Source organism: Micromonospora sp. DT41 (genome assembly GCF_049841715.1).
GTDB lineage: Bacteria > Actinomycetota > Actinomycetes > Mycobacteriales > Micromonosporaceae > Micromonospora > Micromonospora profundi.
On sequence record NZ_JBNCKU010000006.1, the window covers coordinates 56,754 to 113,193 of the forward strand.

Below are 56,440 nucleotides of genomic sequence, written 5' to 3' on the forward strand. Positions count from 1 at the left end.
TCCTCGACGTGGGCGCCACGCTGGAGCGGTTGGAGACCCTCGGCGTCGCGGTCGTCGGTTACCGCACCCACCGGTTCCCCGGGTTCTACCTCACCGACGGCGGCTTCGACCTGGACTGGTCGCTGGACTCGCCGGAGCAGATCGCCGCGGCTCTGGCCGCCCGTGACGCGCAGGCCGTCCACACCGGCGGCCTGATCGTCGCCAATCCGCTGCCGGTCGACGAGCAGTTGGACCCGGAACTGCACGACCGGACCCTCGCCGACGGCCTGGCCCTGCTGGAGCGCGACGGGGTGACCGGCAAGGCCGTCACGCCGTACCTGCTGGCGCACTTCCACTCGGCCACCGAGGGGGCGAGCCTGACGGTGAACGTCCGGATCATCCTGCGCAACGCCGATCTTGCCGCCCGGATCGCGGTGGCCTCGGCCGCCCGCACCGCTACGCCGGCATGACCCGACCGGCCCGGATGGTCGTCGTCGGGGACGTGATCACCGACGTGCTCGCGGTGCTGTCCGGTCCACTGGCGGCCGGTTCGGACACCAGGGCCGAGATCAGCCTCGGTGGTGGCGGGCAGGCGGCCAACACCGCCGCCTGGGTCGCCGCGCAGAAGGTGCCGGTCACGCTCGTCGCGGCGGTCGGTGACGACGACGCGGGGCGTGACCGGCTGGCCGAGTTGGAGCGGGCCGGCGTCGACTGCGCGCTCGAGCGGGTCGAGGACGCCCCGACCGGCACTGTGATCGTGCTGGCCACCGACGGCGAGCGGACCATGGTCAGCCAGCGGGGCGCGAACCTGCGGCTCAGCGCCGAGCACGTCGACCGCGCCCTCGCCCAGACGCCCGACGCCGGGCATCTGCACCTGTCCGCGTACACCCTGTTGGACGACGCGTCGCGCGGCGCGGGGCTGCGGGCGTTGGCCGCCGCCCGCGAGCGTGGGCTCACCACGAGCGTCGACGCGGCCTCCGCGGCGCCGCTGCGGCGGGTGGGCGCGGCGGCCTTCCTGAGTTGGGTACGCGAGGTCGACCTGCTGCTTGTCAACGCGGACGAGGCCACGGTGCTGGCCGGCGGGTTGGACCCGGCGGCGCAGGGGCGGGCGTTGTCGGCGACGGCCCGGCGGGTGGTGGTCAAGGGCGGCGCGGCGGGGGCGGTCTGGGTCGACCGGTGGGCCACCGTCAGCGTGGCGACGGCCCGGCGGGTGACGGTGGTGGACGTCACGGGGGCCGGGGACGCCTTCGCGGCCGGGCTGCTCACCGCGTGGCTGGCAGGTGCCACGCCGACCGCTGCCCTGGATCGCGCCACCGAACTGGGCGCGCTCGCCGTCTCGACAGTGGGGGCGCGACCACGGCCGTGATCTGTCGGGCCCTGGCCCGCGCGGCGCGGGTCAGGGTTCGGCGTCGATGATCTTGTGCGGGTGCTCCTCGGTGGTGAGGCTCATCGGCGGGGAGTCGTCCGTCCGGCGGGGGCGGAAGCGGTTGGCCAGCCGGTGCTCCTCCTTGGGCGGCCTGTCGTTGGCCAGCAGCACCGCCAGCCACGGGATGACCACCATGCCGAGGGCGCACAGGGGCAGCCAGAGCCACAGCAGCGGGGCCTTCACGCCGACCAGGATCGCGCCAGCGACGATGCAGGCCACCCGGATGCCCATCATCAGGACATAGCGGCGCTGACGGCTCGTGAGCTGATCGTTCTGGCTGCGCGAGGCGTCGGTGATCAGAATCGGCTGGTACGCCTGACGCTTCACCTTGGACCTCCTCGAGGGGGTTACGCCTCATCCTGTCACCGCGAAGCCGTGATCAGCGAAATTTGCCGCATACCGCGTCGTGTTACGCGCGTGGTACGCTGCGCCCCGTGGGCAGCAGGTTCAGCTTCACCGACGAGGCGTTGGCCAACCTGAGGGTCTACGACGTCACACCCGGGGAAGTCTGGGAGGCGCTGCACAGCGCCCGACGGGTCATCCGCCACCTGGGCGACGACGTGATGGTGGTCTACGCCGCCGCCCGACGGGGTCGCCGACTGGCGGTGCTGCTCGCCGAAGCCGATGGCAGCGACAACGACTGGGACATCCTCTCCGCCCGCGAGCTGAGCGACGTCGAGTCCAAGCGCTACGACGAGGCCGTGCGGAGAGATCGCCGATGAGGGGGGCCGTGACGATGCACCGTAACGACGCGACCAAGCAGTTCCACAGCGGCGACGACCGGATCGCCGAGTTGATCGACCATAGTCCGGCGGTGGACCTGCCCACCCCCGACACCGACGTGCCGATGGTGAGCCGATCGGTCCGGCTGCCGCTGGACACCTACGAGCGGGTCCGCGCCGCCGCCGACGCCCGGGGCATCGGCGTCACCACGCTGATGCGGCAGTGGATCGAGGCCGGCCTGGCCGACCTGGACGACTCGGCCACCGTCTCGCTCGCCGACGTCCGGCGCGCGCTGGCCTCGCTGGCCCACCCGACCGCCGCCTGAGCGCACCGCTCAGCCGTCGGCGGCCTTCGCCTTCGCGGCCGCCTTCATCTGCTGCTTGTACTCCCGCACCCGGCGCAGCGAGTCGGCGTCGGTGACGTCGGCCACCGACCGGTACGCGCCAGGGTCGCCGTAGCCACCGGCCGCCTTCCGCCAGTCCTGCGGCGTCACCCCGAACCGCTTGCCGAGCAGGGCCACGAAGATCTGCGCCTTCTGCTTGCCGAAGCCGGGCAGCTCGCCGACCCGGCGCAGCAGCTCCGGCCCGTCGGTGACGTCCGACCAGAGCAGCGCCGCGTCCCCGTCGTAGCGCTCCACCAGGACCCGGCAGACCTCCTGCACCCGGGCCGCCATCGCCTTCGGGAACCGGTGCAGCGCGGGCGGCTGGGCGAAGAGCGCCACCAGCGCGTCCCCGTCGTACCCGGCCAGCTCCGCCGCGTCCAGATCGTGACCGAGCCGCTGGCTCAGCACGTACGGCGAGGAGAACGCCTTCTCCATCGGCACCTGCTGGTCCAGGGTCATGCCGATGAGCAGGGCCAGCGGGCTGCGCTCCAGCAGCCGGTTGGCTTCGGGGTCGATGGGAAGCACGAGCGTCATGCGGACATCCTGCCTCGCCCGCTGACCCGCCGGACACCGACGCACCGGATCGGTTGCGGCGGGTGGTGCCGACCGGGGACGCGGCGAGAGGCAGGATGGCGGGTGTGGACCAACACGACATGCTGCTCTCCCCTGCCGGTGTCGACGCGCTGCGCACCGCGCTGACCCGCGCCGGGTTCACCAGCGACGGCATCGCCGGCCGGCTCGGCGCGCAGGCCACCGGCTCGGTCGCGCGCAACGACTACCGGGCCGCCCTGCGCGCCACCGAGGACCGCGACCCGCTCGCCACCCTGATCCGGGTGTTCATCTGCGACCAGACCGAGTCGGAGCCGACGGTGGCCGCCGCGCTGGCGCCGTTGACAGTGGCCGAGGCGCTCGCCGGTGGGCTTGTCGAGCGGCACGGTGACGGCCTGCGCGCCGGTGTCGACCTGGAACCGTACGGCGAGGACTGGTGGGTGCTCGCCGACGTGCCGGGCAGTGCCCGACCGGGGCAGCCACTGCGTGCCGAGCACGTGCTGGGCATCGGCGGGGCCACCCAGACCCTGATCGGCGCGACTGTGCGCCGCCCGGTCGACACCGCGCTCGACCTGGGCACCGGCTCCGGAGTTCAGGCCCTGCACCTGGCCACCCACGCCCGTTCGGTGACCGCCACCGACCTCTCCGAGCGGGCGCTGCGCTTCGCCGCCACCAACGCCGCCCTCAACGGCCAGGACTGGGAGCTGCTGCGCGGCGACCTTGTCGCTCCGGTGGCGGGCCGGCGCTTCGACCTGGTGGTGAGCAACCCGCCGTTCGTTGTCGGCCCGGGGACCACAACGCACGTCTACCGCGACTCCGGGCGCGTTGGTGACGCGATCGGCGCGGAGCTGGCCGCCGCCGCCCCCGACCTGCTCACCGAGGGCGGCACCATGCAGTACCTGGCGAACTGGGTGCACGTGGCCGGTGAGGAGTGGGACGAGCGGGTCGCCGACTGGTTCGCCGGTACCGGCCTGGACGCCTGGGTGATCCAGCGCGAGGTCGCCGACCCCATGGCGTACGTCGACCTGTGGCTCACCGATGTCGGCGAGAGCACCGATCCACAGCGGACCGCAACCTGGCTGGACTGGTTCGACGCGCACAAGGTCGAGGGGATCGGCTTCGGCATCGTGTCCCTGCGCCGCGGCGGGCACGCCGACCCGATCATCCGCGTGGAGGACCTACGGCAGCGGGTCGAGCCGCCGCTGGGCGCCCAGGTGGGCGCCTGGTTCGACCGCCAGGACTTCCTCCGGGTACGCGACACCGAGGCGCTGCTCGCCGAGCGTTACCGGGCCGCCGACGGCCTGCAACTGCGTCAGGAGGCCACGATGGGTGACGAGGGCTGGGCGGTGGACCGGCAGGTCCTCGCGATGCCACACGGCCTGCGCTGGACCGAGGAGATCGACCCGTTGGTGCTGGCGCTCGTCGGTGGCGCCGACGGCCGGCTGCCGCTGCGTGACCAGCTCGCCCTGCTCGCCGCTGCGCACGACGTGGAGCCCGACGAGATGGCCGAGGCCGCCGGCCCGATCGTTGCGCATCTCGTGGAGCGCGGCTTCATCGAGCCGGTGACAGCGTGATGCGGGCACCGGTAGTCGGCACGCAGGTGGCCCGCTGATGCGCGCTGTGGTGCAGACCGTCGGCCGGGCCAGCGTGACTGTGGACGGCGATGTGGTCGGCGCGATCGACAACGGCCTGCTGGTGCTGCTCGGTGTGACCCACACCGACACGGCCGAGACCGCCCGCACGATGGCCCGCAAGGTGCACGAGCTGCGGATCCTGGACGACGAACGGTCCGCCTCCGACGTCGGCGCGCCGATCCTGGTGGTCAGTCAGTTCACCCTCTACGGCGACGCTCGCAAGGGCCGCCGTCCAACCTGGACCGCCGCCGCTCCCGCCGAGGTCGCCGAGCCGCTGGTGACAGCGGTCGTCGAGGCACTGCGCGAGCGCGGTGCGAAGGTCGAGACAGGTCGTTTCCGCGCCCACATGCTCGTCGAGAGCGTCAACATCGGCCCTCGCACGATCCTCCTGGACCTCTGACCCCGGCCACCGGCTTCATTCACGACAATGATCCGGTCGGATCCTGTCCGGTGCCCGATCGCCTCACTCCCGTTTCACGCCCCTCCCGCCAAGCTGTGTTTCACACCGGCACCACTGAGCCGGAAAGACGGCACAGACGTGGACACGGGGAGAGACAGAGATGGCCCTGCAGATGACGGAACACCGGATGCGCCCGGCAGCCAGCACCGACACCGACGCGCCCACCGAGATCCTCGCCGACCTGGACGCCACCGACGAGCGCGGCATCTCCACGGACCTGGTCCGGGCATACCTGAACGGAATCGGCCGGACGAAGCTGCTGACCGCGGCACAGGAGGTCGAGCTGGCGCGGCGCGTCGAAGCCGGCCTGTTCGCCGACGAGAAGCTCGCGACCTGCACCCCGGTCTCGCCGGAGTTGCGGGCCGACCTGGAGCTGATCGTCGCCGAGGGACGGGCCGCCAAGGATCACCTGCTGGAGGCGAACCTGCGGCTGGTGGTCAGCATCGCCAAGCGCTACACCGGCCGCGGGATGGCCTTTCTGGACCTGATCCAGGAGGGCAACCTCGGCCTGATCCGCGCCGTGGAGAAGTTCGACTACACAAAGGGCTACAAGTTCTCCACGTACGCCACCTGGTGGATCCGCCAGGCGATCACCCGCGCCATGGCCGACCAGGCACGCACCATCCGCATCCCGGTGCACATGGTCGAGCAGGTCAACCGGATGGTGCGGGCCCGTCGCGAACTCGCCGTGACGCTCGGCCGCGAACCGACTGTCGCCGAGGTGGCCCGCGCACTGGAGATCCCCGAAATCCAGGTCATCGAGCTGATCTCGTACGACCGGGAGCCGGTCAGCCTGGACCAGGCGGTCGGCGACGACGGCGAGAGCGCACTCGGCGACTTCGTGGCCTCGGTGGACCCGCGCAACGAGCCCGGTGACAGCGCCGCCCAGGGCGAGTTGCGCAACGAGGTGAGCATCGTGCTGTCGACGCTGTCCCAGCGGGAGCAGGCGGTGATCCGGCTCCGGTTCGGCCTGGACGACGGTCGCCAGCGCACCCTTGACGAGGTCGGTCGCGAGTTCGGCCTGTCCCGGGAGCGCATCCGGCAGATCGAGAAGGTGACGCTGCTGAAGCTGCGGGCTCCGGAGCGGGCGCAGCGCCTGGAGGCGTACGCCTGCTGAGGCACACGGTCCACACGGAAGGCCCTGGCGGTTCGCCGGGGCCTTCCGTGCTGTCGAGGTGCGGGACGCGGCCGTCGAGGTGCTTGACGACGGCACCGATCCGCGATAAACCATTTGGTTATACAACCAGGAGGTTATGGTGGGACCGGAGCTGTTGGATGCGACGTTCGCGGCGCTTGCCGACCCGACCCGGCGAGCAATCCTCGCCCGGCTCGCGATCGGTGAGGCGACGGTCACGGAGCTGGCAGCGCCCTTCGAGATGAGCCAGCCAGCCATCTCCAAGCACCTCAAGGTGCTGGAACGGGCTGGCCTCGTCAGCCGGGGGCGGGACGCCCAGCGCCGGCCGTGCCGCCTGGAGGCACGCCCACTACGGGAGGCCACGGCCTGGCTCGCCGACTACCGCGACTACTGGGCGGAGAGCTACAGGCGACTCGACGACCTGCTCGACGAACTCCAGGCCACCGACAGGCGGGACGCGACGCAGGGCGGGACGGGCGGGTGACAGGCACCGACGACCCGATCGTCGTACGCGCACCGGGCGATCGGCAGATCGTGATGAGTCGCCTGTTCGAGGCACCGGCCCGGCTGGTGTTCGCCGCGTTCACCCAACCCGAGCTGCTGGTCCGCTGGTACGGGGCGCGGGGCTGGCGGCTGGTGAGGTGCGACATCGACCTGCGCGTCGGCGGACGGTGGCGGTTCGAGTCGCAGGGCCCGGACGGCGCCCGGATGGCCCAGGCCGGCGTCTACCGGCAGATCGATCCGCCACACCGGCTGGTCTGCACCGAACTCTTCGACGACCAGTCCTACCCGGGCGAGACCCTGGTCAGCCACGAGTTCACCGAGCTGGCCGGACGAACAACAGTCACCACCACGCTGCTCTACGCCACCGCAGAGGGGCGGGACACCGTGCTGCGCTACCCGATGGCTCGGGGCATCGGGCAGAGCTTCACGCGGCTCGCCCAGCTGCTGCGTACGACAACCACGACACGAGGAGAGCAACAATGAACTGGACGTTGGAAGTGGTGATCGTGCCGGTTTCCGATCTGGACCGGGCGAAGACGTTCTACGCCGACCAGCTCGGCTTCGCGGTGGACCACGACACGGTGATCGGCGACGACGTCCGCATCATCCAGCTGACACCGCCAGGGTCCGGCTGCTCGGTGGTGATCGGCAAGGGCGCGGTCCCGCAGATGCCACCGGGCTCGCTCAAGGGGCTGCAACTGGTGGTACCCGACATCGAGAAGGCCCGCGCGCAACTTGTCGAACGCGGCGTGGAGGTCAGCGAGATCCAGGTGGTCGGGCGCAACCCCCGGCCCGTGCCGCACCCGTTGGACAACGTCGGCTTCGTCCACTTCACCGACCCCGACGGCAACGCCTGGGCCGTCCAGCAGATCTCCAGCCGCGCCTGAACCGCTGCCCGCTCGGACCTCTGCTCACAGGCGGCGAGGGCCGGTGTCCGGGCGGGCCGCCGGACCTCCCACCTGGACCTGGGCGTGCAGGACCGTGATGCCGTCCGGACGGGCGAGCACCGGGTTGAGGGTCAGCGACCGCACCCGGGGCTGTTCGTCGGCGAGCTGACCCACCCGCAGCAGCAGGTCCGCGAGGGCCGCCCTGTCGACAGGCGCCGCACCCCGGTGCCCCCGCAGCAGCGGCGCGGCCCGGGGTTCGTCGACGAGTTCGGCGGCGTCGCGGTCGGTAAGCGGCACCGCCCGCCAGGCCCGGTCGCCGAGCAACTCGGTGGCCACCCCACCAAGACCGAAACCGACCACAGGCCCGAACGCCGGATCCTCCATCACCTCCACCACGCAGGCCACCCCCGGCGGGACCATCGGCTGCACCAGGACCTCCGCGCCGAAGCGGGCGGCCAGTTCGGCGTACGCCCGGCGGACCGTCGCCTCGTCGGGCAGGTCGAGCCGGACCGCGCCGAGGTCGACCCGGTGCCGCAGCCCGGGGGCAGCAGCCTTCAGCGCCACCGGGAAACCCAACCCCGCCGCCGCGTCCACCGCCGCGTCGAGCGAGTCGACGGACACCGACGCCACAGGTTCGATGCCGTACGCGGCCAGCAGCGCGTTCGGGTCGGGCGGATCGCGGAGCGCAGCCTGGGCGGCGGCACTGTCGACCCCTGGCAACTCGGGTGCCACCCCGGGCGGGCGGCGTAGCCACTCGGCGTACCGGTGCACGCGGGCGAGAGCGCGCACTGCCTCCTCCACGCCGCCGTACGCGGGCATCCCGGCCGGCGGCCGGCCCACCAGGAACGTCGCCACCGTCGGCTTGCCCAGCGCCAGCGCGGCCGGCAGCGCGGCGATGACGTCGGCGTCCACATCGGTGAGTTGACCGGGCAGCGGCGGGGCGAAGACCACCACCAGGGCGTCCACCCGGTCGTCGCTTGCCGTCTCCGCGAGGGCGGCGGCGAATTCGGCCGCACCGGCGCTCGGCCCGACGTCACGGGGATAGCCGTCGACGACCGTGAGGCCCTGCCCGACGCAGGCTGTCGCGGCCAGGCCGGTCAGCGCCGAGGAGTTGCCGACCACGCCGACCCGGCCGCCGGCGGGCAGCGGCTGGTTGGCAAGCAGCACCCCCACGTCGAGCAGTTCCGGCACGGTGTCCACCCGGATCACGCCGGACTGGGCGAACAGGGCAGCCACGGCCACCTCGTCCGGCCCGGCCGAGTCGCCCACCCCCGGCGGTCGGGCCGGTGAGGCGAGCGCGACCACCGGCTTGGAACGACCGATCCGCCGGGCCAGCCTGGCGAACTTACGCGGGTTACCGAACGTCTCCAGATACAACATGATCACGTCGGTGCCGGGGTCGTCCTGCCAGTACTGAAGCAGGTCGTTGCCCGAGACGTCGGCCCGGTTGCCGGCCGAGACGAAGCTTGACAGCCCCAGGCCGCGCCGGTCGGCCTCGGCGAGCAGCGCAACCCCGAACGCACCGGACTGGCTGAAGATGCCGACCCGACCAGCCGGCGGCAGCGCCGGGGCGAGCGTGGCGTTGAGGCGTACCGTCGGATCGGTGTTGGCCACGCCGAGACAGTTCGGGCCGACCACGCGCATCCCGGCGGCGTGCGCCGCGCGGACCAGCGCCCGCTGGGTGGCCGCGCCCTGGGCGCCGGCCTCGGCGAAGCCTGCCGAGATGACCACCAGGCCGTGCACTCCGGCGGCGGCCGCGTCGGCGACGACCGCGGTCACCGCCGCGGGCGGGACCGCCACCACCGCCAGGTCCACCGGGACCCCGGCGTCGACAGCCGACGGGTACGCGGGAAGCCCCGCCACCGTCGACGCGCTCGGATGCACAGGCACCACGGCACCTGTGAAACCACCGTCGCGCAGGTGCCCCAGCACTGCCGCGCCGACGCCCTGACCCGTGGCGCTGGCACCATAGAAGGCGACGCCGCGCGGGGCGAGCAGCCGGGCGATCGAGCGGGCCTCGGTGCGATGTTCCCTGCCGAACTGCACCTCAAGCGTCGCCTCGGTGGGCGCGATGGGAAAGCTCAGATGCACCACGCCGTCGGCGTACTCGCGCTGGACCTGGTAGCCGAAGTCGGAGAAGACCCGCAGCATCGTCCCGTTTGTCGGCAGCACCTCGGCGACGAAGCTCATGATGCCGTTGCGCCGGGCGGCGTCGGCCAGGTGCTCCATCAGCACCGACCCGATGCCCCGGCCCTGGTAGGCGTCCTCCACCACGAAGGCCACCTCCGCCTCCGGGGCCTGCGGGCCGAGCCGCTCGTAACGACCGACAGCGACGATCTGCTCGCCGGCAAGCACCACGAACGCCTCCCGGTCGCGGTGGTCGACAGTGACGAAGCGGATCAGATCCCGTTCCGGGATGCGCGGGTACGGCGAGAAGTACCGCAGGTAGCGGGTGCGCTCGGAGAACCGGCTGTGCATCGCCACGATGGCCGGCGCGTCGTCCGGGCTGATCGGTCGCAACTGGACGGTACTGCCGTCGCTGAGCAGCACGTCCACCGGTTGGTCCACGGTTGTCACAGGTGCCGTCCTCCCCGGCCCGGCTCAGTCCCGCGGATCGTGCGGGTCGAGCCCCAGCAGCGGGAACACCGTCCTGCGGGTCGCCGCGATCGCCCGGTCCACAGCGTTGGGCTCACCTGTCGGCTGCCACGGCTCGTACGACGGGTCGACGTCGTCGGTCATCCGCAGCGGAATGTCCCGACCCGGACGGCGGGCGGCGGCAAGCTTCCGCCAGGCCGGCGGGGTGAGCGTCGCCGGGTCGATCGGGGCGCCGGTGGCCACTGCCAGCAGGTGGGTCCAGGCCCGGGGCACCACCTCGACAAGCGCGTACCCGCCGCCGCCGGTGGCCACCCAGCGGCCGTCGCACAGCTCGTCGGCGAGCGCCCGCAACGCCAGGTAGGTGGCACGCTGCCCGTCGACCGTCAGGCTCAGATCGGCAAGCGGGTCGAGCCGGTGCCCATCGGCGCCACACTGGCTGACCAGCACCTGCGGCCGGAACGCGCGCAGCACCGACGGCACGATCGCGTGGAACGCCCGCTGCCAACCGGAGTCGTCGACACCCGGCGGCAGCGGCATGTTGACAGCGGTGCCATGCGCGCCCGGCCCACCGGTCTCGTCCGGAAAACCGGTGCCGGGAAAGAGCGCGAGCGGGGTCTCGTGCAGGCTGACAGTGAGTACCCGAGGGTCGTCCCAGAAGATCTGCTGCACGCCGTCGCCGTGGTGCACGTCCACATCCACGTACGCGATGCGCTCGGCACCCAGCTCCAGCAGTCGGGCGATGGCAACGGCCGGGTCGTTGTAGACGCAGAAGCCGGAGGCCCGGGCGGGCATCGCGTGGTGCAGGCCACCTGCCACGTTCACCGCCCGCCTTGCGTCGCCGCGCCACACCGCCTCGGCGGCGGCCACCGTGGCACCGGCGATCAACGCGCTCGACTCGTGCATCCCGTCGAAGACCGGATTGTCGGAGGTGCCCATCCCGTACCCGGCGAACAGCGGGTCACGCGGCGCGGCCCGCACCGCCGCCAGGTAGGCCGGGTGGTGCACGCTGGTGAGCAGGGCCTCGTCGGCGGGCTCCGGTTTCACGATGCGCACGCCTGGCCGGTCGAGGATGCCCAGCTCGCGGGCGAGCGCGAACGTCAGCTCCACCCGTACCGGATCGAGCGGATGGTCACCCATGTCGTAGGCGAGCAGCGACTCGTCCCACACCACCACCGTGTCGTCGGACATGAGCCCATGGTCGCACGAGGACGGCCGGGCCCCCACCGCACGTGCTGGTCAGTGGCCAGGTGTCGACCCGGAGGCGACCGGCCGGGCGGGATCGGCCACCCAGTTGCTCCACGATCCGACGTAGAGTGCCGCATCCGTGCGGCCGGCCAGATGCAGCGCCAGGATCGCCTGCGCGGCGGTCACCCCGGAGCCGCAGTACGCCCCGACGTCCCGCGCCCCGGTCACACCGGCTGCGGCGAACCGCTCCCGCAACACGTCGGCGGCCGGGAAACGCCCGTCCGGGCCGACGTACTCGCCGGCCGGCAGGTTCGCCGCGCCGGGAACGTGGCCCGCTACCGGGTCGATCGGTTCGACCTCGCCCCGGTAACGGGGCGCCGCCCGTACGTCGAGGAGCACGGCGTCGTCGGCGGCAGCCAGCGCGGCGGCCTGCCCGGCGTCGAGCACCGGCAGGTCACCGGGGCGCACCTCGACGTCGCCCGGACTCGGGGCGGGTGCCGTTGTGGAGACGGGCCGACCGGCGGCGACCCAGGCCGGGTAGCCGCCGTGCAACACGCGGACCGCGCGGTGCCCCGCCCAGCGCAACGTCCACCAGGCGCGGGCTGCGGCCAGGCCGTCGCCACCGTCGTACACCACGACGGGGTGACCGGCGCGGACGCCGGCGGCCCGCAGCGCCGCCTGCAACGCGGCCGGATCGGGAAGCGGATGCCGGCCGCCGACGCCGGGCGGCCCGCAGAGCGCGGTGTCCAGGTCGACGAAGACCGCGCCGGGCAGATGGCCGGCCAGGTAGTCGTCATGGCCGGGCGGGCCGGTGAGCCGCCAGCGCACGTCGAGCAGGGTGGGCGGATCGGTGTCGTCGAGCTCGGCGGCGAGCCGACCGACTTCGATCAGCGGCTCCTCAATTCCGGACATGGCGACCATCAAACACCATCCAGGTCAGGACCCGCGCGGTTCGGCGGCGGTCGCTGGCCGAACAGCGAGGTACCATCGTGCACCGGAGGGCCGCTGCCGCTATGAAGTCTCACGACCTGGTCGACACGACCGAAATGTACCTGCGCACCATCCTCGAGTTGGAGGAGGAGGGCGTGCCGCCGCTGCGCGCGCGCATCGCCGAGCGCCTACGGCAGAGCGGCCCCACAGTGAGCCAGACCGTCGCCCGGATGGAGCGCGACGGCCTGCTCACCGTCGAAGGCGACCGGCAACTGACCCTCACGGCGCTCGGCCGGGGCACCGCCGTCTCCGTGATGCGCAAGCACCGCCTCGCCGAGTTGCTGCTGGTGAACGTCATCGGGATGCCCTACGAGGAGGCCCACGAGGAGGCCTGCCGTTGGGAGCACGTGATGAGCGACGCCGTCGAGAAGCGGGTGTACGACCTGCTCAACCGGCCGACCCGCTCCCCCTACGGCAACCCGATCCCGGGTCTGGAGGCGCTGGGCTCCCCCGAGACCCAGGCCACCGAGGCCGGCGAGGGTGAGCGCAACCTGGCATTCCCCGGTCTCACCGGGCCGGTGGTCGTGCGCCGGATCTGCGAGAGCGTGCAGACCGACTCCGACGTGCTGCGCCAGTTGCACGCCGCCGGTGTCGACCCGGGTGCGACTGTGACGGTGGCTCAGGAGCGTGACGGGGTGTCGATCGACAGGTCCGGCGACCGCGTCCGGCTGCCGCGCGAGGTCGCCTCGCGGGTCTTCGTCGCCGCCGGCTGACCTGCTGCTCGGCTGACCTGCCGCTGCTCGCTGCCCGTCCGGCCTGGGCGTCACAGGGCCCGGGTGTCCACCTTCTTGGCCAGCGCGATCAGCTCCCCGGCGACCTTCTCGGCCGCCGCGCGCTCGGTGCCGCGGGCGCTGGTCCAGGTCAGAGTCGCCAACCGGCCGTCGGTGGCCAGCCAGCCGACCTCGACTGCCGGGCCGTGGCCGCTCGCGGCGGCGACGGTACGCCGGTACGCCTGCTGACCCAGCCCGGTGACCTTCGTGGTCTTGGTGGGCACCACGTCCGCGCCGAACGTGGTCTTGTCGACCGACGTCTCGGACACGCTCAGCATCAACTCCGGCAGCGGCGCGTCCCCGGCCCGCACCACGCAGGTGTGCGTGTCACCTCGTTCGCTGGCCGCCGCCACGTCGAAGCGCACCTTCACCAGTTGCTCGATGAGCGCGAAGTCCAGCAACCGGCAGGCTCCGCCCGAGGACGCCGCCGCCACGTCCACAGCGATCGGCACCGGCGGCGGGACCGCCACCGGCTCGGCGTCGGCGGCACAGCCACTCACCAGCAGTCCGGCCAGCCCGGCGACCATGATCCGCCCGCGCACGCTCCACCCTCTCGCCGACCGACGGCGGTAGGCGCCCGTCGGGTGTCCGTCGGACACCGTACGGGGTGTCCGGGTTCGGCGGAAGTCCTCGTTTCGCCGTTATCCGCAGTGTGGATCGTCCACGTACGGGCAGTGTCGGCAGCCGCGTCCACAGCAGGTGCCGCGCCGGGCCAGGAATTCGGCGCTGAGCACGAACAGCCCGCTCGCCGGGTCGAGGTAGCCGGCCTCACCGCTGGCCAGCGCGGCGGCGTGCGCGGCGAGGATCTGCTCCCGGTCGGGATGCCCGAGCGGCAGCCGCGACGGGTGCGGTTCGGTGAGCGGCCGGTCGGCCAGGGGTCGTCGCTCTCCGCTCACCGCAGCAGTCTAGGCAGCGACGAGGAGCGCGGTGCTGGTGGCGGCACGCCCCGACCGGTCTGTGTGCGGCGTCAGCCGAACCACGTCATCGCCTGACCGTGGCCCCGCGTCCAGGCCAGCGGCGTGCCGTCCAGGGCGAGGACGTTGTGCAGCCCCTCCCCCGACGGTGTCGGCAGCCCGTCGTACGGCAGCACCTCCGGCGCCTCGTTGGCGACCCAGTGACCGGGCAGGTCACGGACCAGCCGGACGAACGCCTCCCGGCGCGGCACGGGCACCTGGTAGAGCACCGAGGTGTGGAAGACCACAAGCGTCGCGTCGACAGGCGCCCGCGCGGCAAGCGCCGGCAGATCGTCCACCAGGTCGCCACGGACCAGCAGCGGCGGATCGGCAGCGGCGACCGCCGCAGCAGCTTGCAGCCGCGACCGCCGGTGCGCGTGCTCCGGCCAGATCAGCGCGTCCAACCAGGACACGTCGTCGGGGTCGGTCACGTCGAGGGGGTTGAGGTCCAGGCCAGCCCGCCACACCACATCGGGTACGCGTGCCGGCGGCACCAACCCGCTGGCCGCGCACTCCAGTACGGGCTCGCCGGAGCCGACCCGCTGCTCGCCATAGCGGTATGCGTACCGGTCGGGATAGAGGCAGAGTCCAGCGGACGCGCCGACCTCCAGCAGCGCGAGCGGCTGCGGCAGCGCGGCGAGCACCGGCAGTAGCACAGCGCATCGACCGGCCTCGTTCGTCTGGGTGGCCCGGACGCGCATCTGCGCCTCGATGACCGGCCAGTTCGCCACCGCGTAGTCGTGGAACGCCGCCGGGTCCTCGACCGGGCCGCCGAGCCATCGGACGACGCCGAACAGCAGGTTCGGTTGCCGCTTGGCCGGGGGCAGCCCGTCGAGCAGCGCGAGCACCTCGTGGTCGCGGGACACCGCCAGGGACAGCCGCTCGTACGCGGGCGAGACCCCTCGTACCTCCCGGGTGGCGAATCTGGCGTACGCCTCGGCGGTCGTCATGCAGTGATCGTCGCAGCCTCGCGGTCGGACCGCTTCGAGGGCGCCCGGGTCAGCGTCGATCTTCGGTGAAGGCGGCACGCGGGTCGATGGCCTGACCTCGTGCGTACTCCTCGCCGAAGGCCGCTGGGCCCAGCGCCTCGATCGCGGCGTCGGCGTACGTGAGGGCGGCACGCGCTGTTGCCCGCTCGGCGTACCAGCCCTTCGGAGTCGCCGCGCAGAGGACTTCGAGTGCGTCGAACTGCGCCGCCGCCACCCGCTCAGCAATCTCGTTCACGTCTGCATCTCTCATGTCTTTCGGGACCAGCGGCGAACGAGCGTACCTCCTGCCGAAGACCGGCCAACCGGACCACCGTGACCTGCGGATATGTCCGGACAAGCCAGTCGGTGATCAGGTCAGCCAGCCCGGCCGGTGGACGATGCGGCGGTGAGCCGATGAATCAGATGGTGAAGCCGCCGTCGACGTTGACCGTCGCACCGGTGATGTAACGCCCGTCGGGGCTGGCGAGGAACGCCACCGCTGCGGCCACGTCGGCTGGCACCGCATAGTGGCCGAGGGCGGTGAACCCGTTGATCGTGTCGGCATCAGGGCCGTCGGCCGGATTCAGTTCGGTGTCCGTGGCCCCTGGATTCACGAGGTTTACAGTGATAGCTCTGCTACCGAGTTCGCGTCCGAGCGCCTTGGTGAGGCCGATCAGAGCGGTCTTACTCGTTGCGTACAACGAGAAGCCCGGGAAAACCGCCCGCTCCGCCACGTTGCTTCCGATGTTGATGATCCGCCCACCGGCCGACATGTGGCGCACTGCGGCCTGCGACGCCACGAACGGTGCCCGGACATTGACAGCGACAGTCTGATCGAACTCTTCCAGGTTCAGTTGCTCCAGCGGTCCGAGTAGGAACGCGCCGGCATTGTTGACCAGGATGTCCAACCGACCCAGCTCACCGGCAACCTGGTCCACTGCGGCAACCACTGCTGCCGGATCGGCACTGTCGGCCTGCACGGCGATCGCCCGCCGACCCCCAGCCTTGATCTTGTCCACCACATCGTTGGCGCGTTGCTGGTTCTGCTGGAACGTCAGCGCCACATCGGCGCCCTCCTCGGCCAAGCGCAAAGCGACTGCAGCGCCGATACCACGACCACCACCCGTAACGAGGGCTACCTTGCCATCAAGTGCCATGTTCATGACACAAAGTCTGGTCGGCGAAAGCCGAGCCGTCTGGCGGTGATCGGACGCCGCGTTCGCGAACCGGCTGACGTCGCCGACGAGTCGGGCCGTGCCGGAAGGGCCGAGGCCCGGCGGCTGATCGCGACGCTGCGGATTGCCGTCGACCGCCGGCGACAGCGCCGTAGGTCAGAGGTAGCTGACGCCGGTCAGTTCCTCGGCCGCCGCCCACAGCCGCTTGCCGACAGCCGGATCGGCGGCCTCACGGCTGAGCCGGGCCTCGGTGACCCTGCCCCGCGTCTCCCCGAGCAGGGCTGGGCCGAAGAACTGGCCACCCCGCACACCGGGTTCGGTCGCGGCACGCAACTGCGGCAGCGCGCCCTGCTCCACCGGCTGGGTTGCCAACAGCCCGGCCCGCGCGATCAGCCGCCCGAACCGGCCACGGTGTTCCCAGGCACGCGGAGTCAGGTTGGTACGGGTGAGACCGGGGTGGGCCAGCGCGCTGACGATCGGCGATCCGGCGGCGCGCAGGCGGCGGTCCAGTTCGATGCCGAAGATCGTGCTGGCGAGCTTGGACCGCCCGTAGGCGGTGGATGCCCGGTAGTTCCGTTCGAACATCAGGTCATCGAAGTCCAGGTGCGCGTTCTTGTGGGTGATCGAGCTGAGACTGACCACACGGGCTTCCCGCGCCGCGGCCAGGTTGCCGAGCAGCAGGCCGGTCAGTGCGAAGTGGCCAAGCATGTTGGTGGCGAGCTGCAGCTCGAATCCGTCGGCGGAGGTGCGGCGCGGGCCGAGCAGGACCACCCCGGCGTTGTTTACCAGCAGGTCGATCGCCGGGTGGTCGCCGGCCAGCTTCGCCGCGAAGGCCCGCACGGAGGCGAGGGATGCCAGGTCAAGCTCGCGCACCTCGATGTCGCCGCCGATCCGGCGGGCGGCCTCCTCGCCTGCGGAGGTGTCGCGAACGGCGAGCACGACGTGGGCGCCGTGGCTGGCCAGTTCGGTGGCGGTGACCAGGCCGAGGCCTGAGTTCGCGCCGGTCACGACGGCGACCCGACCGCGCTGGTCGGGGATGCGGTCGGCGGTCCATCCGGTCATCTGCTGCTCCTGGGGTGTCGGTGCGTTGGCCACCGACGGTAGGAGCGTTCCGGGCCGGTTCGGTCGTACTCGTTTGCCTAGGTCTGCGGGACCTACCTTCGGCGGTCCGGTCCGCTGCACACTTGCGGCATGACCCGCCTTCATCCGTACGCTCGCGAGCTCGGGGACTTCCTACGCGCTCGGCGTAGCCGGCTGCGTCCACACGAGGTCGGCCTGGAGCCGGGCGGCCGGCGCAAGGTCACCGGGCTGCGGCGCGAGGAGTTGGCCCTGCTGGCCGGGCTGAGCACCGACTACTACCAGCGGATCGAGCAGGGCCGGGAGGTACGCCCGTCCGACGACGTCCTGGACGCGCTTGCCGGCGCGCTCGGCCTCGACGACAAGGAACGCCGGCACCTGTTCACCCTGGCCCACGCCGCCCGCCGGTCGATGCCCACCCGGGTGAACCGCGACCCGGAGCGGGTGCCGGAGGGCACACGGCGTCTGCTGCGGGTGCTGGACACCCCTGCTGTCGTACTCGGTCGGCATCTCGATCTGCTCGACTGGAACCCGATGGCGCAGGCGCTGCTCGGCGACCCGGACGCCTACCCGACCGACCGGCTCAACATGCTCCTGTTGCTGTTCGACGACACGCTGACCGGAGAGCGGAGCTGTCCGGACTGGGAGCAGCAGGCTCTGGACTACATCGGCATGATGCGGGCCGCCGTCGCCACCGACCCCACCCACCCACGCGCCACCGCGATCGTCGGCGAGCTGAGTATCCGCAGCGCCCAGTTCCGGCGGCTGTGGGCCCAGCACGACGTACGCGAATCGGTAAGCGGCACCAAGACCTTCCGGGTTCCCGAGGTAGGCGACATCGTCCTGGACTGGGACACGTATCCCCTGCCGGGAAATCCCGGCCCCGTCATGCTCGTCTTCACCGCTGAGCCGGGCAGCGCCCACGCGGACCGGCTGCAACTCTTGGCGTCGTTGCACGCCACCCGCTCGGCACTCGCCAGCGGATGATGCCGAGCTGATCAATGACTGACGGGCGGGTCACTACCCGAGCAACGCCGCTGCGGCGGCCAGGGTGACCAGCGACATCGTCGTGGTCAGCACCACCGCCCGGCTGGCCACCGCCTCGCCGACGCCGTACTCCTGGCTGTAGATGAACGTGTTCTGCGCTGTCGGCAGGCCCGCGCACACCACCACGGCGAGCAACTGCGGCCCGGACAGGTGCAAGGCAAGCCCGGCCGCGTACGCGATGACCGGTTGTGCGACGAGCTTCAGCGCGGTGATCACGGCCAGCTCTGCCGGCCGGGCCGGCTCTGCCCGCGACGGCGCCGTGGGTTGCAGCGACGCGCCGAGCGCGACAAGGGCGGCCGGAGCCGCAGCGCCCGACAGCAGGGTGAGCGGCGCGGCGGCCGCCGACGGCAGATGCAGGCCGGCAGCCGAGCACACGACACCGAGCAGCGACGCCAGGATCACCGGGTTGCGTACCGGCAAGGAGGCGATACGGCGGACCCGTACCCGCCCGGCCGGATCGGTGTGCCTGTCCAGTGCGACCAGGATGACGGGCGTCACCACAAGCACCTGCAGCAGCACCACCTCCGCCAGGAACGACACGGTGCCGAGAACCTGCGTTGCGATCGGGATGCCGAGGTTCGCCGAGTTCACGTACCCGGCGGCCATGCCCCAGATCGGCTGTTCGCCGGTCCTGCGACCAAACAGCCAGCTCGCGACGACCCACCCGAACCCGACGACCGCGGCAGTGCTCAGCCCGAAGGCGAGCAGCGATCGGCTGGCGAACCCGGAAAGCGGCATTCGGGACAGGGCCAGGAACAGGGCGGCCGGCATCGCGAGGTGGAACACGAACCGGCCGAGCACCGACGCCGCCGCCTCGCCCAGCAGGCCCCAACGGCAGGCCGCGTAGCCGACAGCGGTGAGGATCCAGATCGGCGCGAACGCCGACACCAGGCTCATACGGGCGTCACCGGCGGGCGTCGCGCCGGCTCAGGGAATGGCAGGCGTACGAGTCGGGTAGCACGAGCTCAGCCTCGCATCCCGTCCGACCGCGCAAACATCCCGCCCATCGCACGGACCTGTCCGGAACCACAGCCTGCCTCGCCGAAGGCCGATCATCAGGCATCATGGGCGCCGTGAGCGACGGATACATCCGCCTGATTCCGACCGACCTGCGCTGGCAGCCGACTCCCGAGGCTGCCGCCGCAGCCAGGGCCTACGTCACAGGACTTTTCTCGGGGCCGGGCGATGACGTCGAGCATGTCGAATATGAGTTCTACGAACACGTCACGCTCATCGACGCCGGCGAGAACACCAACCGTGTCACATGTCCGCGCTGTGCCGGCGACATCGACCTGGAGTGGCTCTTCGACCTGATCGAGGAGAACGGGGAGAGCTTCGATGAGCTGGACGTGACGGTTCCCTGCTGCGCGGCGACGGTTCCGCTGAACGCTCTTCACTATGACTGGCCAGTCGGCTTCGCCCGCTTCGAAGTGAGCGCCATGAACCCGACGCGCGCCAGATACGAGCTTGATGCACAGGAACTCGCCGAGGTGTCCGCCGTTCTCGGTCATCCCGTGGCGCAGGTCCTTGCGCACTACTGACCTCAGGGGCGTCAAGAGCGACCGGTGCTGTTTATCGCCGGTCGTCCGGGCCGGTCATCAGCCGTGGCCGCCGGTGAGTTCCACGCCGTCGAAACTTCGGCCTCTACGCCCGAATGTCTGGCGGTAGGTGTCCGGTGGCACGCCGACGGTGCGGTGAAAGTGGCGGCGCAGAGTGGTCGCGGTGCCCATGCCGGCCGCTGAGGCGATGGCGTCGACGCTGTCGTTTGTGCTCTCCAGCAGTTCCTGTGCTCGGCGGATCCGTTGCGTCAGCAACCACTGCAGCGGGGTGGTGCCGGTGACCGACCGGAACTGCCGGGTCAGATGGCGCGAGCTCATGTTCGACTGGCGGGCCAGATCCTCCACCGTGAGTGGCTGATCCAGTCGCCGCATCACCCAGGGGAGCAGGTCGGCCAGGGCATGCTCGTCCTGGGCCGGCACGGGGGTCGTGACGAACTGGGCCTGGCCGCCTGCTCGATGCGGCGGCACGACCAGGCGGCGGGCTGCGATATTGGCGACCGCTGAGCCGTAGTCGCGTCGGACCAGATGCAGGCACAGGTCCATCGCCGCGGCCTTGCCTGCCGAGGTGAGGACACTGCCGTTGTGGACGTAGAGCACATCCGGGTCGACCGTCACCTGGGGATAGCGCGCGGCGAGAGTGTCGGTGTGCGCCCAGTGGGTGGTCGCGCGCAGCCCATCCAGCAGACCGGCGGCGGCGAGCACGAACACGCCAGTGCACAGGGACACCACCCGCGCACCGAGCTTGTGGGCCGCGCGTACCGCCTCGACCAGCTCGGCCGGCGGGTCCTGGACGATGTCCGCCAGGCCCGGGACGATCACGGTGCCGGCGTCTGCCAGACGGTCCAGCCCGCAGTCCGGCTCCAGCAGGAACCGGCCGAGCCGGACGCTACGTGTGCCGCACACCTGGACGTCGTACCAGGGGCCGGGCACTGCGTCCGGCCGAGTGCCGAAGACCTCGTAGGCCAGCGCCAGCTCGAAATGCAGCATCCCCTCGGTGGCGGCAACCGCGACGGAACGCGGGGAGAGAGTCACGTCCGAAATTGTACGGGTCATGTCGTTCCAGACACTGGCCGGCTTCAATCAGCCAAGGAACGATCTTCAGCAGCAGACGACTTCACACAGGCAGGGGCACGCCATGGCAACGGGTCGAAACATCGCGGTCTACGGCGCGTACGGACACACTGGCCGTTTCGTAGCCGCCGAGCTGCGCGAACGCGGCTACACCCCGCTACTGCTCGGCCGGAACCACGACAAACTGCAGGCCCTGGCGCAAGCCTTCCCGGGCTCACCACAGCGGTACGCGACGGTCGACAGCCCGACCCTGCTCGATCGAGCGCTCGACGGCGCGGACGCGGTGATCAACACAGCCGGGCCGTTCGCCACCACTGCGGGCCCCGTCATCGAGGCGGCACTGCGCGCCGGCATCCCCTACGTCGACGTGGCAGCCGAGATCGAAGCGAACGTCGACACGTTCACGGACTTCGCGCAGCGCGCCCACGCCGCCCGCATCGCGGTGCTGCCGGCGATGGCCTTCTTCGGCGGCCTCGGCGACCTGCTGGTCACCACCGCGATGGGCGACTGGACGTCGGCGGACGAAGCACACATCGCCTATGGTCTGAGCAGCTGGCACCCCACCGGCGGCACGCTGGCCGCCGGCGCGGTCTCGTCGCAGCGACGCGGCGGCCGTCGTGTCCGCTACGCCAACGCACAGCTGCAGTACCACGACGACACGCCGTCGACAGTGGACTGGCCCTTCCCGGCGCCGCTCGGCCCCCGAAGCGTCATCAGCGAGTTCACAATGGCCGACGTCGTCACCATCCCCAGCCATCTGGCCATCCCGCAGGTGCGCACCTACATGACCACCGAAGCAGCCTCAGACCTGCTGTCTGGAGATCCCACGGCCCCACGCGCGGTCGACGACCGCGGGCGCTCCGCACAGACCTTCATCGTCGACGTCCTCGTCCGCTCCGGCGGCACGCAACGCCGCCTGAGCGCCACCGGTCAGGACATCTACGCAGTCAGTGCACCACTCGCCGTGGAGGCGGTCGACCGCATTCTCACCGGTCGCACCCGGACCACCGGCGTCGCCTCCGCCGGCGCGATATTCGACGCTCCTGACTTCCTCGACGCCCTGTCCGCCCACCTCACCGTCCACACGCCGGCCTAGACCTCGGCGGGTAGGTAAACGCCATCACTGTGCGTGCTGCTCGGGCACTTTTCGGGTGGTGTCAGGGCTGGCGTCGAGACCGGCAGCGATCTGATCCGGCAGCGGGTAGACCTGCTCGACAGGCAGTTGAGCTGTCGCCGCCTGTTCGTCGCCGCCGCGCAGGAGGTTCCGGATCTGGTGCACCCTGGGGGTGATGTCGGTGATGGCAACAACCCAGTCGTCGACGTACCGGTCGACGGCCTCGCGGGACAACCCAACCTGCAATGACCGGTACGGCAACGCCGTCAGTTGCAGTGACCGTTCCGGATCCCACTGCACTCGTACGGGGCTGGTCTTCAGTTGCCGCGACCAGGTTGCCCTGTCCCCGTGCAGGTCTTTGTCGTAGTGACTCAGGCTGGCTCGTGCCAGGGCCCACTCGAATCCCTCCCGCGTGATGTCGATGGACAGCACGCGCTCTTGCCCTGGCTTGGTGGCCCAGCCGCAGCGATACATCATCCACAGGAACGAGGGCTTGATCCACGTCATCCGGTCCCGCTTGAAGGGGGCCACGAAACGGCCGGCCGCCACCGCCGGCAGCGCTATCTGTGGGGGATACGCCTGGTACACGGTGATGGTGTCGGCCGAGTAGCGGGCGCGGATCTGGCGGGCGGGAACGGACATCATCTGATCATCACCGATCGTGCGGCTGTCAGGCCAGCAGGGAGGATTCCAGGTCGCGACGTATGCCACCCATCTCCATCCCCGCAAGCGCGTCACACTCGGGCAGCAGGGCGACCATCGCCTCGGCCACCTCGCGCAGCAGACCGGGCTGCGCCTCGAACAGGTACTTGTCGAAGTACTCGTCGCTGGTCTGACCGGAGCGCAGGCGGAACGACCCGGTCAGGTGGCACGTTTCGTAGACGCGACGCGCAAGGGGAGAAGTCACGCGGCGAGCCTCGCATCTCCCCTGGCCGGCTACCAACCGCCTCTTGCCCACGGCCTTGACCTGAAGCCCACTCAAGGTCCGAGCATGTGCACATGACGGTGACGGACGAGACACGACAGGCTCTGGAGCGGCAGCGCACTGTGGACATCACCACGACCGGGCGGCGGAGCGGTCAGCCGAGAAGGATGGAGATATGGCGCTATCAGGCCAGCGGCCGCTACTGGCTCACGGGGAGCCCGGGAGCACGTGACTGGTACGCCAATGTGCTCACGCATCCCAAGTTCACGCTGCATCTGGCCGGCCTGGATGTGCAGGTGCGAGGGCGTCCCGTGACCGACCCGGACGAGCGGGCACTCGTGCTCGGCGAGATCGTCCCGACCCTGGACTGGGCCGGAAGCTTGGAAAGCTGGATCGCCGGAAGCCCTCTGGTGGAGATCGAATTCGACTGACACCGCCCGACTTCACGGACATGCGCGAGGCGCCAGGAGTAGGAGGCGTGCCGTGCACTCGGGGTGGCGCAAGAGCCTTCAGTGGCGGCAACGGTGCCCACGTCGAGGTCGGATGCGTTCACCGACCTGACAAGGATTCATAGCGACGGGCCGCGCCGGTCAAGCCCTGCGGTTCGATCACCGCCCTGGAAACGTCCAGCTGAGACTGGCGACGGCCGTCCTCCTCGTTGCTGTCGCCGTTCCAGTGCGGCTGGCAGCCCAGCGCGCACCTACGATCAGGCTGTGAAGCGACCACGCTTGTACGGGCCTGGCGAGTTGGCTGGCCTGTTCAACGTGTCGAGGCAGCGGGTACTGCATATCACCCGCCGACCCGGCTTCCCTGAGCCGATGGCCCGCCTGATCGGAACGACTATCTGGGACGCGGACGAGGTGGACGAGTGGGCTAAGCACAATCGCCCACCACGCCCAACCGAGGGCGACGAAGACGGCTGATCCGGTGGCACCTATCGGCACGCCACGCCGGACTGGTTCCGCCAGTGACGTTCGGTTACCAGCCAGCCAGAACCGGGTGTAGGGCACATCCGCTTCTGCCGATGAGAGTGAGGGAATCTCCGCTTACATGGCGTCTGGCCGTAGCTGAGCAACGCGCGAAGCTGGCAAGATTCGGAGCGTTCGCAGGAGCGTGTCGACGATCCCGGCTGCACCGATGATTTCCGGGGGGATCCGCGGCCCATACCTTGACCGCGGGCGCAGATGATCTCGCCCGACCACAGAGGGGATTCCAGGCATGACGAGACCGCTTCGCTTCGGGGTCGTTGCCCCGCTCAGTACTGACCTGCCGACGTGGCTGGCCCAGGTGCGCCGCATCGACGACAGCGGCTACTCGACGTTGCTGATGCCGGATTTCCCGCTGCTGCAACCGGCGCCGGGTCCCACGTTGGCCACCGCCGCGGCCCTGACCGACTTGCGAGTGGGCACATGGGTGTACGCCTCCCCGCTACGCCCGGCCTGGCTGACGGCGTGGGAGGCGCATTCGCTGTCGCAGCTCACCGACGGACGCTTCGAGCTGGGCATCGGCACCGGCCGGCCAGGAATCGATGACGAGCTCCGCGACAAGGGAATGCCGGCCGTCCCGCCGCACGAGCGGCTGGCCCGGATACGCGAGACCGTCCGGAGGCTGCAAGATTTCGACGGCCCCGACCGGCACACGCCGGTGGCGATGGCCGTCCGCGGTCCGAAGGCTCGGGCGCTGGCGGCCGAGGTCGCCGACACGGTCACCTTCGTGCAGGCGCCAGATGAGTCCCGGGCCGAGGTCACGCGGCTGGCACGCGACCTGCGCGCCGTCCGCGACGTCGAGCTCGCGAATGCCGTGTCGGTCATCGGCGACCGGGTCGCGCCGTACATGGCGCCTCCCGACACCGACACTGCCGCCGCTCGCGCGGCGGACTCGTTGGTCACGCTTCCGGAGGATCCGGCGGCCGCCGCCGAGGAGATTCAGCGGCGACGGGAAGAGATCGGCTTCTCTTACTTCGTCATCGGCGCCGACTTCGCCGACACGTTCGCTCCAGTCGTGGCCAAGCTAGGCGGACGGTAGTTCGCCGCCGAGGAATGACGACGGCGAACACGCCGGTCCGGAGAGCCGACACCTAAGGAAGGCGACACCATCGTCACGGTCCTCAACGCTCTGCCGGAAGCGAGCTTCCACTATGAAACCCGTCGGTAAGGTGAGCAACATCCGCTCATGCCGCGATCCGCGTGACCTGGCTGACCGGCCGGATACGGTGAGCGACCAGCATGCAGCCGAGGCGATCCGGGTCTGCGCCTGGTGTCACGTCGCCCCGATCGGATATCTCATCGCGGCGATGTCCGTGTGGAGCCCGAAAACGGTTGCCTTCGGGTTCAAAGCTTGCACGACTGCGTCAGTAAGCGGACGGTGCGCGACGACGTGCTCGACCACCGCCGGGTCGACCTCGATCTCGTAGTAGTCCTCGGCGAACGTGACGTACCGATCGACGATGTCGTCGAGCAGGATCTCGAGCAGATCAGAGCCGTCCGGGGCGTTGCTGTCGTACGGTCCGCGAAGCGCGGGGAACGTGATGGCTTCGCCGGCGTGCCACCGGTCGTCACCGGAGAGCCGCCACAGGACAGCGGTGGCGACGAACTGGCCTTCCTCGTCGCCGAACGCTGGTTCCTCGATCTGCGGACGGAACACCGCCGGGAGACCGTCGAGCAGTCCGGGCCACAGCTCGTGGTCCGGATCGCGATAGGGCGTCATCGCCGACTCATGGTCGAACACGCGGATGAAGGCGCCATCGGCGGTGAACACCACTGTCCACTCGTCGCCGCTGCCGTTGCTCATCAGTGCCGCCTCGTCGTCACCCCAAGATCGGGTGTAGGCGTAGTAGGGCTCGCCCTCGTCGACGATGCACTCCAGCACGGCGAGTGCCTTGCAGCGGTCCCGCAGCACGTCGATGGAGGGCAGCCTGGCAGCGATGTCGTACACGGTCACTCGCTGAACCTACGCCGAAGCACCGACACGCGAGACTCGGTGAGAATGCACGCTCATAGCCGCTGGCCGGGCGCCCACCTCTGCACGCTCCCAGGGCTGGAAGAGCCTGGAAACGGCGCTGCCCCGACCTCGCAGGAGGCCGGGGCAGCACTGATCGCGTACGTCAGCTGCAGCCGCTGGTGGAGCCGCAGCCCTCGCAGACGTAGCAGCTACCGGCGGGGCGCATCTTCGTACCGCAGGTGAAGCACAGCGGTGCGTCGGCGGCCTTGCCGATGACGGCCTCCAGCAGTTCGGTGCTGGAACCCACGCTCGGCGCCGGCTTGGCGGCGGCCACGTCGGCCATCTCCTGGGCCGGCTGGGCGACGGCCTCCGGCTTGGCCGGAGCCTCCACCGGCGCGGACGATGCCATCGCGGTGAGCTCAGCCCCGGTGACCCCTGCGGATTCCGCGTCGGCTTCGGCCCGCAGCTGGGCGGCCCGCTCGCTGGCGGTGAAGATGCCCAGCTCGGCGCGGCGCTCGTACGGCAGGAAGTCCAGTGCGAGGCGACGGAAGATGTAGTCCATCACCGACGCCGCCATGCGCACGTCCGGGTCGTCGGTCATGCCGGCCGGCTCGAAGCGCATGTTCGTGAACTTGCTGACGAACGTCTCCAGCGGCACGCCGTACTGGAGGCCGATGCTGATGGCCACCGAGAACGCGTCCATCACGCCGGCCAGGGTCGAGCCCTGCTTGGACATCTTGAGGAAGACCTCGCCGAGGCCGTCGTCCGGGTAGGACGACGCGGTGAGGTAACCCTCGGCGCCACCGACGGAGAAGCTGACCGTCTCGGACGGGCGCTTCTTGGGCAGGCGCTTGCGCACCGGGCGGTACTCGACGACCTTCTCCACAGCGGCCGGTGCGGCCTCGACGGCGGCCGGCTCGGTGGCCTTGTTGTTCTTCGCCACCGAGAGCGGCTGGCCGACCTTGCAGTTGTCGCGGTAGATCGCCAGCGCCTTGAGGCCGAGCTTCCAGCCCTCGAAGTAGATCTTCTCGACGTCCTCGACGGTGGCCGCCTCCGGCATGTTTACCGTCTTGGAGATGGCGCCGGAGACGAACGGCTGGATCGCCGCCATCATCCGCACGTGGCCCATCGGAGCGATGGACCGCTCCCCCATCGCGCAGTCGAACACCGCGTAGTGCTCCGGCTTGAGGCCGGGGGCGTCCACCACGTGGCCGTTGTCGGCGATGTGCTCGACGATCGCCTCGACCTGCTCCTCGGGGTAGCCGAGGCTGCGCAGCGCGCGCGGGACCGTCTGGTTGACGATCTGCATCGAGCCGCCGCCGACAAGCTTCTTGAACTTGACGAGCGCCAGGTCCGGCTCCACACCGGTCGTGTCGCAGTCCATCATGAAGCCGATGGTGCCGGTCGGCGCGAGGACGCTGGCCTGCGAGTTACGCCAGCCGTTGCGGTCACCGATCTTGTTGCCCTGGGTCCACTGCTTGGTCGCCTCGCGGACGATAGCGGTGGCCACCGGGCTGGTGGGCTTGATCTCGTCGTTCGCGGCGGCGTGCTTGCGCATGACCCGCTTGTGCGGCTCGGCGTTGCGGGCGTAGCCGTCGTACGGGCCGACGACGCCGGCCAGCTCGGCCGAGCGGCGGTACGCGGTGCCGGTCATCAGCGAGGTGATCGCCGCGGCGACCGAGCGACCCTGGTCCGAGTCGTACGGCTGGCCGGTGGCCATCAGCAGCGCGCCCAGGTTGGCGTAGCCGATGCCCAGCTGCCGGTAGGCGCGGGAGGTCTCGCCGATCTTCTCGGTCGGGAAGTCGGCGAAGCAGATCGAGATGTCCATCGCGGTGATGACGAACTCGACGGACTTGACGAACTTCTCCACCTCGAAGCCACCGTCGGCGCGGAGGAACTTCATCAGGTTGAGCGAGGCGAGGTTGCACGAGGAGTTGTCCAGGTGCAGGTACTCCGAGCACGGGTTCGACGCGGTGATCCGGCCGGTCTCCGGGCAGGTGTGCCAGTCGTTGATCGTGTCGTCGTACTGCAGGCCCGGGTCGGCGCACTCCCACGCGGCCTGGGAGATGGTGCGGAACAGCTTCTTGGCGTCGATGGTGTCGATCACCGAGCCGTCCAGCCGGCCGCGCAGGTCGAAGCCGCCGCCGTTCTGCACGGCCGTCATGAACTCGTCGGAGACCCGCACCGAGTTGTTGGCGTTCTGGTACTGCACGCTCACGATGTCGGAGCCGCCGAGGTCCATGTCGAAGCCGGCGTCCCGCAGCGCGCGGATCTTGTCCTCCTCGCGCGCCTTCGTGATCACGAACTCCTCGATGTCCGGGTGGTCCACGTCGAGGATGACCATCTTGGCCGCCCGCCGGGTCGCGCCGCCGGACTTGATGGTGCCTGCGGACGCGTCAGCGCCGCGCATGAAGCTGACCGGGCCGGAGGCGGTGCCACCGGAGGAGAGCAGCTCACGGGACGAGCGGATCCGCGACAGGTTGACGCCGGAACCGGAGCCGCCCTTGAAGATCAACCCCTCTTCCTTGTACCAGTCGAGGATGGAATCCATCGAGTCGTCCACGGCGAGGATGAAGCACGCGCTGACCTGCTGCGGCGACGGCGTACCGACGTTGAACCAGACCGGCGAGTTGAAGCTGAACACCTGGTTCAGCAGCATCCAGGTCAGCTCGTGGGCGAAGACCTCGGCGTCGGCGGGGCTGGCGAAGTAGCCGTACTCCTCACCGGCGGTGCGGTAGGTGGTGACCACCCGGTCGATCAGCTGCTTGAGCGACCACTCGCGCTCCGGGGTCCCCACCGCGCCCCGGAAGTACTTCGTGGTCACGATGTTCGCCGCGTTGACGCTCCACGACTCCGGGAACTCCACGCCGCGCTGCTCGAAGTTGATCGAGCCGTCCCGCCAGTTCGTCATCACGACGTCGCGACGCTCCCAGGCGACCTCGTCGTACGGGTGGACCCCCTCGGTCGTCCACACCCGCTCGATCTTCAGCCCCGCGCTCGCGCCGGCCTTGCTACGTGACCTGCTTGTCGTCACACCATCCCCCGACATCTCATCCGCCCCCTCGTCCGCGCGGCCACGCCGCGCGTCCACCTGTCAGAACACAAACCTCAGTTGGTACGGCCGGCGGTCCCCGCCGCCCCGGCCTCCGCCGCGCCCGCACGGGCGCGGGCGGCGGCGCGCAATGTCTCGATCTCCTGCTCGAAGTCGGCAAGCGAGTCGAAGGACCGGTAGACGCTGGCGAACCGCAGGTACGCCACCTCGTCCAGGTCCCGCAGGGGGCCCAGGATGGCCAACCCCACATCGTGGCTGGGGATCTCGGCCGCACCCTTGGCCCGCACGGTCTCCTCGACCTTCTGGGCCAGCAACGCGATCGAGTCCTCGTCGACCGGCCGGCCCTGGCACGCCTTGCGCACCCCGCCGATGATCTTCGTCCGGCTGAACGGCTCGGTCACCCCGCTGCGCTTGACGACAGCGAGGACCGCCTCCTCGACCGTGGTGAACCGCTTGCCGCACTCGGGGCAGGACCGCCGCCGCCGGATGAGCTGGCCGTCGTCGGCCTCCCGCGAGTCGACCACCCGGGAGTCGGCGTGTCGGCAGTACGGACACCGCATCGCCTACCTCCTAATCATGATCAACCACGGCGTAGCGGGCACTTCCGGGCACGACTCGACCCGGCGGTGCCAGCTGGAGCTGACGCCGGCCGTGGTCGGCGCTGCGGGAGTGCGGTCGGTAGTCGAACCCAACCTGTGGGCAACTCACGCCCGTGTCACTACTACATCTAGGGGTCGACCGTATGTCGCTGGCGTACTCGGGTCAAGTTGACCGGCGTGTCCGGCGCGTCACGGACCATCCGGTCATCCGCACCCACCGCCCCCGCCGGAAGACCCAACGCCGCGACCCCGACCCGGTTACCGGCCAGCCGGCTGAAGTCGCCCGGAAAACGGTCGCCGTTCGAACATCCGTGCTACCCGACGTACCATTTATCAGAACATCCGTACGACCGGAGTGGTTTTTCACCCCGACACGCCGGTGAGAGGTCGTACAGATGTTTGAAAATGACCGATCTCACCTATACGGTCAGGAACAGCCGGACGCGTTGGATCTTCAGCACCCGGCGCACGGCATTCGAGCACGAGCGTTCGAGCACCACTGTTAGAGCACCCCGCACGCACCACGAGCCGACGAGGCACCCAGCGCCGACCAGGGAGGACGGACGTGACCGAGGACCGGGCAAGCCGGCCGAAGAGCCCGCAGCAGATCACCGAGGCGGGCCCGCCGGCCACCCGACGCCGCAGCGCCGCGCGCAGCCGGACGGGTCAGCCCGCCGTGCGCCCGGTCACGCCGGTGGTCAGCGCCTTTCCCGACCCCGCGACGGTCGACCTGACCGCCCGCCAGCGTCGCATCCTGGAGTTCATCCGCACCTGGGTGGAGCACCACGGCTACCCGCCCAGCGTTCGCGAGATCGGCGAGGCGGTCGGCCTGGTGTCGCCGTCCAGCGTCGCCTACCAGCTCAAGGAACTGGAGAAGAAGGGCTTCCTGCGCCGCGACCCCAACCGGCCGCGCGCGGTGGACGTCCGGGCCCCCAGCGAGGCCATCGACGACGAGTTGTCCCGCGCCCAACGGCCGACACCGGCGTACGTGCCGATGCTCGGACGGATCGCCGCCGGTGGGCCGATCCTCGCCGAACAGGCCGTGGAGGACATCTTCCCCCTCCCCCGCGAGTTGGTGGGTGAGGGCGAGGTCTTCATGCTCCAGGTCAAGGGCGACTCGATGCTCGACGCGGCGATCTGCGACGGCGACTGGGTGGTCGTCCGGCAGCAGCCGACCGCCGACTCCGGCGAGATCGTGGCCGCCATGCTCGACGGCGAGGCGACCGTCAAGACCTACCGGCGGCGCGACGGCCACGTCTGGCTGATGCCGCAGAACCCAGCCTTCGACCCGATCCCCGGTGACGATGCCACCATCATGGGCCGGGTCGTGGCGGTGCTACGCCGGATCTGACCGGCCCGCGGGTGAGTGCCCCACGGCGCTCACCCGCGACGGTTCGCGCGTCGCGTCACGGTCGAGCGCACGCGTTGCCCCTCGACCGAGCACCATCTTGCGACCGTTCGCGCGTCGCGCAGGCTCCGAGCCGTCAGTAGCGGTCGCCTCGGTGGGGGCCACGCCGGCCGCCCGGATGCTGCCCGTACGGGTCGATGGGCGCCTCGTCGTCGCGCCTGCGGGCGGGCCGCTGACCCCGATAGTCCGGCTGCTCCTGCCCGCCACGCCGCGGAGGCTCCGCACGACCACCGCCGGGCTGACCGCCCCGACCGCCACTGGGCTGACTGCCACCACGGCCACCGCCAGGCTGGCCACCACCCCTGCCGCCACTGGGCTGACCGCCACCTCGACCGCTGCCCGGCTGGCCAGCACCTCGGCCACCGCCGGGTTGACTGCCGCCCCGGCCACCGCCGGGCTGGCCGCCGCCAGCGCCGTAGACACCGCCGCCGGGCCGACCGCCGCCACCCGGAGGACGACCGCCGCCGCCGTAGACACCGCCACCACCGGCACCACCGCCAGCGGCACCGCCGCCCGGTCGAGGAGCACCGTAGCCGCCGTTGTCGGCCGCTGCGGGACGCCCACCGCCGTACACCGCTCCGGCCGCCGGCGCCGCCCCACCACGGGCCGCTCCGGCCCCGTAGACCGCGCCGCCCGCCGGTGCGCCGCCGCCGTAGACGCCGCCCCGACGCTCGTCGCCTGCCGGACGACCGTCGCCGTCGCCGCGCCCCGGAACCGGGTCGAGGGGGTCGCCGTCCGGATCCGATTTTTCGGACCCGGCGGCCAGCGGCCGGCGGCGGGCCCGCACGATGCCGAAGATGCCCGCGCCGACAAGCAGCAGGCCGACAAGCCCGACGGCGCCGACCAGGTAGGTGATCTCGTCGAGGCTCAGCCCGTCGAACCAGGACTGCGAGGCCGCGGGCTTCGCGGCACCGGCCGCCGCCAGCGGCGCAGCCGTCGAGGTGGACGGCGTGTAGGCGAGAATGTCGACCGGGTCGTCCTCGCTGAACTGACCGCCGTCGGAGACGGTGAGGAAGCTCTTGCCGTCCGGGGAGTAACTGATCGCCTCGCCGAACGGATCGGCCAGCGGAGTCACCCGCGGCTTTCCGGTCGTGACCGCGCCGACGATGTCACCGCCGGACACGTCGTACTCGAAGGCATCGGCATACGTCCGCAGGACGACCTTGGTGCCGTCCGGGGAGCGGGCCGCGCCGGTGATCGCGACCCGGCCGAACGTGTTGAGCGGGTTGTCGGTCTCCGTCGCGGGCAGTGCGATCTCGCCGGCCTTGCGCATCGGCACCGGCTCGGTGTCACCGGTCTTCAGGGCCGCCGCGGGGGTGTAGATCTCGGCTTTGCCCTTTGTCACCTTGGTGATGATCAGCGGTTTGCCGTCGTCGCCGATGAGGAGGGCCTCGGCGTCGTGCGGCTTGCCCTCCGGGTACGAGAGTCGGTGCAACACGGGCTGCTTGGCGCCGGTGACAGGCATCGACCAGAGCGCCACCCGCTTACGGCGTTCCTTCGCGGTGATGTTGTCGCCGGTGTCGGCGATCCAGAGGGTCTTACCGTCCGGGGAGAGCGCCAGGTCCTCGGTGTCGAAGGGGCCAGCGCCGGAATACTGGACGGGCTCCTTCGCAATCTTGCACTTGCTGTCGAGGAAGAAGACCCGCTTACGCGCCGCGATCTCGGTGCTGTCGTTGATGACGATGTAGCCGGACTTGGTCGCCACCAGCCCGGACAACTCCCGCAGCCGCTCGTCTGTGACCGTGCACCGCTTCTTACCGGGAGTGACGGCGGGCGGCTCGGACTGCCCGGGTGCGGGAGCAGCAACGGCCACTCCGGCAAGCGCCACGGTTGCCCCGAGCAGGCCGAGGGCAACCGTGGCCGAGGAAACGACGCGGCGCATTCGGCCAGTGTCGCATGCCGAGCGTTTCCGGTGGATGACGCCGGGATCGGTCAGGGCAGGCTGACGGCAGCCTGCCCCTGCCTCTCGACGTCGAACGGCGCCAGCTCGGCGGCGAGCGCCGCGCTGACCCGTACGTGCAGCAACGTGCCCTCCGCCAGGTGCGAGGTGCTGAGCACCTCACCGCTCCGGTGCACCCGTGACACCAGGTCACCCCTGTCGTACGGCAGGATCGCCCGGACCTCCACGGCAGGCTGCGGCAACCGCGCCTCGATGGCCTCACGCAGGCCGTCGATGCCCCGCCCGGAGTACGCCGACACGAAGATCGCGTCCGGCCAGAGCCGCTTGAGTCGCAGGAGCGTGTCCTCGTCGGCCGCGTCGGTCTTGTTGACCACCAGCAGCTCGGGGAGCCGGTCCGCGCCCACCTCGGCGAGCACCTCGTGGACCGCCCGCACCTGCTCCTCAGGATCCGGGTGGGTGCCGTCGACGACGTGCACCACCAGATCCGCTTCCGCGACCTCCTCCAGCGTCGAGCGGAACGCCTCGACGATCTGGTGCGGCAGGTGGCGTACGAAGCCGACGGTGTCGGAGAGCGTGTAGAGCCGCCCGTCGGAGGCGGTGGCCTTACGGGTGGTCGGGTCCAGCGTGGCGAAGAGGGCGTTCTCCACCAGAACGCCCGCGCCGGTGAGCCGGTTGAGCAGGCTGGACTTGCCGGCGTTGGTGTAGCCGGCGATGGCCACCGCGGGGATCGCGTTGCGGGAACGGCGGGAGCGCTTGGTCACGCGTACCGTCTTCATGCTCTTGATCTCGCGGCGCAGCCGGGAGATGCGGTGGCGGATGCGTCGCCGGTCGGTTTCCAGCTTGGTCTCACCGGGACCACGCACGCCCACGCCGCCGCCGGCGCCGCCGCCGCGACCGGACCCACCGGTCTGCCGGGACAACGTCTCACCCCAACCACGCAGCCGGGGCAGCAGGTATTGGAGCTGGGCCAGCTCGACCTGCGCCTTACCTTCCTTGCTCTTGGCGTGCTGGGCGAAGATGTCCAGGATCAGCGCCGTCCGGTCGACAACCTTGACCTTGGTGCGCTGCTCCAGGTTGCGCAGCTGCGACGGGGACAACTCACCGTCACAGATGACAGTGTCGGCGCCCGTGGAGAGCACCACAGCGCTGAGATCGTCGACCTTGCCGCGACCGATGTAGGTGGCCGGGTCGGGCCGTGAGCGGCGCTGGATCAGCCCCTCGAGCACCTGCGAGCCCGCCGTCTCGGCAAGCGCGGCCAGCTCGGTCAGGGAATTTTCCGCATCGGTCACCGTGCCCTCGGTCCAGACGCCCACCAGGACGACCCGCTCCAGCCGCAGCTGCCGGTATTCCACCTCGGTGACGTCGGTGAGCTCGGTAGACAGGCCCGGGACGCGTCGGAGGGACTGCCGCTCCGACAGCTCCATCTCACCGGTGGTGACGTCGTCGAACTCGTCCTCGACGCCGACGAAGGTCTCCTGGTCTCGCAAGCGGTTCTCCTGTCCGATTTGATAAGTAGAACGTAATCCTGACATGAGACAACGCCCAATGCACCTGCTATATGCCCGTGCTGAAGCTCGCCAAAAGTGGGGGCGAATGCCAGAGTGCCCCGCCAACCCGGTAGAAATGCGGGGCGACGGTCGACCGGCCGTACAGCCGTGACGGAGGGATCCCGTGGCCATCACCCGACTGCCGAGCGCCGGATTTTCGATCACCATCCGGATCGCCGTGACCGCGGACGCCTCCTCGATCGGCCGGCTCACCACCTCGGTCGGCGAGGCCGGGGCGATCGTCACGGCTCTGGACGTGGTGGACTCGGACCCGACCCACGTGATCGTCGACCTCACCTGCGACACCGCCGACGCCAAACACGCCGACCAGGTGGTCGACGCGCTCAGGACGCTGGACGGCGTGGACGTGCGCAAGGTGTCCGACCGGACGTTCCTGCTTCACCTCGGCGGCAAGATCGAAGTCACCTCGAAGGTCGCGCTGCGCAACCGCGACGAGCTGTCCCGGGCGTACACCCCTGGGGTTGCCCGGGTCTGCATGGCGATCGCCGAGAACCCGGCGGACGCACGGCGGCTGACGATCAAGCGCAACACCGTCGCGGTCGTCAGTGACGGTTCGGCGGTGCTGGGCCTGGGCAACCTCGGCCCGGCCGCGTCGCTGCCGGTGATGGAGGGCAAGGCCGCGCTGTTCAAGCGCTTCGGCGGGGTGGATGCCTGGCCGGTGGTGCTGGACACCCAGGACACCGACGAGATCGTGGCCATCGTCAAGGCGATCGCGCCCGCGTACGGCGGGATCAACCTGGAGGACATCGCCGCGCCGCGCTGCTTCGAGATCGAGGCCCGGCTGCGCGAGGCGCTGGACATTCCGGTCTTCCACGACGACCAGCACGGCACCGCAATCTGCGTGCTGGCCGCGCTGACCAACGCCCTGCGCGTCGTGGGCAAGCAGCTCGCGGACGTCCGGGTCGTGGTCTCCGGGGCCGGCGCGGCCGGCACCGCCATCATGAAGCTGCTGCTGCGCCAGGGCGTCGGCGACATCATCGCGTACGACCGGGACGGCGCTCTGCACCGAGGGCTGACCGGGCTCAACCCGGCCTGGCAGTGGCTGGCGGACAACACCAACAAGGAGAACTACGCAGGCGACCTGCCCGGCGCGATCCGGGGCGCGGACGTCTTCATCGGGGTCAGCGCGCCGAACCTGCTCACCGGCGACGACGTCGCGCAGATGGCCAAGGACTCGATCGTCTTCGCGCTTGCCAACCCGGACCCGGAGGTCGACCCCCGGGAGGCACGCAAGCACGCCGCGGTGGTCGCCACCGGCCGCTCCGACCAGCCGAACCAGATCAACAACGTGCTCGCCTTCCCCGGCGTGTTCCGCGGCATGCTCGACGCGCACGCCGAGGAGTTCACCGAGGAGATGGCGATCGCCGCCGCCCAGGCCATCGCCGACGTGGTCGGTGAAGAGAAGATCAACCCGACGGTGATCGTGCCGAGCGTCTTCGACGCTCGGGTCGCCCCGGCGGTCGCCGCCGCCGTTCGTGCTGCCGCGAACAACCCCAGCCCGCTCCCCGCCGCCGACCCCGGCCCCGCCGACCTTCCGGAGATCGCGGCCAACGCCAGCGCCACCCCCTGAGCGGTGGATGTAGCGCCGCCTGTGGTCGGCGCGGCGACGACAACCGTGCCGGGTGGTCGTCGCGCGTCCTTTGCTCTGCTTCAACCACCGCAACGGCCGGTGTCCGACTATCGGACGCCGGCCGTTGCGTCCGTTGAAGCAGCGCAAAGGGGGCACGGTGAACCTCCGGGGAAGCCGACGCGCGCCGGGCCGACCGCAGCTAGGCAGCGGGCCGACCACAGCAGGCAGCGGCCGACGGACCGTCCGCGGCAGCGCGGAGTCAGGCAGCGGCCAGGAGCGCGCCCAGGTCGACCTCGCCCGTGGCCACCAGCAACGCCGGACCGGACAGCCAGCAGGAATCCTCCGTGACGGTGACCGTGACCCGGCCACCGGGGACGTCGACGGCGACCACTCCGGTGCCCCGGCCCGCGTCACGCAGGGCCACGGCGGCCACCGCGCACGCGCCGGTGCCGCAGGAGAGCGTCTCCGCGCTGCCGCGCTCGTACACCCGCATGAGGGTGTGCTCGTCGACGCCGTCGACCGGCTCGCCGGCCACGATGAACTCCACGTTGACCCCGGCCGGGAAGACAGCCGGGTCGAAACCGGGCGCGGTCGTGAGGTCCAGCGCGCCCAACTCAAGGTCGGCCGGCAGGACGCAGACCAGGTGCGGGTTGCCGACGTCCACTGCCGTGCCGGGCAGCGTCCGGCCGCCGAGGGTGGCGGTGGAGTCGTCGTACAGCCGGGGGCGGCGCATCTCGACGGCGACCGTGTCCCCCTCGATCAGCGCGCGCACCACGCCGGCCCGGGTGGCCACCGGCAACGCCTCGCCGGTCGGAGTCACAAGCCCGTTGTCGACCAGGTAACGGACGAACACCCGCGAACCATTGCCGCACATCTCGGCGAACGAGCCGTCGGCGTTCCAGTAGTCCATGAACCACTCGGCCTCGCCGGCCTGCCCGGCGCCGTCCGGATGCTTGGCGGCCCGGACCACCCGCAGCACCCCGTCCGCGCCGATGCCCCGCCGCCGGTCGCAGAGCGCCGCGACCAGCCCTGGAGTCAGGTCGAGCTGACCGTCCGGGTCGGGGAGGAGGACGAAGTCGTTGCCGGTGCCGTGGCCCTTGGTGAACTGCACACACCCATCATCGCGCAGCGGCGGGCAGCACACCCAGGGCGGCCTCGATCACGTCCGACCTCGAGGAATCCAGCCACTGGACCCGCGGGTCGCGCCGGAACCAGGAACGCTGGCGGCGGACGAAGCGGCGGGTGGCCCGCACCGTCTCGTCGTGCGCCTGCGCCTCGGTCAGCTCACCTGCGAACAACCGCAACACCTGCTGATAGCCGAGCGCCCGGCTGGCCGTACGCCCCTCGGCAAGCCCTCGACCCAGCAACTCCCGGGTCTCGGCCACCAGGCCATCTGCCCACATCCGGTCCACCCGCGTGGCGATCCGCTCGTCCAGCAGACCGGTGTCCAGGTCGACCCCGATCTGCACCGACCTGTAGTACGGCGTCGGCTCCGGCAGCGACGCCGCAAACGGCGCACCCGTCAACTCGATCACCTCCAGCGCCCTGACGATCCGGCGACCGTTGCCGGGCAGGATCCCCTCGGCGGCGGCCGGGTCGACGGCGCGCAGCCGCGCGTACAGCGGTGCCGGGCCAGCCTCGGCCAACTCCCGTTCCAGCCGTTCGCGCAGCGCCGCGTCGGTGCCGGGGAACTCGAAACGCTCCAGCACGGCCCGCACGTACAGCCCTGAGCCGCCGACCAGCAGCGGCACCCGCCCTCGGGCCAGGATGTCGTCCACCGCCGCGCGGGCCAACCGCTGGTATTCCGCGACACTGGCCGGCTCGGTGACCTCCCAGATGTCGAGCAGGTGGTGCGGCACCCCGTCCTGCTCGGCGGGAGTCAGCTTCGCGGTGCCGATGTCCATGCCCCGGTAGAGCTGCATCGAGTCCGCATTGACCACCTCACCGCCCAGGGCGTGCGCCAACGCGATGCTGAGCGCCGACTTGCCCGCCGCGGTCGGCCCGACCACCGCCACGACCGTGCCGGCCATGCCGCCGCTCACACCTGCTCCCAGGACGCCACGAAGTAGGCCACGCCGTAGGGCGCCGCCTCGTACAGCAGCTCCCCCCGCCACCCGCCCGCCGGCCGGGCGGCCTCGGCGAGCACCTGCCAGGGCGCCCAGCCAACGACCTTGAGCTGCGCCGACAACCCCGGGTCGAGGCCACGCAGACCGTCCAGGTCCGCCCCGGCCAGGGCCGTCGCGACCCGCTTGTCGTACGCGAGGGCACGTGGATCGTCGTACCCGGGGGATTTCTCGCCGCGGCAGGCTGACCCGTCGCCGAGCACCAGCAGCGCGACCCGGTCACCGGCGGCGGCGACGTCCTCGGCGAGCGCGGCCAGCTCGGCCGGAGCGGCGTCGGCGGTCACCTGCACCGCTGTCACCCGCGCGCCGGCCGGCAGTGACGCGGCGTGGTGGTTCAGCTGTGACGCGGCGTGCTGGTTCAGTAGCCACGCGCCGATGGTCAGGCTCAGCGGCAGCACCGCGCCCCGGTCCGGCTGACCGGGGACCAGCGGCACGTCCAGATCGACACCCCAGGGCTGGAGCGACCCGGTGGCCGGAGGCCGGATCGGACCCGACGCCGGGCCGGCGCCGAGCAGCACCACAGTGTCCGGGTTCGCGGCCACCAGTCGGCGTACGGCGGTCTCGCAGGCCGCCCGCAGGTCGTCCAACTCCGGCGCGGCGGCACCGGCCACCTCGGGCACGAGCAGGGGCGGATGGGGGCAGACGGCAGCGGCGACCAGTGGCACCTGTTCACCGTAGCGGGAATCACCGGTGCGTCTCCGCGCCGATCCGGTCAATCGGGCCCTAGGACACCGTATGGTCACGGTCGGCGATAGGCGCTCGACGCGGACCGGGTCGGACCTGTGACAATGCCGGAAGTAACTTGGCTGCGCCGTGGCGGCGACGGGGGACGATTCTCCCGGCGCCGGGAGAACGAGGATGGGCACATGAGCGACTGGACTGCCTTCGGACGGGTGGACGCGGACGGCACCGTTTACGTCAAGACCACCGAGGGCGAGCGGGTGGTCGGTTCCTGGCAGGCGGGAGCACCAGAGGAGGGCCTGGCGCACTTCGCACGGCGCTTCGCCGACCTTGTCACCGAAGTGGACCTGACTGAGGCACGGCTCAACTCGGGCGCGGCGGACGCCGGGCACTCGTTGAGCACGATCCGGCGGATCCGCGCCACGCTGCCCGAGGCCCACGTGGTCGGCGACATCGACGCCCTCGCCGCGCGGCTGGACAAGCTGGCCACCCTCGCCGAGGAGAAGGCGGCCGAGGCCCGTGCCGCCCGGGACGCCGCTCGCGGTGAGGCCCTGGCCCGCAAGACCGCGCTGGTCGAGGAGGCCGAGAAGCTGGCCGCCGAGTCCACCGGTTGGAAGACCGCCGGGGACCGGCTCAAGGAGATCCTCGACGAGTGGAAGACCATCCGCGGGGTCGACAAGAAGGCCGACGGCGAGCTGTGGAAGCGCTTCGCCGCCGCCCGGGACGGTTTCACCAGGCGTCGGGGCGCACACTTCGCCACCCTTGACGCGCAGCGCAAGCAGGCGCAGACCGTCAAGGAAGAGCTGGTCGCCGAGGCCGAGAAGCTCAAGGACTCCACCGAGTGGGTGGCCACGGCCAACCAGCTCAAGGAACTGATGACGCAGTGGAAGGCCGCGCCGCGTGCCTCGAAGGAGTCCGAGCAGAAGCTCTGGGAACGGTTCCGGGCCGCGCAGGACGCCTTCTTCAGCCGGCGCAGCGAGGTCTTCTCCGCCCGGGACAACGAGCAGCGCGGCAACCTGGAACGGAAGCAGGCCCTGCTCGCCGAGGCCGAGGCACTCGACATCGACGGTGACCCGAAGGGCGCCCAGGCCAAGCTGCGGGAGATCCAGGCACAGTGGCACGAGGCCGGTCGGGTGCCCCGCGAAGCCGCCGCCGGGCTGGAGCGCCGACTGCGCGCCATCGACGACAAGGTCCGCGAGGTGATGGACTCGGCGTGGCGCCGCACCACCAAGGAGGACAACCCGCTGCTCGCCCAGATGCGTGCCCAGGTGGCCGAGGCCGAGGAGCGGCTGGCCCGCGCGCAGAGCGCCGGTGATACCCGCCGGATCAAGGAGGCCGAGCAGGCCCTCGCGTCCAAGCGGCAGTTCCTCCAGCTCGCCGAGCAGGCCGGCTGACCTGAAGCGTTCCGGGAGCCCCCGACCCTTGACTGGGTCGGGGGCTCCCGCATGTCAGCGCCCCGCGCCCCGCGCCCCGCGCCCCGCGCCCCGCGCCCCGCGCCCCGCGCCCCGCGCCCCGCGCCCCGCGCCCCGCGCCAAGATCAACACAACTTCAGGGAAGTTGCTGCCTCCGACGCGCGGGAAGCAGCAATATCCACGATGTTGTGTGGATCTTGCCGGGAGGCGGGAGGCGGGAGGCGGGAGCGGGAGCGGGAGGCGGGAGGCGGGAGCGGGAGGTGGGAGGTGGGCGTCCCGGTTGACGCATTGAGCTGCGCTGATGAGAATGAGCGGCGGAGCCAGGTTGGGCCACCGGCACGAGGGCAACGACGGCGGGACACCGCCGTCACGGGTCGCCGGTGTGTTGTCGCGAGTGTCCCCGTCCGCGTGACATGGACCGTCGCGCACTGTCCGCGTACCCAAAGGGAGCGTGACGTGCCGACGGCCGCCCGCCCGCGCGGCCTCCCTGGCCAGCGTCGGGCCTCCGAAGTGGAGCTCGAATGTTCCGTCCCAAAGCTCTCGGCGGTGCGCTGACCGCGCTCGCCACCGCCGCGGCCGGCGTCTTCATCGCCGCCGCGGTCAGCACAAGCCCGGCCGTTGCCGCTGGCACGGGTACCGGCTACCTGCACACCAACGGCAACAAGATCGTGGACAGCACCGGCACCACGGTCCGGTTGACAGGCATCAACTGGTTCGGCATGGAGACCGACAACAAGACCTTCCACGGGCTGTGGTCGAACAACCCGTGGCGGGGGCAGCTCGACAAGATGGCAAGCCTTGGCTACAACACGTTGCGTGTGCCGTACTCGAATGACGCGCTGAAGCCGGGCGCGACCGCCAGCGGGATCAACGACTTCGTGAACCCGGACCTGGTCGGGCTGTCACCGTTGCAGATCCTGGACAAGGTGATCGACTACGCCGGCAGCAAGGGGATGCGGATCATCCTGGACCGGCACCGGCCGACGGCCGCCGGGCAGTCGCCGCTGTGGTACACGTCGACGGTCTCCGAGGCGACCTGGATCAACGACTGGAAGATGCTGGCCCAGCGGTACGCGGGCAACCCCACGGTGATCGGCGCGGACCTGCACAACGAGCCGCACGCCGAGGGCACCAACCCGGCGGCCACCGGCGCGTGCTGGGGCTGCGGCGACACCACCCGGGACTGGCGGCTGGCCGCCGAACGGGCCGGCAACGCCATCCTCGGTGTCCAGCCCAACTGGTTGATCTTCGTGGAGGGGGTGAGCTGCCCCAGCGGTGGCCTCTCCAACGTGTGGGACAACGACCCGAGCAACGACGAGGACTGCGGCTGGTGGGGTGGCAACCTGTCGAAGGCCGGCGAGTTCCCGGTACGGCTGAACGTGGCGAACCGGCTGGTCTACTCGCCGCACGAGTACGCCACGAGCGTCTACGAGCAGGAGTGGTTCAAGGCCGCCGACTATCCGGCCAACCTGCCGGCCATCTGGGACAAGTACTGGGGTTACCTGCACAAGCAGAACATCGCGCCAATCATGATGGGCGAGTTCGGCAGCACCCTTGCCGACCCGCGGGACAAGGTGTGGCTGGAGAAGCTGATGGCGTACACCGGCACGGGGGTGAACGGCATGTCCTTCACCTACTGGTCGTGGAACCCCAACTCAGGTGACACCGGCGGCATCGCGTTGGACGACTGGACGAACATCAACACCGCCAAGCAGGCGATCCTCCAGCCGTACCTGATCGCGCCGTCCGGCGGCGGTTCCAGTCCGACGCCGACCGCCACGCCCACGGCCACGCCCACGGCCACGCCCACCGGCGGCCCCACCAACCCGCCGACCGGTGCCTGCACGGCCACCTACCGGCAGGTCAACGCCTGGCAGGGCGGCTTCCAGGGCGAGTTGACCGTGAAGAACACCGGCTCCGCGGCGGTGAATCCGTGGTCGGTCACCTGGAGTTGGCCGTCCGGCGTGACCTTGGGCAGTGGATGGAACGCCACCGTCACGCAGGCCGGTACGACGGTCACGGCCGCCGCGCCAAGCCACGCGCCGTCCCTGGCGGCGGGGGCATCGGTCACCGTGGGCTTCACCGCCAACGGTACGGCCAGCGCCCCGGCGACCGTGAGGCTCAACGGCGTCAGCTGCTGAGCCACCGAGAGGCCGGCGCCCACGCCGAGGGCGCCGGCCACCTCGGGTCCGCTTCGAGCGCCGACAACCCGTGATCGACCACCGGTGGCCGGATCCCCCTCCGCGGAGCGACGCACCCCGGCCGCACGGAGCATTTACATCCAGTTCCTTCTATGTTTCCATCGGGAAAGCGCTTGCCTTTCGATGCGGGCGGCGCGAGCGCGGGAGCCGCTCTCCGCACCGAACCGCACCGGCGAACACGGGACCTCCGAGCCACCTCGCCGCCCACGGGCATGGGCGTCGCGACGGCCGTCCGCCTCATCGAGAGGAAGCAGCATGCGCACACCACAGCGTCGGTTGACGCTGATCGCCACCACCGCCGCAGCCACCGCCACCCTGCTCACCGCAGGCCTCCTGACCGCCGTCTCAGCACAGGCCGCCGCCGGCTGCCAGGTCGCCTACTCCGTCGCCAGTCAGTGGCCGGGCGGGTTCACCGGCAACGTCACTGTCACCAACCTCGGCGATCCCGTCTCGGGGTGGACATTGCGCTGGTCGTACGCGGCCGGCCAACAGGTCAGCCAGGCGTGGGGCGCCACCGTCTCGCAGAGCGGCAGCCAGGTCTCGGCGACGAACGTCGACTACAACGGCGCCCTGGCCACGAACGGCAGCGCCTCGTTCGGCTTCAACGCGAGCTGGAACAACTCAAGCAACCCGCTGCCGACCAGCTTCACCCTCAACAACGTGGCCTGCACCGGCGGCACCACACCGACCACACCCACCAACCCGTCGCCCACCACGCCGGCGCCGAGCAACCCGTCGCCCAGCACGCCTGCGCCGAGCAACCCGCTGCCCAGCGACCCGGTGCCCAGCATTCCGCCGCAGACCGGGCTGGTCGGTTGGGCCACCCAGAACGGCGGCACCACCGGCGGCGGCGGTGCTCCGACGACCACTGTCACCAACGCCTCGGCCCTGACCAGCGCGTTGAACGCCACCGGCTCCGCGGTTATCCGGGTGTCCGGGACGATCTCCTGCTCGGGCATGCTGCGGGTCCGGTCCAACAAGACCATCCTCGGCAACTCCGGCGCGACAATCGCCGGCTGCGGGCTCAACATCAGCGGCGACCGCAACGTCATCATCCGGAACCTGACCTTCCGGGACTGGAACGACGACGCCATCAACGTGCAGGAGTCGGCAACGAACATCTGGATCGACCACAACAGCTTCAGCAACGGGTACGACGGCGCTGTCGACATCAAGCGCGGCTCCGACTTCGTGACCGTGTCGTGGAACCGGGTCTTCAACCACGACAAGACAATGCTGCTCGGCCACAGCGACGACAACGGCGGCCAGGACATCGGTCACCTGCGGGTCAGCTACCACCACAACTGGTTCGACGGCAGCAACCAGCGCAACCCCCGGGTGCGCTTCGGCAACCCGGTGCACGTGTTCAACAACTACTACCGGGCCAACGGCGGCTACGGTGTGGCGTCCACCGAGAATGCCGGCGTGCTCGTCGAGGGCAACTACTTCGAGAACGTCCGCGACACGTACCACCTCGGTGAGGGCGACTCCGGGCCGGGCCGCATCGTCGCCCGCAACAACCACTTCGTCAACTCGCCCACCGGGCAGGCCGGCGGCAGCGTCGCCAGCATCCCGTACTCCTACCAACTGGACACGGCGAGCAACGTCAAGTCCATCGTGACCGCCGGCGCCGGCGCCGGACGGATCACTGTCTGAGCGACGCTTGTGTGCAAGGAAGGGCCCCCTATTAACGCCTGACGTTAATAGGGGGCCCTTCCTTGCACTAGTGGGCGGCGCAGCCTGCGGCGGGCGCGGGCGCGACCGGCGGTGCGCCGAGCGTCGGCAGGCCGAGCAACACCCCGGGGGTACGCGGGGAGCGTCCCGCCTCGGCGGCGTCGCCGGCCCGGGTCCGCCGGTGCGCCACCGGCGCTCCGTCAGCGTTGAGGTGGTGCGGCGCGGCGTACGTGATCGTGGTGTGCACGATGTCCCCCGGCCGGATCTGGCCGGCGAGCGACTCCCCGCCGGGAGCTTCGGTCGCGAAGTGCACGAGCCGACCGTCGCGCGCCCGACCGGACATCCGACCCGTCCGCTCGTCCTTGCGACCCTCGCCGACCGCGACGAGCACCTCGACGGTCTCCCCCACCAGGCGCTTGTTCTCCGCCCAGGTGATCTCTTCCACTGTGGCGATCAGCCGCTCGTAGCGCTCCTGCACCACCTGCTTGGGCAGTTGGCCGTCCATCGTGGCGGCGGGGGTGCCGGGGCGCTTCGAATACTGGAAGGTGAAGGCCGACGAGAACCGGGCCTCACGCACCACGTCCAGGGTGCGCTGGAAGTCGGCCTCGGTCTCGCCCGGGAACCCGACGATGATGTCGGTGGTGATCGCCGCGTCCGGCATCGCCTCCCGGACCTTCTCGATGATCCCCAGGTAGCGCTCCGAGCGGTACGACCGGCGCATCGCGCGCAGCACGTCGTCGGAGCCGGACTGCAACGGCATGTGCAGCGAGTGGCAGACGTTCGGCGTCTCGGCCATCGCCGCGATCACGTCGTCGGTGAAATCCTTCGGGTGCGGGCTGGTGAACCGGACCCGCTCCAGCCCGTCGATGTCGCCGCAGGCGCGCAGCAGCTTGCCGAAGGCGTACCGGTCGCCGAACTCGACGCCGTAGGAGTTGACGTTCTGCCCGAGCAGTGTCACCTCCAGCACGCCCTCGTCGACCAAGGCACGTACCTCGGAGAGGATGTCGCCGGGGCGGCGGTCCTTCTCCTTGCCGCGCAGAGAGGGCACGATGCAGAACGTGCAGGTGTTGTTGCAGCCCACCGAAATCGAAACCCAGCCGGCGTACGTCGACTCGCGGCGCGTGGGCAGCGTGGAGGGGAAGATGTCGAGGGATTCGAGGATCTCCACCTCGGCGGCGGCGTTGTGCCGGGCCCGCTCCAGCAGCACCGGCAGAGACCCGATGTTGTGGGTGCCGAACACGACGTCCACCCAGGGCGCCTTGCGGACGATCTCGCCCCGGTCCTTCTGGGCCAGGCAGCCACCGACGGCGATCTGCATGCCGGGGTGCTTGTCCTTCACGGGGCGCAGATGACCGAGGTTGCCGTAGAGGCGGTTGTCGGCGTTCTCCCGCACCGCGCAGGTGTTGAAGACGACGACGTCTGGCGTGTCGTCGGCTTGGGGCGCACGCACGTAACCGGCCTGTTCGAGCAGGCCGGAGATGCGCTCGGAGTCGTGCACGTTCATCTGGCAGCCGTACGTGACGACGTTGTAGGTCCTAGCCACCCTGTTGGCGCCCCTTTCCCCTCGGGCTACCAGGGTAGCGGCCCTCTCTTCGGGCACGGCGACGCATTGACCCGGTGGGCCCATAGCGGGCATCCGCGGCGGGCAGTACGCTGCACACAAGAATGTGTTCTGGGCGATTTCGGGGGCTTTGCACTCGGTGCCGACGATGCGCGGCTCCGTACACGGGGGGGGAGCACATGACGACCCGCGGGAGGCCAACCGTGACGCGACAAGGTGCGGCACAGCGCACCGTCACCACCCCGGACGGGCGGGACCTCGCGGTGGAGACCTCCGGCGCTCCGGACGGACCAGTGGTTTTCCTGCTGCATGGCACGCCGGGCAGTCGTAGCGGTCCCCGGCCCCGGGGAATCGTCGTCTACCGCCTCGGCGTGCACCTCGTCTGCTACGACCGGCCCGGCTACGGCGACTCCGATCGGCACGAGGGCCGGCGGGTGGCCGACGCCGCAGCCGACGTGGCTGCGATCGCCGACGACCTCGGCGTCGAGCGGTTCGCTGTGGTGGGCCGATCCGGCGGCGGACCACACGCGCTTGCGTGCGCGGCGCTCCTGCCGGACCGCGTCACCCGGGCCGCCGTTCTGGTGGGGCTCGCCCCGGCCGGCGCACCTGACCTGGACTGGTACGCGGGGATGGCCGAGACGAACGTGGAGGATTTCGGGCGGGCCGACGAGGACCTGACCGAACTCACGCTCAACCTGAAGGTCCGGGCGGACGAAGCCCGCCGGGATCCGATGACGCTCCTGGAGTTCCTCCGCCCTCAGTTACCCGAGGCGGACATCCGGGTCGTCGAGGACATCGCGATCCGCCGGCTGCTGACCGACATGTATTCCGAAGCGCTGCGACACGGCCCCGAGGGCTGGATCGACGACGTGCTGGCGATACGGCGGGCGTGGGGGTTCGACCTGCGGGCCATCCGGGCGGAGGTCCTGCTCTGGCATGGCGAGCAGGACCGCTTCAGCCCGGTGGAACACTCCCACTGGCTCGCGTCCCGGATCCCACGTGCCCGGGTCGAGGTGCAGCCGGGCGCCGCGCATTTCGGTGCGGTGGAGATCCTGCCGCAGACCCTGACCTGGCTGGCAACACCGGACCTCGCGACCAGCCCGCGGCTCTGACCCAGAGGCAGCACGGTAAGCAGGGCGGACCGGCCACCTGCCGGGCCGCCCTCTGTCAGATCGTGTCCGGATCGATCACCCGGACAACGAACCGCCGTTCACGCAGGGTGTCCACCGTCGGATGCTCGGGGCCGATCAGGTCGGCCAACCGGTCCACCACGGCGACGAGGTCCTCTCCGGGAGCGCCGTCGCCGGTCCGCTCAACCATCATCGCGAGATCACCAAGGCACCGCAGTGTGTCGGGGTGATCCGGTCCGATAGTCGCGGCCAGCCGACCGGCGGTCTCCCGCAATCGATCCCGCGCCGACTCCCAGTCACCAGCCTCGGCGAGGTACACCGCCTGGTTCACCTCCGCCGCCAGCGTGTGCGGATGGTCGGGACCCAGCACCTTGCGCAACTCGCCGGCCGCCCGGGCAGCCGATGCGAGCGCCTCCGTTCCACGGCCAAGCGCCCGCTCAGCGGCAGAGGAGTTACTCAGCGTTGCCAAGGTGTGCGGGTGGCTCGGGCCGAGCCGGAGCTGCTCCTCGTACGCTCGGGCCACCGCTGTCATCTCGCTGAACGCCCGGGCGGCGTCGCCGAGGGCCAGCATGTTCGCCGCGCGGCTGGACCGGCACGCCACAGTGTCCGGGTTGTCGATTCCGAAGAGGTCGTCGAGCTTCCGGTACGCCGCCTCGAACATGGGTGCCGCGTCGCTCGCCCGACCGGCGCTGCGCAGCGACACCGCCAGGTTGACCTGGGCAGTGATGCTTCTTCCGTCGTCGGGCCCAAGCACCTCGCAGTACGAGTCGTACACGGTGCGCAGCAGGGTGGCCGACTTTTCGTACTCCCCGGCCTCGCGCAGGTCGCTGCCCAGGCGGACAGCGGAGACGAGGGTGTACGGATTGGTGGGGCCGAGCACCAGCCGTCGCCGATTGTGCACCTCGTCGTCCCACTGGCGGGCCGAATGGTAATCGCCCACCAGCCGGTAGGAGACGGCGAGGTTGTTGGCGGCGCTCAACGTCCGCGGGTGGTCCTCACCGAACACGTGCAGCCAGGAGGCGTACGTGGTTTTGTCCCGCTCCAACGCCTCGGCGTAGCGGCCGAGCGCCCGCAGGTCACCGCCGAGGCTGCCGGCGGTCATCAGGCTGTGCGGGTGTTCCGGGCCCAGCAGGTGACGTTGCTCCTCCAGCACCGCCTCGTCGAGATTGCGTGCCTCGTCGAAGCGGCCCAGGCTGCGCAGGATGTTCGCCCGGTTGAAGCGAAGATGCAGCAGATGCCGGGCGAGCGCCCCCGCCTCATCCGGGCTGTCGCGCAGCCGCGCACTCCAGATGTCGTCCACTCGCCGGCTGATTGTGTCGGCCTGGACCAGACCGCCGCGCTGCCACAGATAGCGAACCCGGTCGATCAGCAGCTCACACACCGATTCATCGGGGCAGGTCAGCGCCTCGGAAACCTGCAGGTGCGGCCACAGCATGCGCAGCCGGGGCCAGGTGGTCGGATCGTCCACGTCGCCCCGTGGACGAGAGGCGGCAAGTACCAGGTGCGCCTGGTGCCGGGCTTCGGTTTTCTCGTCGCCGGTCATCCGATCGCGCACCACCGCCTGTAGGAGCCTGTGCACCTGGACCCGACCACCCTGCACGTCGAGCTTGAGCAGCGCCAACCGATTGATCTGCTGCACCAGGGCGCCGCGCACGAGCCGCTCCGACACCGACGGGTCGAACGGCACGAGGGCTGCCGCCATTTCGTCGCTGTAGATGAGTTCGAGCGCGATCTCCGGGGCCAGCACCGAGCAGAGCTGAAGTAGCCGGTAGGCGGCGGGTGCCTGGTCGAGCAGCCGGTTCAGCGACAGGTCCCAGGTGGCCTCCACGGAGAGCGCGCTCGGGCCGTGCCGCTCGATCTGCCGCAGGTAGTCCGCGACGGGCGTACCGGTGTCGGCGAGCCACGCACCCGCCGCGGCGACCGCGATCGGAAGGTCACCGAGGGCCTCAGCCACCCGGTCGGCGTCTTCGACGCTGATCGCGGGCACCCGCTGGGTGAGGTGCTGGACGCTCTCGGAGCGGTCGAAGACGTCCACCTGGATCGGGTTCGCCCGATCACCCCAGGCACGGTTACGGGAGGTCAGCAGGACGTGCCCGGGGCCCCGTGGCAGGAACGGCTCGATCTGGTCGAGTTCCTCGGCGTTGTCGAGCACGACGAGCCACCGCTCGTACGGCTCACCTCTGCTCAGCACCTGCAACACCGACCGCACAGTGTCGGGCAGGGTGGGTCCGGCGAGGACTCCGAGGTGACCGGCCAGGTCGGCCAGGGCCGTGTCGACGAACTGCGGCGGGTCCGCGACGATCCACCAGACCAGGTCGTAGGCGGCCTTGAACCGGTGTACGTACTCCAGTGCCACCTGGGTCTTACCGACGCCACCCATACCCTGTAGGGCGACCGGCAGTACCACCGCGCTGCCGACGCTCTGCAGTTGCAGGCGCAGCCGTGCCAGGTCGTCCTCCCGGCCGGTGAAACGGGCGTTCCGGTTGGGCGCGTTGAAGATCAGCGGCTCGGTCCCGGGATAGCGGGCACCCCCGCCCGCGGGACCATCCACCGAAGCGGGCATCGGTCGGCCTACCAGCCGCAACACTCGCTCCACAGCTGTCGCGGCGCTCACGTTCACCAGGTTGGTGGAACTCTGGGCCGGGAACTCCGTCAGCGGGCGCAGATCGGCGACGTACACGGCCAGGGCGGCGGACCCGGGACTGGTGTCACGGGCGGGCAGATCGTCGGACGGCGTTGCCACGTAGGCCGGGGAGACCACAGTCAGCGTACGCGGAGCAGGTGTCGCGGCGGACTCGGCGGCGTCAGTTGCCTCCACCACCCGCAACCCGGCCGAGCTGAGTACCCGCTCCAGCCATTCGGCCCAGATCGCGTCCTCTGCGGCACAGCGCAGCACGATCTGGTCATCGATCGCCTCGGTACGCCGACGGAAGCGTGCCTTGACCCGCTCCCGCACCGACTCGTCCATCATCGGCAGCGCGGTGATCGCGCCGTCAGTGAGGACCCCGGTCAGGGTCTCGAACGCGGCCAGCAGCGACGTCGGAGAGCCGGGCGGATCGCCGAAGGTCGCCAGTGTCTCCTCGTACGCGTAGAAGGGCCGGTACGGAACCTCGACCGCCGCCCAGTACCGCCGGCGCTCCGCCTCCGTCATGGCTGCCGGCAACCCGGCGAACCGGCGCATGGCCAGGAGGCGACCCGCTTCGGCCCGCTCCTTCTCGGCCTGGTCGACCCGCATCGGGACCGGTAGGACCCGGATGTCGCGCCGCCGGTACCGGCTCCCCACCGAGTGCGCGACCCGGGCCGCACCTTCGATGCCCTGGTCGCTGAAGGTGAAACAGTCGACCAGGATGTCCGGCAGGTGCAGGGTGCAGATGTCGGCGACGTCGCTCAACCCCGTCCGGCTGTCGATCAGGGTGAAGTCGTACTGGCGCTTCATGTCCGCCCGCAGCGCCTCGAAGAACTGCGCCCCGCCGAGCCGATTGTAGAAGTTGTCCCAGTCCAGTCCGCTTACCGCGACGGCGTAATCGCTGTTCTGCCGGCCGGCGGAGAGAAAGTCGAGGCTGCCGCCGTCCGGGAAGTTCCAGCGCAGCGAGAACGCGTGCCGCCCGACCTGGGCGTACCGCTCCACCCAGCCTTCGGGCCGGTCGCCGGCCCGGGTGGTCTCCCATTCGTAGTCGCGGATCATGTCGATCACGCCGCTGGTGCCCTGGATCGCCTCGGCGTCGAGGAACGGATGGAAGAAGCGGTGCAGACCGGGCGACTCAAGGTCCCAGTCGGCGACGAGCACACGCCGGCCGCTGGCCGCGAGGATCCAGGCAACGTTTGCCAGGGCCATCGTTCGGCCCGTCCCTCCCTTGAACGAGTAGAAGGTGACGACCTGACCTTCGCGATCGTTGTTCATCGGTCTTCTCCGTGGGGACGCGGCGGGGCCGGATCATCAGGCGGGGGCGCGAGGTCGGTCGGGACGGCGGGCGCCTCGGGGTCACGCAGGCTCGGGATCGGTTTCGACGGTGATTCGAATGGAACCATCGGGCCGTGCTTGAGGAAGTGCCGGCGCGCCTCGGTGACCAGCGCCGGCATCAGATCGACGAACTCCTGCATGCTGCGTGCGTGTTTCACCTGCGACAGGCCGCCGCCCTGGAGCAGTTGCTTCACCTCGGTCGCCCACCGGGTGACGTCCTGGGTGTCGTTCTCGTCGGTGACCACCAGTGGAACGACCCATTCCGGCAGGCCATTCAGCGAGCGGGTGAGAACCGCGCGCCCGTCCGGCGCCGCCAGGATCCATGGGTCGATCAACAGCACCGCCGGCCGGCGATCGAGCAACCCAGCAGCCTGCCCGAAGTCCTCCGTCCGGGCCGACAGCCCCAGACGCTCGGCGATACTGGCCGCGTACTCGGCGGCGGGCAGCTCCTGACGGCGGCCGTACGGCCGCCACAGCCGCCCGCTGGCCGCGTAGCCGGCGGGGTCACGGTGGGTCGGCAGGCGGTCCCAGCTCGGGGCCAGGACGGCGACGATGAAATCCGGATCGGTCGGCGTCGGGGCGACCACCTCGCCGAGGCCCGGCACTCGGGAGGGGCCCAGCGGCTGCCGCTCGGCGGCGTGCACGATCCGACCGGCCAGACGGTTCAGCAGAAGCTCGTACCGCTCCCGGTAGGAGGACAGCATGCAGAACGCGCGCAGCCCGTCCTCCGCGTACCCCGGGACGTCCCGGCCGAGGTCCAGGGCGCTGTCCAGCTCCGGGTGGGTCTGCCACGGGTCGAACGGGATCCACAGCACCGGGACGAGATGACCAGCGGTGTTCGTCGACGTGACGGCGGCCAGTCGGGCCCGAAACGACTCCTGCTCGCCCAGCGCCCAGGGGCGACTGAAGTAGCCGGGCGAGTAGAGCGGGACGAAGACCTCGACTTCACCGAGTGCCTCGGCGAGCGCCGCCTTCCAGTCGGCGCCCACCGGGATGTGTTGGTCGAAGAAGCCGATCCTCATGCCTGCCGCCGGGCGGGCATGGCGCCGCACCTCGTCGGCCAGGTCGGAGAAGAACTGGCCGACCCAGACGTCGGCGTCCGCCCGGGCACCGCGCACGGGCGCCGAGTGGGCATAGCTGAGGAAGAAGTACGTCCCTCGTGCCGTGGGCCGACGCCCGTCCGCCGGGGGGCTCATCCGGGCTCCTCGGCGAACCGGTTGGACAGCTCGTCCACGCTCGCCGGCACCCAGGGTTCCACCAGGTACGACCGGTGGATGGCGACAATCCGCTGCGCGAGCCTCCAGACCACGGCCCGGTACTCGGGCTCCCACCCCATGGTCAGCAAGCCATAGACCCCATTCCGCTGGTAGCGCTCCGCGATGGCGGGATCCGGCATGGCGGTCGGGGAGAACCGTTGGATGTCGCGCAGCACCCGAGGAAGTGGCGTGCCGTTCGTCGGGGACCAGGTGACCGGCACGATCGCCGTCTCGTGGGCGGATGCGGAACTGTGTCGCGGAACGATCCGGCGGCGGGAGAACGCGTCCCATTCCCGACCGCACCACTCGCTGCTGAGCAGAGCGCTGGACACCAGCGGCACGAACACCTGACAGGTGCCTGCGGCCTGGAGGAGTTCCGGGTTCCAGAGCTCCCCGCCCGCGATGGAACTGTCCAGGAAACCGGGATCCACCCCGGTCACCGGGCCGACCAACTCGCTGACGTGGACGGAGAGGTCCTCGAAGAGCCGGGAGACGTAATCGGGGGGTTTGCCGGTGGCCCAGCTAACCCGTGCCCTGGAATGACTGAGAAAGAAGAGAGGCGCGCCGAGTGTGCTCACCACTGCCCCTCCGCCCTCCCCACGCGGCCGGACCATCAGCCTAGACCGCGCGTCAATGTCGCACTGCCAACCGATTCGCGGCGAGCCAGCCGACCGCGAAGTCCACAGTGGCACGAGCTGGCAGCAGGCGTGCGTGCGCCTGACCGACGCGACCATGCACGACGAACGGCGCGTCGTCGAGCGCCGCACCCACCTCCGGAAAGTCGCTGTCGTCCAGGTGGAGAGCGCGGAAATTGAGACGGACCCGGTGGCCGTTGACCCGCCGGAAACAGCGGTAGTCGCGCTCGGGCGGAGGCACCGGAAGCCGGTACTCGGCCAGATGCATGGCGCTGCACGCCTCGTAGCCGACGCCGAGGAGCAGGATCTGCCCGTCCGCCGCGTAGAGCCGCCCCATCGGTGAGCGTTCACCCAGGTGGCAGGTGAGGTCGTGACCGTCGGTGAGCTGCCGGGCCCCCGGGCCGAGCGCGGCGAACGAGGTCTGTGGATGATCGCTGCGCACGGCGCCGGGGGAACGCCGGACGTACTCGGCGAGCACGCCCATCCGCTGGGAGGCCGTTTCCTGGCGATCCCAGCCTGGCAGCGCCTTCTCGTACTCGTCGACCTCCGCCCGGTCCATTCCGGCGGTGGCCTCCAGGTAGGCCGAGGACGTGGTCGAGTTCCCGGATGTCTGCGTGGGAACCAGCAGCGTGCCGGTGGAACCGAGGACGTCGCGCAAAGCTCCGGCGAGAGTCGCGGCACCCTCATCGAGCCAACCCACCATTCTGAGGCTGCAGTGCACCAGGAGGCACATGCCCGGGCGGACGCCCAGCGCCCGCAGATCGTCGGCGAGGTCAGGGCGACCCAGCGCAGGCCGAATCGACTCATCCGGACCCGACACGGGTCTCCTTGAGGGTGTGGCGCATCTGCCCGACGAACCGCTCACCCGCCGCGGTGAGTGCCCGACTGGCCAGCAACGCGTCGGCGCCCTCCCGGGTCCACGCCAGGTAACGAGCGGCGTGCGCCCACGCGTCCCCCTGGTCGGTGGCTGCCCGGGACCGCCACACCTGGCTGACGGCGAGGTGGGCGTAGACCCCCTGGATCACGCCCTCGGGTGGCCGTAGGTCGGTGCGCCAGGGCACTCGGATCAGGGTGCCCTGCCCTGGTTTGACGAGGTCGTAGAGGTCGAGCACGGCACCGAGCTTCGCGTGCTGCCACTCGTGCACGAGCAGCACCGCCATCGCCTCCGGAGCCAGATCGGGGGTGACGGCGACCGCGCCGAACGCGCGCCGGGCGGTCGCGCTCCGGGAGGGATTCGTCGGGTCGGGTGCCAACGGCACAACGGCGCGCAGACCGCCGTCGAGCGCCGCCGCGTGCGCCGGCACGTCCCGGTACGCGACGCGCCACGCCTCGCCCAAGGTACGACTCAACGCCCGTAGCGCCGCGTCCGCCAGGCGCGGCGCCACCGGCTGGTCGTAGCAGTCCCGGTACGGGTCGCCGTCCTCGACGAGCAGCCGGCCGGCGGAGACCGGCACGTCGCGCACCGGTCGCCAGCCGGCCGACGGTTCGACCGGGTCGAGGAGCACCGTCAGCTCCGTCGTCCCGCTCCGGACCCGGAACCCACCCGGCACGACGGTCACGTGGGCGCTCGCCCCCAGCCCGGACGACACCAGGCTGCCTAGCGTGGGCAACGCGATCGCATTCGCCCGCACCGGAACGTCCAGCGCGGCCGGAACGCCTGCCCGGATGGCCACTGCGACGGCGAGGGCGGGCAACGGGTCGACAGCCGCGCTGACGCCCGACCGGGCCACCGAGTCGAGGTAACGCACCAGCCTGGGCCGGACGAAGGGGTGTTCCAGGACGACCCGGACCACTTCCGGCGCCGTCTGCTCCAGGTGAACGAGCAACTCCCAGGCGGCAGTGGGACCGGCCGTGCGGCGGCAATCCGCCAACAGCGTCCGTGTGATGGAAAGCTGCGTGGCGGCGAGCAGCGCAAGCGTCGTCGTCGACCCGTGCCCGGTAGCCAGATCGTCGAGGATCTCATCGACAGGCGCCGCGGACCCCTGGTCCGACGCGAGTGGGGAGGGCTGCGGGTACCCGTCAACCATGTCGATGAGGCGGAGCAGGTCGGCGCAGTACACCGAGGGGTTGTCGAACCCGGAGCCGGTGCGCCAGCGATGGGCGTACAGGCCGCCGCCGCACCGGTCGACCACCGGGCAGACCTGACAGGTGGCGCAGAGCCCGTCCACGCCCTCCTGCCGGATGGCGATTCCGGGGTGCCCGGCGGCCTCATCAACGGAGTGGCCGAACACGTCGAAGCCGGTGCCGGCAGCGCCGGGGTATGCGACCTTCAGCGAGTCGGCCTGCTCCCAACTGCCGTCCGCCTCGATCACCAGCACGTCGGCCGGCGCGAGGCCCAACGCCTCGGTGCCACCACCACCCGACCGCAGCGCCTCGAACAGCCGGATGGACATGGGCCGTCCGTCGTCCACCCACCGCCGGTGGATCCGGCCCAGCCAGTCGGCGTACGGAGTCGGCCCGAGCCCGAGCCGATCTGGAGGGCGGTCCCAGGTGGCGTGTGGCAGCAACAGATCGACTCGGGGCGGGCGTTCGGACAGGAGAGCCTCGTAGACCCGGTCGGGGTCGTTGCGGACATCGACAGTGCACAGGATGCCGGCATAGCTGGTGCGGTGCTCCGGCCGGCGGAGCAACGCGAGAGCCCGCCGAACGTGGTCATGGCTGCTGCCGCCGTGGGCGAAGACGCGGTGCCGGTCGTTGGCGGCGCGGTCGCCGTCGAATGACACACCGACCTGCACGTCGTAGTCGACAAGCAGCTGGCACAACTCCTCGTCGAGCAGGACGCCGTTGGTCTGCATACGCAGGTCGAGCGATGTGGCCGGTGTGATGGCCGCACGCAGGACGGCCAACACCTCGCGCAGCCCGGCGGCACCCAGCAGCAACGGCTCACCTCCGTGCAACACCACGCGTACGACCGGCAGCCCGTGCTCGCGAGCGTGCTCGGCGATCCGCCGCGCGGCGACCCGCACCGTGGCCGGTGAGATCCGGACCGGTCGGCTCCGCCAGCTCTGGTCGGCGTGCCGATAGACGTAGCAGTGGTCGCAGCTGAGGTCGCACCGACTGTGAACCTTCAGCACAAACTGACTGATCCGCCGGCATGATCCGCCCGTTACGGCCAGACCGCACCGGCAGGCCATCGCTCAGATGGAGGAGTTGAAGGCAGCGACGGCCACAGTGCCGGACGTCGCGGACTCACTCGGAACGACACGCTTTCGGACCGCCTCGATCAGATCGGCGTGCTCGATGACGATCAGCTCCAGCGGGATTTGCAGGCAGCGCGTGAGGTCGACGATGTCGGGACGGGGCGGGCGGGCGGGGGCGTGGTCCACAATGAGTCTCCGGGGGCCCGGGGCGCTGGGAGCGCGAGCGGCGACATGGCTCGAAAGGCTCTGATCCGAGCCCAGGATAGACAACTATCGACCCAATGTCACCGTCGGTACAACCGCCGGCACAAGGGGTGGCAAAAGGGCGTCGACGGCTAAGGAGCACAGCATGTGTCGGAGCATCAAGACGTTGCGTGAGCCGTTCACCCCGCAGGTGACCGACGCGGACATCGAGGCGGCGGCGTTGCAGTACGTCCGGAAGATTTCTGGCTTCCGGGCGCCCGCCGCGCACAACGCCGCCGCGTTCGACGCCGCGGTGGCCGCCGTCACCGAGGCCACCC

General features: G+C 70.6%; 53 protein-coding genes and 1 pseudogene (2 of these 54 only partly in view). 24 read left to right on the forward strand and 30 right to left on the reverse strand.

Annotated features, from left to right (window positions below):
• Window positions 1-449: the 3' portion of a pseudouridine-5'-phosphate glycosidase gene (locus ACLQ23_RS13155; protein ID WP_167945358.1), read on the forward strand. 484 nt of this gene lie to the left of the window's left edge; the window shows 449 of its 933 coding nt (coding positions 485-933); the start codon falls outside the window, past its left edge; its stop codon occupies window positions 447-449.
• Complete coding sequence (locus tag ACLQ23_RS13160; RefSeq protein ID WP_053657447.1) at window positions 446-1,345, forward strand: carbohydrate kinase family protein; 900 nt, start codon at window positions 446-448, stop codon at window positions 1,343-1,345. Before ACLQ23_RS13155 ends, ACLQ23_RS13160 begins: the two co-directional genes overlap by 4 nt.
• Window positions 1,346-1,375: 30 nt before the next feature.
• On the opposite strand, the gene ACLQ23_RS13165 is transcribed toward ACLQ23_RS13160, so the two are convergent.
• Window positions 1,376-1,732 (reverse strand): DUF3099 domain-containing protein, encoded by a 357-nt coding sequence (locus ACLQ23_RS13165; protein ID WP_053657449.1) that lies wholly within the window; start codon window positions 1,730-1,732, stop codon window positions 1,376-1,378.
• Between the two features lie 107 nt (window positions 1,733-1,839).
• Here ACLQ23_RS13165 and ACLQ23_RS13170 point away from each other — a divergent pair, with 107 nt between their 5' ends.
• Together ACLQ23_RS13170 and ACLQ23_RS13175 are read left to right on the forward strand one after the other, a co-directional pair.
• Window positions 1,840-2,127 (forward strand): hypothetical protein, encoded by a 288-nt coding sequence (locus tag ACLQ23_RS13170; RefSeq protein WP_197281581.1) that lies wholly within the window; start codon window positions 1,840-1,842, stop codon window positions 2,125-2,127.
• 14 nt (window positions 2,128-2,141) lie between these two features.
• Window positions 2,142-2,453, forward strand: coding sequence for a hypothetical protein (locus ACLQ23_RS13175; protein WP_053657524.1), 312 nt, complete (start codon window positions 2,142-2,144; stop codon window positions 2,451-2,453).
• A 9-nt stretch (window positions 2,454-2,462) separates the two neighbouring features.
• Here the strand turns inward: ACLQ23_RS13175 and ACLQ23_RS13180 are convergent, their stop codons facing one another.
• A complete protein-coding gene (locus tag ACLQ23_RS13180; RefSeq protein WP_053657451.1) occupies window positions 2,463-3,044 on the reverse strand; it encodes an HhH-GPD-type base excision DNA repair protein in 582 nt (193 codons plus the stop codon).
• A gap of 104 nt (window positions 3,045-3,148) precedes the next feature.
• Here ACLQ23_RS13180 and ACLQ23_RS13185 point away from each other — a divergent pair, with 104 nt between their 5' ends.
• The 6 genes from ACLQ23_RS13185 to ACLQ23_RS13210 all read left to right on the forward strand — a co-directional run bounded on the left by ACLQ23_RS13185 (window position 3,149) and on the right by ACLQ23_RS13210 (window position 7,679).
• Window positions 3,149-4,633, forward strand: coding sequence for a DUF7059 domain-containing protein (locus ACLQ23_RS13185; RefSeq protein ID WP_425735631.1), 1,485 nt, complete (start codon window positions 3,149-3,151; stop codon window positions 4,631-4,633).
• A 37-nt stretch (window positions 4,634-4,670) separates the two neighbouring features.
• Entirely contained in the window at window positions 4,671-5,093 is a 423-nt protein-coding gene (dtd, locus tag ACLQ23_RS13190; protein ID WP_425880699.1) for a D-aminoacyl-tRNA deacylase, read from the forward strand.
• Between the two features lie 160 nt (window positions 5,094-5,253).
• Window positions 5,254-6,270 (forward strand): RNA polymerase sigma factor SigB, encoded by a 1,017-nt coding sequence (gene sigB, locus ACLQ23_RS13195; protein WP_425735629.1) that lies wholly within the window; start codon window positions 5,254-5,256, stop codon window positions 6,268-6,270.
• Window positions 6,271-6,406: 136 nt separating this feature from the next.
• Window positions 6,407-6,772 (forward strand): ArsR/SmtB family transcription factor, encoded by a 366-nt coding sequence (locus ACLQ23_RS13200; protein ID WP_425880700.1) that lies wholly within the window; start codon window positions 6,407-6,409, stop codon window positions 6,770-6,772.
• A 53-nt stretch (window positions 6,773-6,825) separates the two neighbouring features.
• The gene (locus ACLQ23_RS13205; protein WP_355598342.1) at window positions 6,826-7,275 is read left to right on the forward strand and encodes an SRPBCC domain-containing protein; all 450 of its coding nucleotides are present in this window, start codon (window positions 6,826-6,828) and stop codon (window positions 7,273-7,275) included.
• Entirely contained in the window at window positions 7,272-7,679 is a 408-nt protein-coding gene (locus tag ACLQ23_RS13210) for a VOC family protein (protein ID WP_355598321.1), read from the forward strand. The genes ACLQ23_RS13205 and ACLQ23_RS13210 overlap by 4 nt, the downstream gene beginning before the upstream one ends.
• A gap of 24 nt (window positions 7,680-7,703) precedes the next feature.
• On the opposite strand, the gene ACLQ23_RS13215 is transcribed toward ACLQ23_RS13210, so the two are convergent.
• The 3 genes from ACLQ23_RS13215 to ACLQ23_RS13225 are packed head-to-tail and all read right to left on the reverse strand — an operon-like array spanning window position 7,704 to window position 12,371.
• Entirely contained in the window at window positions 7,704-10,256 is a 2,553-nt protein-coding gene (locus ACLQ23_RS13215) for a GNAT family N-acetyltransferase (RefSeq protein ID WP_425880701.1), read from the reverse strand.
• Between the two features lie 24 nt (window positions 10,257-10,280).
• Window positions 10,281-11,462 (reverse strand): acetoin utilization protein AcuC, encoded by a 1,182-nt coding sequence (locus tag ACLQ23_RS13220; protein WP_355598318.1) that lies wholly within the window; start codon window positions 11,460-11,462, stop codon window positions 10,281-10,283.
• 48 nt (window positions 11,463-11,510) lie between these two features.
• Window positions 11,511-12,371: a sulfurtransferase gene (locus ACLQ23_RS13225; protein WP_355598316.1), complete on the reverse strand. Its 861-nt coding sequence runs from the start codon at window positions 12,369-12,371 to the stop codon at window positions 11,511-11,513.
• 101 nt (window positions 12,372-12,472) lie between these two features.
• On the opposite strand from ACLQ23_RS13225, the gene ACLQ23_RS13230 reads away from it, so the two are divergent.
• The gene (locus tag ACLQ23_RS13230; RefSeq protein WP_053657472.1) at window positions 12,473-13,162 is read left to right on the forward strand and encodes a metal-dependent transcriptional regulator; all 690 of its coding nucleotides are present in this window, start codon (window positions 12,473-12,475) and stop codon (window positions 13,160-13,162) included.
• 50 nt (window positions 13,163-13,212) lie between these two features.
• On the opposite strand, the gene ACLQ23_RS13235 is transcribed toward ACLQ23_RS13230, so the two are convergent.
• The 6 genes from ACLQ23_RS13235 to ACLQ23_RS13260 form a co-directional block, all read right to left on the reverse strand.
• Window positions 13,213-13,761: a hypothetical protein gene (locus ACLQ23_RS13235; RefSeq protein ID WP_355598314.1), complete on the reverse strand. Its 549-nt coding sequence runs from the start codon at window positions 13,759-13,761 to the stop codon at window positions 13,213-13,215.
• Window positions 13,762-13,860: 99 nt separating this feature from the next.
• Complete coding sequence (locus ACLQ23_RS13240) at window positions 13,861-14,115, reverse strand: DUF5522 domain-containing protein (RefSeq protein WP_355598312.1); 255 nt, start codon at window positions 14,113-14,115, stop codon at window positions 13,861-13,863.
• A 71-nt stretch (window positions 14,116-14,186) separates the two neighbouring features.
• Window positions 14,187-15,122: a DUF2332 domain-containing protein gene (locus tag ACLQ23_RS13245; RefSeq protein WP_355598310.1), complete on the reverse strand. Its 936-nt coding sequence runs from the start codon at window positions 15,120-15,122 to the stop codon at window positions 14,187-14,189.
• A 49-nt stretch (window positions 15,123-15,171) separates the two neighbouring features.
• Window positions 15,172-15,396, reverse strand: coding sequence for a hypothetical protein (locus tag ACLQ23_RS13250; RefSeq protein ID WP_355628459.1), 225 nt, complete (start codon window positions 15,394-15,396; stop codon window positions 15,172-15,174).
• A gap of 163 nt (window positions 15,397-15,559) precedes the next feature.
• Window positions 15,560-16,303 carry an SDR family NAD(P)-dependent oxidoreductase gene (locus ACLQ23_RS13255; protein ID WP_355598306.1) on the reverse strand — a complete coding sequence of 248 codons (744 nt, stop codon included), beginning with the start codon at window positions 16,301-16,303 and terminating at the stop codon, window positions 15,560-15,562.
• Window positions 16,304-16,471: 168 nt separating this feature from the next.
• Window positions 16,472-17,377 (reverse strand): oxidoreductase, encoded by a 906-nt coding sequence (locus tag ACLQ23_RS13260; protein WP_425880702.1) that lies wholly within the window; start codon window positions 17,375-17,377, stop codon window positions 16,472-16,474.
• 129 nt (window positions 17,378-17,506) lie between these two features.
• Here ACLQ23_RS13260 and ACLQ23_RS13265 point away from each other — a divergent pair, with 129 nt between their 5' ends.
• Window positions 17,507-18,379 carry a helix-turn-helix transcriptional regulator gene (locus ACLQ23_RS13265; RefSeq protein WP_425735625.1) on the forward strand — a complete coding sequence of 291 codons (873 nt, stop codon included), beginning with the start codon at window positions 17,507-17,509 and terminating at the stop codon, window positions 18,377-18,379.
• A gap of 33 nt (window positions 18,380-18,412) precedes the next feature.
• On the opposite strand, the gene ACLQ23_RS13270 is transcribed toward ACLQ23_RS13265, so the two are convergent.
• Window positions 18,413-19,336, reverse strand: coding sequence for an AEC family transporter (locus tag ACLQ23_RS13270; protein ID WP_355598300.1), 924 nt, complete (start codon window positions 19,334-19,336; stop codon window positions 18,413-18,415).
• 176 nt (window positions 19,337-19,512) lie between these two features.
• On the opposite strand from ACLQ23_RS13270, the gene ACLQ23_RS13275 reads away from it, so the two are divergent.
• Window positions 19,513-19,980, forward strand: coding sequence for a hypothetical protein (locus tag ACLQ23_RS13275; RefSeq protein ID WP_355598298.1), 468 nt, complete (start codon window positions 19,513-19,515; stop codon window positions 19,978-19,980).
• A 57-nt stretch (window positions 19,981-20,037) separates the two neighbouring features.
• Here the strand turns inward: ACLQ23_RS13275 and ACLQ23_RS13280 are convergent, their stop codons facing one another.
• Window positions 20,038-20,985, reverse strand: coding sequence for a helix-turn-helix domain-containing protein (locus tag ACLQ23_RS13280; protein ID WP_425880740.1), 948 nt, complete (start codon window positions 20,983-20,985; stop codon window positions 20,038-20,040).
• A gap of 7 nt (window positions 20,986-20,992) precedes the next feature.
• On the opposite strand from ACLQ23_RS13280, the gene ACLQ23_RS13285 reads away from it, so the two are divergent.
• Window positions 20,993-22,165 carry a saccharopine dehydrogenase family protein gene (locus tag ACLQ23_RS13285; protein WP_425880703.1) on the forward strand — a complete coding sequence of 391 codons (1,173 nt, stop codon included), beginning with the start codon at window positions 20,993-20,995 and terminating at the stop codon, window positions 22,163-22,165.
• Between the two features lie 24 nt (window positions 22,166-22,189).
• On the opposite strand, the gene ACLQ23_RS13290 is transcribed toward ACLQ23_RS13285, so the two are convergent.
• Window positions 22,190-22,825: a DUF4291 domain-containing protein gene (locus ACLQ23_RS13290; RefSeq protein ID WP_053657530.1), complete on the reverse strand. Its 636-nt coding sequence runs from the start codon at window positions 22,823-22,825 to the stop codon at window positions 22,190-22,192.
• A gap of 61 nt (window positions 22,826-22,886) precedes the next feature.
• Window positions 22,887-23,090: pseudogene (locus ACLQ23_RS13295) on the reverse strand (orotate phosphoribosyltransferase); the annotation flags it as partial.
• Window positions 23,091-23,182: 92 nt separating this feature from the next.
• Here ACLQ23_RS13295 and ACLQ23_RS13300 point away from each other — a divergent pair.
• From ACLQ23_RS13300 to ACLQ23_RS13310, 3 genes are all read left to right on the forward strand, one after another.
• Window positions 23,183-23,539 (forward strand): nitroreductase/quinone reductase family protein, encoded by a 357-nt coding sequence (locus ACLQ23_RS13300; protein ID WP_053657496.1) that lies wholly within the window; start codon window positions 23,183-23,185, stop codon window positions 23,537-23,539.
• Window positions 23,540-23,821: 282 nt separating this feature from the next.
• Window positions 23,822-24,031 carry a hypothetical protein gene (locus ACLQ23_RS13305; RefSeq protein ID WP_082377561.1) on the forward strand — a complete coding sequence of 70 codons (210 nt, stop codon included), beginning with the start codon at window positions 23,822-23,824 and terminating at the stop codon, window positions 24,029-24,031.
• A gap of 295 nt (window positions 24,032-24,326) precedes the next feature.
• Window positions 24,327-25,133, forward strand: a complete 807-nt coding sequence (locus tag ACLQ23_RS13310; protein ID WP_053657499.1) for an LLM class flavin-dependent oxidoreductase — start codon at window positions 24,327-24,329, stop codon at window positions 25,131-25,133.
• Window positions 25,134-25,367: 234 nt separating this feature from the next.
• Here the strand turns inward: ACLQ23_RS13310 and ACLQ23_RS13315 are convergent, their stop codons facing one another.
• The 3 genes from ACLQ23_RS13315 to nrdR form a co-directional block, all read right to left on the reverse strand.
• Entirely contained in the window at window positions 25,368-26,048 is a 681-nt protein-coding gene (locus tag ACLQ23_RS13315; RefSeq protein ID WP_053657501.1) for a hypothetical protein, read from the reverse strand.
• Between the two features lie 163 nt (window positions 26,049-26,211).
• Window positions 26,212-29,097, reverse strand: coding sequence for a vitamin B12-dependent ribonucleotide reductase (locus tag ACLQ23_RS13320; protein WP_053657533.1), 2,886 nt, complete (start codon window positions 29,095-29,097; stop codon window positions 26,212-26,214).
• Between the two features lie 59 nt (window positions 29,098-29,156).
• Window positions 29,157-29,660, reverse strand: coding sequence for a transcriptional regulator NrdR (gene nrdR, locus ACLQ23_RS13325; protein WP_053657503.1), 504 nt, complete (start codon window positions 29,658-29,660; stop codon window positions 29,157-29,159).
• A 604-nt stretch (window positions 29,661-30,264) separates the two neighbouring features.
• On the opposite strand from nrdR, the gene lexA reads away from it, so the two are divergent.
• Window positions 30,265-31,050 carry a transcriptional repressor LexA gene (gene lexA, locus ACLQ23_RS13330; protein ID WP_167945379.1) on the forward strand — a complete coding sequence of 262 codons (786 nt, stop codon included), beginning with the start codon at window positions 30,265-30,267 and terminating at the stop codon, window positions 31,048-31,050.
• A 133-nt stretch (window positions 31,051-31,183) separates the two neighbouring features.
• Here the strand turns inward: lexA and ACLQ23_RS13335 are convergent, their stop codons facing one another.
• Entirely contained in the window at window positions 31,184-32,989 is a 1,806-nt protein-coding gene (locus ACLQ23_RS13335; protein ID WP_167945380.1) for a hypothetical protein, read from the reverse strand.
• Window positions 32,990-33,039: 50 nt separating this feature from the next.
• Window positions 33,040-34,494, reverse strand: coding sequence for a GTPase HflX (gene hflX / locus ACLQ23_RS13340; RefSeq protein WP_053657510.1), 1,455 nt, complete (start codon window positions 34,492-34,494; stop codon window positions 33,040-33,042).
• 184 nt (window positions 34,495-34,678) lie between these two features.
• On the opposite strand from hflX, the gene ACLQ23_RS13345 reads away from it, so the two are divergent.
• Window positions 34,679-36,145 (forward strand): NAD-dependent malic enzyme, encoded by a 1,467-nt coding sequence (locus ACLQ23_RS13345; RefSeq protein WP_053657512.1) that lies wholly within the window; start codon window positions 34,679-34,681, stop codon window positions 36,143-36,145.
• Window positions 36,146-36,404: 259 nt separating this feature from the next.
• On the opposite strand, the gene dapF is transcribed toward ACLQ23_RS13345, so the two are convergent.
• Genes dapF through ACLQ23_RS13360 form a run of 3 tightly spaced genes read right to left on the reverse strand, consistent with a single transcriptional unit; the run spans window position 36,405 to window position 38,933 of the window.
• Window positions 36,405-37,256 (reverse strand): diaminopimelate epimerase, encoded by an 852-nt coding sequence (gene dapF, locus ACLQ23_RS13350; protein WP_053656295.1) that lies wholly within the window; start codon window positions 37,254-37,256, stop codon window positions 36,405-36,407.
• A gap of 7 nt (window positions 37,257-37,263) precedes the next feature.
• A complete protein-coding gene (gene miaA, locus ACLQ23_RS13355) occupies window positions 37,264-38,175 on the reverse strand; it encodes a tRNA (adenosine(37)-N6)-dimethylallyltransferase MiaA (RefSeq protein ID WP_053656403.1) in 912 nt (303 codons plus the stop codon).
• An 8-nt stretch (window positions 38,176-38,183) separates the two neighbouring features.
• Window positions 38,184-38,933, reverse strand: coding sequence for a class III extradiol dioxygenase subunit B-like domain-containing protein (locus tag ACLQ23_RS13360; protein WP_425880704.1), 750 nt, complete (start codon window positions 38,931-38,933; stop codon window positions 38,184-38,186).
• Between the two features lie 201 nt (window positions 38,934-39,134).
• On the opposite strand from ACLQ23_RS13360, the gene ACLQ23_RS13365 reads away from it, so the two are divergent.
• The 3 genes from ACLQ23_RS13365 (at window position 39,135) to ACLQ23_RS13375 (ending at window position 44,218) form a co-directional block, all read left to right on the forward strand.
• Window positions 39,135-40,343 carry a DUF349 domain-containing protein gene (locus ACLQ23_RS13365; protein ID WP_053656298.1) on the forward strand — a complete coding sequence of 403 codons (1,209 nt, stop codon included), beginning with the start codon at window positions 39,135-39,137 and terminating at the stop codon, window positions 40,341-40,343.
• A 539-nt stretch (window positions 40,344-40,882) separates the two neighbouring features.
• Window positions 40,883-42,502: a cellulase family glycosylhydrolase gene (locus ACLQ23_RS13370; protein ID WP_355633163.1), complete on the forward strand. Its 1,620-nt coding sequence runs from the start codon at window positions 40,883-40,885 to the stop codon at window positions 42,500-42,502.
• Window positions 42,503-42,817: 315 nt separating this feature from the next.
• Entirely contained in the window at window positions 42,818-44,218 is a 1,401-nt protein-coding gene (locus ACLQ23_RS13375; RefSeq protein ID WP_355596943.1) for a cellulose binding domain-containing protein, read from the forward strand.
• 67 nt (window positions 44,219-44,285) lie between these two features.
• Here ACLQ23_RS13375 and miaB read toward each other — a convergent pair whose 3' ends face one another.
• On the reverse strand, window positions 44,286-45,779 hold the full coding sequence (gene miaB / locus ACLQ23_RS13380; RefSeq protein WP_355596945.1) for a tRNA (N6-isopentenyl adenosine(37)-C2)-methylthiotransferase MiaB: 1,494 nt from the start codon (window positions 45,777-45,779) through the stop codon (window positions 44,286-44,288).
• Window positions 45,780-46,000: 221 nt separating this feature from the next.
• On the opposite strand from miaB, the gene ACLQ23_RS13385 reads away from it, so the two are divergent.
• Window positions 46,001-46,909: an alpha/beta fold hydrolase gene (locus tag ACLQ23_RS13385; protein ID WP_355596947.1), complete on the forward strand. Its 909-nt coding sequence runs from the start codon at window positions 46,001-46,003 to the stop codon at window positions 46,907-46,909.
• A gap of 55 nt (window positions 46,910-46,964) precedes the next feature.
• Here the strand turns inward: ACLQ23_RS13385 and fxsT are convergent, their stop codons facing one another.
• From fxsT to ACLQ23_RS13415, 6 genes are all read right to left on the reverse strand, one after another.
• Complete coding sequence (gene fxsT / locus ACLQ23_RS13390; protein ID WP_355596949.1) at window positions 46,965-50,828, reverse strand: FxSxx-COOH system tetratricopeptide repeat protein; 3,864 nt, start codon at window positions 50,826-50,828, stop codon at window positions 46,965-46,967.
• Window positions 50,825-52,084 carry a TIR-like protein FxsC gene (locus ACLQ23_RS13395; protein ID WP_355596951.1) on the reverse strand — a complete coding sequence of 420 codons (1,260 nt, stop codon included), beginning with the start codon at window positions 52,082-52,084 and terminating at the stop codon, window positions 50,825-50,827. Before ACLQ23_RS13395 ends, fxsT begins: the two co-directional genes overlap by 4 nt.
• Entirely contained in the window at window positions 52,081-52,722 is a 642-nt protein-coding gene (locus tag ACLQ23_RS13400; RefSeq protein WP_355596953.1) for a TIR-like protein FxsC, read from the reverse strand. The genes ACLQ23_RS13395 and ACLQ23_RS13400 overlap by 4 nt, the downstream gene beginning before the upstream one ends.
• A gap of 52 nt (window positions 52,723-52,774) precedes the next feature.
• The gene (locus tag ACLQ23_RS13405) at window positions 52,775-53,599 is read right to left on the reverse strand and encodes an aminoglycoside N(3)-acetyltransferase (protein WP_355596955.1); all 825 of its coding nucleotides are present in this window, start codon (window positions 53,597-53,599) and stop codon (window positions 52,775-52,777) included.
• A complete protein-coding gene (locus ACLQ23_RS13410; protein WP_355596957.1) occupies window positions 53,583-55,853 on the reverse strand; it encodes an FxsB family cyclophane-forming radical SAM/SPASM peptide maturase in 2,271 nt (756 codons plus the stop codon). The genes ACLQ23_RS13405 and ACLQ23_RS13410 overlap by 17 nt, the downstream gene beginning before the upstream one ends.
• Window positions 55,854-55,916: 63 nt before the next feature.
• A complete protein-coding gene (locus ACLQ23_RS13415) occupies window positions 55,917-56,105 on the reverse strand; it encodes a hypothetical protein (RefSeq protein ID WP_355596959.1) in 189 nt (62 codons plus the stop codon).
• A gap of 163 nt (window positions 56,106-56,268) precedes the next feature.
• Between ACLQ23_RS13415 and ACLQ23_RS13420 the strand changes: the two genes are divergently transcribed.
• A protein-coding gene (locus ACLQ23_RS13420) for a DUF2277 family protein (protein WP_355596961.1) crosses the window boundary here: on the forward strand, window positions 56,269-56,440 show its 5' portion. The gene runs 83 nt beyond the window's last position; 172 of the gene's 255 nt are visible here — the first part of the coding sequence; it begins with the start codon at window positions 56,269-56,271; its stop codon lies beyond the right edge, outside the window.

What these genes read in the sequence shown, in the direction of transcription:
- ACLQ23_RS13365 (WP_053656298.1), top strand. Translation starts at nt 39,135, where the DNA reads ATGAGCGACTGGACTGCCTTCGGACGGGTGGACGCGGACGGCACCGTT.
- nrdR (WP_053657503.1), bottom strand. Translation starts at nt 29,660, where the DNA reads ATGCGGTGTCCGTACTGCCGACACGCCGACTCCCGGGTGGTCGACTCG.
- ACLQ23_RS13270 (WP_355598300.1), bottom strand. Translation starts at nt 19,336, where the DNA reads ATGAGCCTGGTGTCGGCGTTCGCGCCGATCTGGATCCTCACCGCTGTC.
- ACLQ23_RS13300 (WP_053657496.1), top strand. Translation starts at nt 23,183, where the DNA reads ATGACGGTGACGGACGAGACACGACAGGCTCTGGAGCGGCAGCGCACT.
- ACLQ23_RS13175 (WP_053657524.1), top strand. Translation starts at nt 2,142, where the DNA reads ATGCACCGTAACGACGCGACCAAGCAGTTCCACAGCGGCGACGACCGG.
- ACLQ23_RS13160 (WP_053657447.1), top strand. Translation starts at nt 446, where the DNA reads ATGACCCGACCGGCCCGGATGGTCGTCGTCGGGGACGTGATCACCGAC.
- ACLQ23_RS13220 (WP_355598318.1), bottom strand. Translation starts at nt 11,462, where the DNA reads ATGTCCGACGACACGGTGGTGGTGTGGGACGAGTCGCTGCTCGCCTAC.
- ACLQ23_RS13370 (WP_355633163.1), top strand. Translation starts at nt 40,883, where the DNA reads ATGTTCCGTCCCAAAGCTCTCGGCGGTGCGCTGACCGCGCTCGCCACC.
- dtd (WP_425880699.1), top strand. Translation starts at nt 4,671, where the DNA reads ATGCGCGCTGTGGTGCAGACCGTCGGCCGGGCCAGCGTGACTGTGGAC.
- ACLQ23_RS13375 (WP_355596943.1), top strand. Translation starts at nt 42,818, where the DNA reads ATGCGCACACCACAGCGTCGGTTGACGCTGATCGCCACCACCGCCGCA.
- ACLQ23_RS13280 (WP_425880740.1), bottom strand. Translation starts at nt 20,985, where the DNA reads ATGCTGCATTTCGAGCTGGCGCTGGCCTACGAGGTCTTCGGCACTCGG.
- ACLQ23_RS13265 (WP_425735625.1), top strand. Translation starts at nt 17,507, where the DNA reads ATGACCCGCCTTCATCCGTACGCTCGCGAGCTCGGGGACTTCCTACGC.
- fxsT (WP_355596949.1), bottom strand. Translation starts at nt 50,828, where the DNA reads ATGAACAACGATCGCGAAGGTCAGGTCGTCACCTTCTACTCGTTCAAG.
- ACLQ23_RS13230 (WP_053657472.1), top strand. Translation starts at nt 12,473, where the DNA reads ATGAAGTCTCACGACCTGGTCGACACGACCGAAATGTACCTGCGCACC.
- miaA (WP_053656403.1), bottom strand. Translation starts at nt 38,175, where the DNA reads ATGGCCGGCACGGTCGTGGCGGTGGTCGGGCCGACCGCGGCGGGCAAG.
- ACLQ23_RS13180 (WP_053657451.1), bottom strand. Translation starts at nt 3,044, where the DNA reads ATGACGCTCGTGCTTCCCATCGACCCCGAAGCCAACCGGCTGCTGGAG.
- ACLQ23_RS13335 (WP_167945380.1), bottom strand. Translation starts at nt 32,989, where the DNA reads ATGCGCCGCGTCGTTTCCTCGGCCACGGTTGCCCTCGGCCTGCTCGGG.
- ACLQ23_RS13245 (WP_355598310.1), bottom strand. Translation starts at nt 15,122, where the DNA reads ATGACGACCGCCGAGGCGTACGCCAGATTCGCCACCCGGGAGGTACGA.
- ACLQ23_RS13260 (WP_425880702.1), bottom strand. Translation starts at nt 17,377, where the DNA reads ATGACCGGATGGACCGCCGACCGCATCCCCGACCAGCGCGGTCGGGTC.
- ACLQ23_RS13205 (WP_355598342.1), top strand. Translation starts at nt 6,826, where the DNA reads ATGAGTCGCCTGTTCGAGGCACCGGCCCGGCTGGTGTTCGCCGCGTTC.
- ACLQ23_RS13225 (WP_355598316.1), bottom strand. Translation starts at nt 12,371, where the DNA reads ATGTCCGGAATTGAGGAGCCGCTGATCGAAGTCGGTCGGCTCGCCGCC.
- ACLQ23_RS13255 (WP_355598306.1), bottom strand. Translation starts at nt 16,303, where the DNA reads ATGAACATGGCACTTGATGGCAAGGTAGCCCTCGTTACGGGTGGTGGT.
- ACLQ23_RS13210 (WP_355598321.1), top strand. Translation starts at nt 7,272, where the DNA reads ATGAACTGGACGTTGGAAGTGGTGATCGTGCCGGTTTCCGATCTGGAC.
- ACLQ23_RS13320 (WP_053657533.1), bottom strand. Translation starts at nt 29,097, where the DNA reads ATGTCGGGGGATGGTGTGACGACAAGCAGGTCACGTAGCAAGGCCGGC.
- ACLQ23_RS13290 (WP_053657530.1), bottom strand. Translation starts at nt 22,825, where the DNA reads ATGTCCGTTCCCGCCCGCCAGATCCGCGCCCGCTACTCGGCCGACACC.
- ACLQ23_RS13395 (WP_355596951.1), bottom strand. Translation starts at nt 52,084, where the DNA reads ATGAGCCCCCCGGCGGACGGGCGTCGGCCCACGGCACGAGGGACGTAC.
- ACLQ23_RS13200 (WP_425880700.1), top strand. Translation starts at nt 6,407, where the DNA reads ATGGTGGGACCGGAGCTGTTGGATGCGACGTTCGCGGCGCTTGCCGAC.
- ACLQ23_RS13310 (WP_053657499.1), top strand. Translation starts at nt 24,327, where the DNA reads ATGACGAGACCGCTTCGCTTCGGGGTCGTTGCCCCGCTCAGTACTGAC.
- sigB (WP_425735629.1), top strand. Translation starts at nt 5,254, where the DNA reads ATGGCCCTGCAGATGACGGAACACCGGATGCGCCCGGCAGCCAGCACC.